Annotated in this window: 56 protein-coding genes and 1 riboswitch (2 of these 57 only partly in view); of the genes, 36 read left to right on the top strand and 20 right to left on the bottom strand. The window is 64.8% G+C overall.

The features are described from left to right. The 4 genes from nadB to purM all read right to left on the bottom strand — a co-directional run. Positions 1-1,109 carry the 5' portion of an L-aspartate oxidase gene (gene nadB, locus AC07UX_RS09570; protein WP_495191659.1) on the bottom strand. Its footprint begins 496 nt before the window's first position, so only the first 1,109 of its 1,605 coding nucleotides appear in the window; it begins with the start codon at positions 1,107-1,109; its stop codon lies off the left edge, out of view. 99 nt (positions 1,110-1,208) lie between these two features. Further along, positions 1,209-2,138, bottom strand: a complete 930-nt coding sequence (locus AC07UX_RS09565) for an ABC transporter ATP-binding protein (protein WP_495191658.1) — start codon at positions 2,136-2,138, stop codon at positions 1,209-1,211. A gap of 105 nt (positions 2,139-2,243) precedes the next feature. Then, positions 2,244-3,194, bottom strand: a complete 951-nt coding sequence (gene purN / locus AC07UX_RS09560) for a phosphoribosylglycinamide formyltransferase (RefSeq protein ID WP_495191657.1) — start codon at positions 3,192-3,194, stop codon at positions 2,244-2,246. Positions 3,195-3,279: 85 nt separating this feature from the next. Continuing rightward, positions 3,280-4,374 (bottom strand): phosphoribosylformylglycinamidine cyclo-ligase, encoded by a 1,095-nt coding sequence (gene purM, locus AC07UX_RS09555; RefSeq protein WP_495191656.1) that lies wholly within the window; start codon positions 4,372-4,374, stop codon positions 3,280-3,282. Between the two features lie 246 nt (positions 4,375-4,620). On the opposite strand from purM, the gene AC07UX_RS09550 reads away from it, so the two are divergent. From AC07UX_RS09550 to argB, 6 genes are all read left to right on the top strand, one after another. Further along, a complete protein-coding gene (locus AC07UX_RS09550) occupies positions 4,621-5,886 on the top strand; it encodes a heavy-metal-associated domain-containing protein (RefSeq protein WP_495191655.1) in 1,266 nt (421 codons plus the stop codon). Beyond that, positions 5,883-6,521, top strand: coding sequence for a P-loop NTPase family protein (locus AC07UX_RS09545; protein WP_495191654.1), 639 nt, complete (start codon positions 5,883-5,885; stop codon positions 6,519-6,521). Before AC07UX_RS09550 ends, AC07UX_RS09545 begins: the two co-directional genes overlap by 4 nt. Before the next feature lie 3 nt (positions 6,522-6,524). After that, positions 6,525-8,666: an RNA degradosome polyphosphate kinase gene (locus AC07UX_RS09540; RefSeq protein ID WP_495191653.1), complete on the top strand. Its 2,142-nt coding sequence runs from the start codon at positions 6,525-6,527 to the stop codon at positions 8,664-8,666. Beyond that, positions 8,663-10,180, top strand: a complete 1,518-nt coding sequence (locus AC07UX_RS09535) for a Ppx/GppA phosphatase family protein (RefSeq protein ID WP_495191652.1) — start codon at positions 8,663-8,665, stop codon at positions 10,178-10,180. Before AC07UX_RS09540 ends, AC07UX_RS09535 begins: the two co-directional genes overlap by 4 nt. A 55-nt stretch (positions 10,181-10,235) precedes the next feature. Next, a complete protein-coding gene (locus tag AC07UX_RS09530) occupies positions 10,236-10,916 on the top strand; it encodes a queuosine precursor transporter (RefSeq protein ID WP_495191651.1) in 681 nt (226 codons plus the stop codon). 141 nt (positions 10,917-11,057) lie between these two features. Continuing rightward, a complete protein-coding gene (gene argB / locus AC07UX_RS09525; protein ID WP_495191650.1) occupies positions 11,058-11,975 on the top strand; it encodes an acetylglutamate kinase in 918 nt (305 codons plus the stop codon). A 38-nt stretch (positions 11,976-12,013) separates the two neighbouring features. On the opposite strand, the gene AC07UX_RS09520 is transcribed toward argB, so the two are convergent. Continuing rightward, positions 12,014-12,538 carry a GNAT family N-acetyltransferase gene (locus tag AC07UX_RS09520; RefSeq protein ID WP_495191649.1) on the bottom strand — a complete coding sequence of 175 codons (525 nt, stop codon included), beginning with the start codon at positions 12,536-12,538 and terminating at the stop codon, positions 12,014-12,016. Between the two features lie 136 nt (positions 12,539-12,674). Between AC07UX_RS09520 and AC07UX_RS09515 the strand changes: the two genes are divergently transcribed. Genes AC07UX_RS09515 through AC07UX_RS09495 form a run of 5 tightly spaced genes read left to right on the top strand, consistent with a single transcriptional unit; the run spans position 12,675 to position 15,496 of the window. Continuing rightward, positions 12,675-12,989 carry a YggT family protein gene (locus AC07UX_RS09515; protein WP_495191648.1) on the top strand — a complete coding sequence of 105 codons (315 nt, stop codon included), beginning with the start codon at positions 12,675-12,677 and terminating at the stop codon, positions 12,987-12,989. Next, on the top strand, positions 12,986-13,312 hold the full coding sequence (locus AC07UX_RS09510) for a DUF167 domain-containing protein (protein ID WP_495191849.1): 327 nt from the start codon (positions 12,986-12,988) through the stop codon (positions 13,310-13,312). Before AC07UX_RS09515 ends, AC07UX_RS09510 begins: the two co-directional genes overlap by 4 nt. Continuing rightward, the gene (folD, locus tag AC07UX_RS09505; protein ID WP_495191848.1) at positions 13,309-14,202 is read left to right on the top strand and encodes a bifunctional methylenetetrahydrofolate dehydrogenase/methenyltetrahydrofolate cyclohydrolase FolD; all 894 of its coding nucleotides are present in this window, start codon (positions 13,309-13,311) and stop codon (positions 14,200-14,202) included. The genes AC07UX_RS09510 and folD overlap by 4 nt, the downstream gene beginning before the upstream one ends. After that, positions 14,199-14,882 (top strand): YybH family protein, encoded by a 684-nt coding sequence (locus AC07UX_RS09500; protein WP_495191647.1) that lies wholly within the window; start codon positions 14,199-14,201, stop codon positions 14,880-14,882. Before folD ends, AC07UX_RS09500 begins: the two co-directional genes overlap by 4 nt. Then, positions 14,879-15,496, top strand: coding sequence for a MarC family protein (locus AC07UX_RS09495; protein WP_495191646.1), 618 nt, complete (start codon positions 14,879-14,881; stop codon positions 15,494-15,496). Before AC07UX_RS09500 ends, AC07UX_RS09495 begins: the two co-directional genes overlap by 4 nt. A gap of 95 nt (positions 15,497-15,591) precedes the next feature. Here the strand turns inward: AC07UX_RS09495 and AC07UX_RS09490 are convergent, their stop codons facing one another. Further along, the gene (locus AC07UX_RS09490; RefSeq protein WP_495191645.1) at positions 15,592-16,272 is read right to left on the bottom strand and encodes a YiaD family glycine zipper/OmpA-like lipoprotein; all 681 of its coding nucleotides are present in this window, start codon (positions 16,270-16,272) and stop codon (positions 15,592-15,594) included. Positions 16,273-16,422: 150 nt separating this feature from the next. Between AC07UX_RS09490 and AC07UX_RS09485 the strand changes: the two genes are divergently transcribed. Beyond that, a complete protein-coding gene (locus tag AC07UX_RS09485; protein ID WP_495191644.1) occupies positions 16,423-17,739 on the top strand; it encodes a hemolysin family protein in 1,317 nt (438 codons plus the stop codon). Positions 17,740-17,791: 52 nt separating this feature from the next. Here the strand turns inward: AC07UX_RS09485 and AC07UX_RS09480 are convergent, their stop codons facing one another. Together AC07UX_RS09480 and AC07UX_RS09475 are read right to left on the bottom strand one after the other, a co-directional pair. Continuing rightward, positions 17,792-18,334 carry a GNAT family N-acetyltransferase gene (locus tag AC07UX_RS09480; protein ID WP_495191643.1) on the bottom strand — a complete coding sequence of 181 codons (543 nt, stop codon included), beginning with the start codon at positions 18,332-18,334 and terminating at the stop codon, positions 17,792-17,794. Between the two features lie 69 nt (positions 18,335-18,403). Beyond that, positions 18,404-19,027 carry a c-type cytochrome gene (locus AC07UX_RS09475; protein ID WP_495191642.1) on the bottom strand — a complete coding sequence of 208 codons (624 nt, stop codon included), beginning with the start codon at positions 19,025-19,027 and terminating at the stop codon, positions 18,404-18,406. Positions 19,028-19,200: 173 nt separating this feature from the next. Here AC07UX_RS09475 and AC07UX_RS09470 point away from each other — a divergent pair, with 173 nt between their 5' ends. From AC07UX_RS09470 to AC07UX_RS09435, 8 genes are all read left to right on the top strand, one after another. Further along, the gene (locus AC07UX_RS09470) at positions 19,201-20,091 is read left to right on the top strand and encodes a prephenate dehydratase (protein ID WP_495191641.1); all 891 of its coding nucleotides are present in this window, start codon (positions 19,201-19,203) and stop codon (positions 20,089-20,091) included. A gap of 135 nt (positions 20,092-20,226) precedes the next feature. Continuing rightward, positions 20,227-20,955 carry a sterol desaturase family protein gene (locus AC07UX_RS09465; RefSeq protein ID WP_495191640.1) on the top strand — a complete coding sequence of 243 codons (729 nt, stop codon included), beginning with the start codon at positions 20,227-20,229 and terminating at the stop codon, positions 20,953-20,955. After that, on the top strand, positions 20,952-21,389 hold the full coding sequence (locus AC07UX_RS09460; RefSeq protein ID WP_495191639.1) for a DUF2141 domain-containing protein: 438 nt from the start codon (positions 20,952-20,954) through the stop codon (positions 21,387-21,389). The genes AC07UX_RS09465 and AC07UX_RS09460 overlap by 4 nt, the downstream gene beginning before the upstream one ends. A gap of 85 nt (positions 21,390-21,474) precedes the next feature. Next, positions 21,475-22,320: a MipA/OmpV family protein gene (locus AC07UX_RS09455; protein ID WP_495191638.1), complete on the top strand. Its 846-nt coding sequence runs from the start codon at positions 21,475-21,477 to the stop codon at positions 22,318-22,320. Positions 22,321-22,417: 97 nt separating this feature from the next. Next, positions 22,418-23,329, top strand: a complete 912-nt coding sequence (locus AC07UX_RS09450; protein WP_120250860.1) for a tetratricopeptide repeat protein — start codon at positions 22,418-22,420, stop codon at positions 23,327-23,329. 5 nt (positions 23,330-23,334) lie between these two features. After that, the gene (locus AC07UX_RS09445) at positions 23,335-23,949 is read left to right on the top strand and encodes an LON peptidase substrate-binding domain-containing protein (protein WP_495191637.1); all 615 of its coding nucleotides are present in this window, start codon (positions 23,335-23,337) and stop codon (positions 23,947-23,949) included. A 40-nt stretch (positions 23,950-23,989) separates the two neighbouring features. After that, complete coding sequence (locus AC07UX_RS09440; protein ID WP_495191636.1) at positions 23,990-24,184, top strand: Trm112 family protein; 195 nt, start codon at positions 23,990-23,992, stop codon at positions 24,182-24,184. Between the two features lie 41 nt (positions 24,185-24,225). Next, on the top strand, positions 24,226-24,642 hold the full coding sequence (locus AC07UX_RS09435; protein WP_495191635.1) for a hypothetical protein: 417 nt from the start codon (positions 24,226-24,228) through the stop codon (positions 24,640-24,642). A gap of 60 nt (positions 24,643-24,702) precedes the next feature. Here the strand turns inward: AC07UX_RS09435 and AC07UX_RS09430 are convergent, their stop codons facing one another. The 8 genes from AC07UX_RS09430 to AC07UX_RS09395 form a co-directional block, all read right to left on the bottom strand. Continuing rightward, the gene (locus AC07UX_RS09430; RefSeq protein ID WP_495191634.1) at positions 24,703-25,134 is read right to left on the bottom strand and encodes a RidA family protein; all 432 of its coding nucleotides are present in this window, start codon (positions 25,132-25,134) and stop codon (positions 24,703-24,705) included. Between the two features lie 18 nt (positions 25,135-25,152). Beyond that, positions 25,153-26,412 (bottom strand): aminotransferase class V-fold PLP-dependent enzyme, encoded by a 1,260-nt coding sequence (locus AC07UX_RS09425; protein ID WP_495191633.1) that lies wholly within the window; start codon positions 26,410-26,412, stop codon positions 25,153-25,155. Then, positions 26,409-27,539, bottom strand: coding sequence for an aminotransferase class I/II-fold pyridoxal phosphate-dependent enzyme (locus AC07UX_RS09420; protein WP_495191632.1), 1,131 nt, complete (start codon positions 27,537-27,539; stop codon positions 26,409-26,411). Before AC07UX_RS09420 ends, AC07UX_RS09425 begins: the two co-directional genes overlap by 4 nt. Then, a complete protein-coding gene (locus AC07UX_RS09415; protein WP_495191631.1) occupies positions 27,536-27,934 on the bottom strand; it encodes a c-type cytochrome in 399 nt (132 codons plus the stop codon). Before AC07UX_RS09415 ends, AC07UX_RS09420 begins: the two co-directional genes overlap by 4 nt. Continuing rightward, the gene (locus AC07UX_RS09410; protein ID WP_495191630.1) at positions 27,934-29,520 is read right to left on the bottom strand and encodes a flavin monoamine oxidase family protein; all 1,587 of its coding nucleotides are present in this window, start codon (positions 29,518-29,520) and stop codon (positions 27,934-27,936) included. The genes AC07UX_RS09415 and AC07UX_RS09410 overlap by 1 nt, the downstream gene beginning before the upstream one ends. Before the next feature lie 117 nt (positions 29,521-29,637). Beyond that, positions 29,638-30,138 carry a RidA family protein gene (locus tag AC07UX_RS09405; RefSeq protein WP_495191629.1) on the bottom strand — a complete coding sequence of 167 codons (501 nt, stop codon included), beginning with the start codon at positions 30,136-30,138 and terminating at the stop codon, positions 29,638-29,640. Between the two features lie 69 nt (positions 30,139-30,207). Next, entirely contained in the window at positions 30,208-32,781 is a 2,574-nt protein-coding gene (locus tag AC07UX_RS09400) for a TonB-dependent receptor plug domain-containing protein (RefSeq protein WP_495191628.1), read from the bottom strand. Positions 32,782-33,034: 253 nt separating this feature from the next. Then, a complete protein-coding gene (locus AC07UX_RS09395; protein ID WP_495191627.1) occupies positions 33,035-33,628 on the bottom strand; it encodes a TlpA family protein disulfide reductase in 594 nt (197 codons plus the stop codon). Between the two features lie 43 nt (positions 33,629-33,671). Here AC07UX_RS09395 and argH point away from each other — a divergent pair, with 43 nt between their 5' ends. Genes argH through AC07UX_RS09375 form a run of 4 tightly spaced genes read left to right on the top strand, consistent with a single transcriptional unit; the run spans position 33,672 to position 37,327 of the window. Next, on the top strand, positions 33,672-35,042 hold the full coding sequence (gene argH / locus AC07UX_RS09390; RefSeq protein ID WP_495191626.1) for an argininosuccinate lyase: 1,371 nt from the start codon (positions 33,672-33,674) through the stop codon (positions 35,040-35,042). Next, positions 35,039-35,296: a hypothetical protein gene (locus tag AC07UX_RS09385; protein ID WP_495191625.1), complete on the top strand. Its 258-nt coding sequence runs from the start codon at positions 35,039-35,041 to the stop codon at positions 35,294-35,296. The genes argH and AC07UX_RS09385 overlap by 4 nt, the downstream gene beginning before the upstream one ends. 16 nt (positions 35,297-35,312) lie before the next feature. Then, positions 35,313-36,578, top strand: coding sequence for a diaminopimelate decarboxylase (gene lysA, locus AC07UX_RS09380; protein ID WP_495191624.1), 1,266 nt, complete (start codon positions 35,313-35,315; stop codon positions 36,576-36,578). After that, a complete protein-coding gene (locus AC07UX_RS09375; protein ID WP_495191623.1) occupies positions 36,578-37,327 on the top strand; it encodes a precorrin-2 dehydrogenase/sirohydrochlorin ferrochelatase family protein in 750 nt (249 codons plus the stop codon). Before lysA ends, AC07UX_RS09375 begins: the two co-directional genes overlap by 1 nt. Here AC07UX_RS09375 and AC07UX_RS09370 read toward each other — a convergent pair. Together AC07UX_RS09370 and AC07UX_RS09365 are read right to left on the bottom strand one after the other, a co-directional pair. Continuing rightward, positions 37,324-37,944 carry a response regulator gene (locus AC07UX_RS09370; RefSeq protein ID WP_495191622.1) on the bottom strand — a complete coding sequence of 207 codons (621 nt, stop codon included), beginning with the start codon at positions 37,942-37,944 and terminating at the stop codon, positions 37,324-37,326. The two genes, AC07UX_RS09375 and AC07UX_RS09370, sit on opposite strands and share 4 nt — an antisense overlap. A 76-nt stretch (positions 37,945-38,020) precedes the next feature. Next, positions 38,021-38,680, bottom strand: a complete 660-nt coding sequence (locus tag AC07UX_RS09365; protein WP_495191621.1) for a TetR/AcrR family transcriptional regulator — start codon at positions 38,678-38,680, stop codon at positions 38,021-38,023. Between the two features lie 89 nt (positions 38,681-38,769). On the opposite strand from AC07UX_RS09365, the gene AC07UX_RS09360 reads away from it, so the two are divergent. Genes AC07UX_RS09360 through AC07UX_RS09350 form a run of 3 tightly spaced genes read left to right on the top strand, consistent with a single transcriptional unit; the run spans position 38,770 to position 42,995 of the window. Beyond that, complete coding sequence (locus AC07UX_RS09360) at positions 38,770-40,284, top strand: efflux transporter outer membrane subunit (RefSeq protein WP_495191620.1); 1,515 nt, start codon at positions 38,770-38,772, stop codon at positions 40,282-40,284. Then, positions 40,277-41,440, top strand: coding sequence for an EmrA/EmrK family multidrug efflux transporter periplasmic adaptor subunit (locus tag AC07UX_RS09355; protein ID WP_495191619.1), 1,164 nt, complete (start codon positions 40,277-40,279; stop codon positions 41,438-41,440). Before AC07UX_RS09360 ends, AC07UX_RS09355 begins: the two co-directional genes overlap by 8 nt. Before the next feature lie 25 nt (positions 41,441-41,465). Next, positions 41,466-42,995 (top strand): DHA2 family efflux MFS transporter permease subunit, encoded by a 1,530-nt coding sequence (locus tag AC07UX_RS09350; protein WP_495191618.1) that lies wholly within the window; start codon positions 41,466-41,468, stop codon positions 42,993-42,995. 318 nt (positions 42,996-43,313) lie between these two features. Here the strand turns inward: AC07UX_RS09350 and mobA are convergent, their stop codons facing one another. Next, positions 43,314-43,838 (bottom strand): molybdenum cofactor guanylyltransferase, encoded by a 525-nt coding sequence (gene mobA, locus AC07UX_RS09345; protein ID WP_495191617.1) that lies wholly within the window; start codon positions 43,836-43,838, stop codon positions 43,314-43,316. Between the two features lie 47 nt (positions 43,839-43,885). Here mobA and AC07UX_RS09340 point away from each other — a divergent pair, with 47 nt between their 5' ends. The 7 genes from AC07UX_RS09340 (at position 43,886) to AC07UX_RS09310 (ending at position 53,244) form a co-directional block, all read left to right on the top strand. Continuing rightward, entirely contained in the window at positions 43,886-44,788 is a 903-nt protein-coding gene (locus AC07UX_RS09340) for a LysR family transcriptional regulator (RefSeq protein ID WP_495191616.1), read from the top strand. Between the two features lie 95 nt (positions 44,789-44,883). After that, the gene (locus AC07UX_RS09335; RefSeq protein ID WP_495191847.1) at positions 44,884-45,336 is read left to right on the top strand and encodes an NAD(P)H-dependent oxidoreductase subunit E; all 453 of its coding nucleotides are present in this window, start codon (positions 44,884-44,886) and stop codon (positions 45,334-45,336) included. Further along, positions 45,333-46,952, top strand: coding sequence for an NADH-ubiquinone oxidoreductase-F iron-sulfur binding region domain-containing protein (locus tag AC07UX_RS09330; RefSeq protein WP_495191615.1), 1,620 nt, complete (start codon positions 45,333-45,335; stop codon positions 46,950-46,952). Before AC07UX_RS09335 ends, AC07UX_RS09330 begins: the two co-directional genes overlap by 4 nt. Then, a complete protein-coding gene (gene fdhF / locus AC07UX_RS09325; RefSeq protein WP_495191614.1) occupies positions 46,949-49,795 on the top strand; it encodes a formate dehydrogenase subunit alpha in 2,847 nt (948 codons plus the stop codon). The genes AC07UX_RS09330 and fdhF overlap by 4 nt, the downstream gene beginning before the upstream one ends. A 9-nt stretch (positions 49,796-49,804) precedes the next feature. After that, positions 49,805-50,110 carry a formate dehydrogenase subunit delta gene (locus AC07UX_RS09320; RefSeq protein ID WP_495191613.1) on the top strand — a complete coding sequence of 102 codons (306 nt, stop codon included), beginning with the start codon at positions 49,805-49,807 and terminating at the stop codon, positions 50,108-50,110. A gap of 28 nt (positions 50,111-50,138) precedes the next feature. Next, positions 50,139-50,945: a formate dehydrogenase accessory sulfurtransferase FdhD gene (gene fdhD, locus AC07UX_RS09315; RefSeq protein ID WP_495191846.1), complete on the top strand. Its 807-nt coding sequence runs from the start codon at positions 50,139-50,141 to the stop codon at positions 50,943-50,945. Positions 50,946-51,007: 62 nt separating this feature from the next. Next, positions 51,008-51,223, top strand: a riboswitch (cobalamin riboswitch). Between the two features lie 170 nt (positions 51,224-51,393). Further along, entirely contained in the window at positions 51,394-53,244 is a 1,851-nt protein-coding gene (locus tag AC07UX_RS09310; RefSeq protein ID WP_495191845.1) for a TonB-dependent receptor plug domain-containing protein, read from the top strand. Between the two features lie 16 nt (positions 53,245-53,260). On the opposite strand, the gene AC07UX_RS09305 is transcribed toward AC07UX_RS09310, so the two are convergent. Next, on the bottom strand, positions 53,261-54,064 hold the full coding sequence (locus AC07UX_RS09305; protein ID WP_495191844.1) for an ABC transporter substrate-binding protein: 804 nt from the start codon (positions 54,062-54,064) through the stop codon (positions 53,261-53,263). 38 nt (positions 54,065-54,102) lie between these two features. Between AC07UX_RS09305 and AC07UX_RS09300 the strand changes: the two genes are divergently transcribed. Together AC07UX_RS09300 and AC07UX_RS09295 are read left to right on the top strand one after the other, a co-directional pair. Continuing rightward, positions 54,103-55,101: a FecCD family ABC transporter permease gene (locus tag AC07UX_RS09300; RefSeq protein WP_495191612.1), complete on the top strand. Its 999-nt coding sequence runs from the start codon at positions 54,103-54,105 to the stop codon at positions 55,099-55,101. Continuing rightward, positions 55,095-55,135, top strand: the 5' end (the start) of a protein-coding gene (locus AC07UX_RS09295; protein ID WP_495191611.1) for an ABC transporter ATP-binding protein. It continues 736 nt past the right edge of the window; only the first 41 of its 777 coding nucleotides appear in the window; it begins with the start codon at positions 55,095-55,097; its stop codon lies beyond the right edge, outside the window. The genes AC07UX_RS09300 and AC07UX_RS09295 overlap by 7 nt, the downstream gene beginning before the upstream one ends.

Here is a 55,135-nt window from a genome sequence, read left to right as displayed (position 1 = left end):
CCCGGCAGGTCGGTCCGGCCGTCCAGGTCGATCACCACGCCGCCACAGGTATAATGTTGCGCGGGAACGACGGGGATCGGTTCCTTCGTGATGTCGATGTCGAGATCCAGCAGCCGGGCATAGATGGTCGGGAAATGATGCCGGACGAAGGCGGGGTCTTTGTGGCTGATGTCCAGATGGACATAGTCGAGGCCGAGGCGCTTGATTTCATGGTCGATCGCGCGCGCCACGATATCGCGCGGCGCCAGTTCTTCTCGCGGGTCGAAGCGGGGCATGAAACGCTCGCCGCCGCCCGGCACGCCGGGGGGGAGCTTCAGATGGCCGCCTTCGCCGCGTACGGCTTCTGTAATCAGGAAATTCTTGATCTCCAGATTGTAGAGGCAGGTCGGGTGGAACTGGTTCATTTCCATGTTCGACACGCGGCAGCCCGCGCGCCATGCCATGGCGATACCATCGCCGGTCGCGCCGCGCGGAGCGGTCGAGAAGAGATAGGTGCGGCCCGCGCCGCCGGTGCACAGGATGGTCGCACGGCCCAGCAGCGCATCGACATGGCCGGTGCGGCGGTTGAAGGCATAGACGCCCCAGACATGGCCGTCGCCCGAATAGCGTTCCCCATGGCGGGAGGTGATAAGGTCGATGGCGACCATGTCCTCCATCAGGGTGATATTGGGGTTGGCACGGGCGGCTTTCAGCAGTGCGACCTGCACGGCATGGCCGGTGGCGTCATCGACATGGACGATGCGGCGATGGCTGTGGCCACCTTCGCGGGTCAGGTCCCAGCGCTTGCCGAAGGCTTCGCCGCCGTTGAAGGGCACGCCGAGGTCGGCCAGCCGCTCGATCGCGGCAGGGGCTTCGGAGACGACGAACTGCACCGTCTCCCGATTGTTGAGGCCGGCGCCCGCCACCATCGTATCTTCGACATGCGCCTCGAAACTGTCACCGGCGTCGAGTACGGCGGCAATGCCGCCCTGCGCCCAGTTGGTGGAGCCACCGTCCAGCGCGCCCTTGGCCAGCACCAGCACCTTGCGATCCTGCGCCAGGTTGATGGCGGCCGTCAGCCCCGCCGCGCCGGAACCGATGATGATGACGTCATGGGTGATGGTGGGCATGTGCTTCTCGATTATCCGGGCATGTTTCCTATCCCGTTCGGTTCGAGCTTGTCGAGAACTTCGCAAGGGTTCTCGACAGGCTCGAACCGAACGGAGATTTTACGCCGCCGCCGTGAGGTTGAGGAAGACATCCTCCAGATCGGGGTCGCGGGTGACGACATCGACGATGGCAAGGCCGCTGGCCTGCACCGCGCTCAACACCTGGCCGGCGTTTGCGCGGTCCTTCATATAGGTGATGGTCAGCGTGCGGTCGCCGGACAGTTCGACCTTTTCAAAGCAGGGCGCGTCGGGGGCCACCGTCAGGTCGCGGTCCACCGTGACCTGCACGACCTTTTCCTGTGCCATGGCCAGGAGTTCGCGGGTCGGCTTGTCGGTGATGACCTTGCCATGGTTGATGATGCCGATGCGATCGCACAATTCTTCGGCTTCCTCCAGATAGTGGGTCGTCAGCACGATGGTGACGCCCAGCGCGTTCAATTCGCGGACATAGGCCCACAGTTGCTGGCGCAGTTGCACGTCGACGCCGGCGGTGGGTTCGTCCAGCACCAGGATCGGCGGGCTGTGAACCATCGCCTTGGCCACCAGCAGGCGGCGCTTCATGCCGCCCGACAGCGTGCGGGCATAGGCATGGGCCTTGTCATCCAGATGGACGGCGCGCAGCAATTCCATCGTGCGGCGGCGATCCCTGGGTACGCCGTAGAAGCCCGCCGTATTCTCCAGCGTCTCGAACGGCGTGAAGAAGGGGTCGAAGACGATTTCCTGCGGCACGATGCCGATCGAGTTCCTGGCATTGCGCGGGTGCGCATCGATGTCGAAGCCCCAGATGCTGACGTCGCCCTCGCTCTTGTTCACCATGCCGGCCAGGATGTTGATCGTGGTGGACTTGCCCGCGCCATTGGGGCCGAGCAGCCCGTAAATCTGGCCACGCGGGATGGACAGGTTGATCCCGTCGAGCGCGCGCTTGCCGCCCTTATAATCTTTGGTGAGGTTGCGGATCTCGATCGCGGCGGGGGCGGGGCTGTCGGTCATGCTTGCTCTATGGGGATCGACAGCGGGGAAGGAAAGGGGGGTGATGGCTTTGCGCATTCTTAGCCCTCTCCCGACTTCGCGGGAGAGGGCTAAGAAAACTGCCCCTCAAAACTCGTCGGCGATGTCCATCAGGCCGAGCAGTTTCTTCGGCGCGATCTGGCGCCAGCTGGCGCGCAGGCGGTCGGCGATATGGTCCCAGTCGGTGTCGCCCAGGTCCAGGCGGATACCGACCCAGTCGGTGCCGAAATAGGCCGGGCGGTAGTAGCGTTCCGGGTCGGCCTCCATCAGGGTCGCCTGTTCTTCCGGCGCGGTGGTCTTGACGAGGAGGGCGATGATGCCGTCGCCATGATGGTCGCGGGTGAAATAGGCGAATTTCTTGCCCTTGACGATGCCGAAACAGGGCATGCCGTGCGAGACGATCTCGTCCGCCTGCGGCAAGGCGAGCGCCATTTCCCGCACCTTGTTCAGCAGCCAATCAGGCTGCCGTTCGCGGGTGACGAAATCGGCCAGCGTGCGGGAATAGAGCTGATGCTCGGCGATCAGGATGCGGGCGGCGAGGCTGCCTTCGGTATCGCCCGGCTGGATCGCCACCGGGGTTTGGGCCAGGACCGGGCCGTCGTCCAGGTCGGCGGTGACGATATGGACCGAGCAGCCGGCGTGGCTGTCGCCCGCGTCTATGGCGCGCTGATGGGTGTCGAGGCCCTTATATTTGGGCAGCAGGCTGGGGTGGATGTTGAGCATCCGGTTTTCCCAGCCGGCGACGAATTCGGGCGAGAGCAGGCGCATATAGCCCGCGAGCGCGACATAATGGGCACCGGCGTCGCGCAGCCGTGCGTCGATGATCCGGTCGAATTCGGCGCGCTTGATGCCCCTATGGCTCTGGCCGAAGGTTGCGATGCCCTCTGCGGCAGCCAGGGCAAGACCGGGGGCGTCAGGATCGTTGGCGGCGACCAGTACGATCTCATAGGGGCAGTCGGCGGCCTTTGCCGCGTAGAGCAACGCCGCCATATTGGAGCCGCGGCCGGAAATCAGGACGCCGACTTTTGCTTTGCTCATACCCAACCCCGTCCGGTTCGAGCTTGTCGAGAACTATGCGCGCCGTTCTCGACAAGCTCGAACCGAACGGAGGTTGTGATGGGCATCAGCCCAGATGCGTGGCGGACCAGTCGGCCTTGGCGCTCCAGGTTTCGGTGCTGCCCTTGACCGTGCAGCCCTTGTCGCCTTCGCCGATCGCGCCGATGCGGAAGACGGTTTCGCCCGCATCCTCCAGCGATTTCGTCACGGCGGCGACATGGGATTCGTCCACGGCCAGCACCATGCCGATGCCGCAGTTGAAAGTGCGCGCCATTTCTTCTGGCTCGATATGACCCTGCGCCTGGAGGAAGGCCATCAGGCGCGGCTGTTCCCAGCTGTCGGCGTCGACCGTGGCATGGGCGCCGTCGGGCAGGACGCGCGGGATATTTTCCAGCAGGCCACCGCCGGTGATGTGGGCCAGCGCATTGATCATGCCGGCGCGGACCAGCGGCAGCAGGCTTTTTACGTAAATCCTGGTCGGCGCCATCAGCGCGTCGATCAGCAGCACTTCATTGTCGAAGATGGCCGGGCGGTCGAGCTTCCAGCCCCTGTCGGCGGCGAGGCGCCGGACCAGCGAGAAGCCGTTCGAATGCACGCCTGATGAGGCCAGGCCGATCAGCACGTCGCCAGCCTTCACCCGGTTGCCGGTCAGCGCCTTGGCGCGTTCCACCGCGCCGACGCAGAAGCCGGCCAGATCATAGTCGCCCGGACCGTACATGCCCGGCATTTCCGCGGTTTCGCCGCCGATAAGGGCGCAGCCGGCCATGCGGCAGCCTTCTGCGATTCCGGCGATCACGCGCTCGGCGACGCCGCTCTCCAGCTTGCCGGTGGCATAATAGTCGAGGAAGAAGAGCGGCTCGGCCCCCTGTACGATGAGGTCGTTGGCGCACATGGCGACGAGGTCGATGCCCACGCCGTCATGGCGATCATGGTCGATCGCCAGTTTCAGCTTGGTGCCCACGCCGTCATTGGCGGCGACCAGCAGGGGATCGTCATAGCCGGCGGCCTTCAGGTCGAAGAAGCCGCCAAAACCGCCCAGTTCGGCGTCGGCGCCGGGACGGCGGGTGGCCTTGGCCAGCGGGGCGATGGCACGGACAAGGGCGTTGCCCGCGGCGATATCGACGCCAGCCTTGGCGTAGCTGTAGGATTCGTTGTCGCTCATATTTCCGGCCCCTAGAGCAAAGGGGCGGAAAACGGAACCTTCGATGTTGCCGGCATCCGTCCTGACGCCTGCGGTCGGTTCGCCCTGAGCCCGTCGAAGGGCATGCGCGCGCCGTTGCCAGGCTCAGGGCGGACGGGGAGGGGGTGGGTGGAGCGCCATTTTCTATACTTATGCTGCGGCGAAAGGTGGGGATAAGTCGCGCCTTCGCGCTTGGCAGGGCGGGCAATGTTCGCCAAAAGGGCGCCCGTGAGCCTGAGCCAGACCCTTTCCCGTCCGGCAGCCTATGCACGGCTGCTTTCGCGACCCGTCCAGATCATCATCGCGATTCTGATCGGCCTGGCCGCAGCTGCCCTGTTTGCACAGATGGAAGGCGAGCGCGGCGTGCCGCCGATCGCCAGCGGCGGCGATTTCGAGGTGCGCGGGGTTAAGGTCGATGTGCAGGCCAAGGATGCCGACACGGCGCGCTATGCCGGATGGCGCATGGCGCAGCGGCAAGCGTGGCAGATGTTGTGGACCCGTACCCATGGCGGCGGCGGCGCGCCGGCCCTGTCCGATTCGCAGATCGAGGCGATGGTGTCGGGCATCGAGGTCGAATATGAGCAGAACGGCCCCAACCGCTACGTCGCGACGCTGGGCATCCTGTTCGATCGGGCGCGGACCGGCGCGCTGCTGGGCGTATCCGGCAATGTGATGCGGTCGCCGCCCTTGCTGGTCATCCCGGTGCTGTGGGACGGCGGCAGCGCCGTATCCTATGAGCGGACCAACGAGTGGCAGAAGGCGTGGGCGCGCTATCGCACCGGGGACAGCGCGATCGATTATGTGCGCGTGTCCGGATCCATCGCCGATCCGATCCTGCTGAACGCGGGGCAGACCGGGCGGCGCGGGCGGCTATGGTGGCGCGTGCTGCTGGACCAATATGGCGCGGCCGACGTGGTCGTGCCGATCGCGCGGCTGGACCGGGCCTATCCCGGTGGCCCCGTCACCGGCACCTTTACCGCGCGCTATGGCCCGGACGACAGCCTGATCGGCAGCGTCACGCTGCGCGCGTCCAATGACAGCGGTATCGCCCAGATGATGGACGAAGGCGCGCGCCGGATCGACGAGCTGTATATCCGTGCGCTCAATGACGGTCGCCTGCGGCCGGACCCGTCGCTGGTCATCGAGGAGCCGGTCGATCCCGCTGCGCTGGAGATCGAAAATGCGGTCGAGGCACCGGTCGAAGCGATCGACCTGCCCGCCGTGTCGACTGCCGGCGCCAGTTTCATCATCCAGTTCGATACGCCCGACGTCGCGTCGGTCGGGGCGGGCGAATCGAGTGTGCGGTCGATCCCCGGCGTGCGGCTGGCGAATACGAGCAGCCTGGCGCTGGGCGGCACGTCGGTGATGCAGGTCAGCTTCGACGGCACGGCCGACATGCTGAGAGCAGGGTTGCAGGCGCGCGGCTTCAGCGTCGCGGCGTCTGGCAATACGCTGCGTGTCACGCGGCGCCAGGCATCCCCGCCGCCGCAATGAGCCAGATCAGCCTGCCTTTCGAACGGCATGGGGGATCAAGCGAAAATGATTTCCTGGTCAGCGACGCCAATCGCATTGCCGTGGCCCATCTGGAACGGTGGCGCGAATGGCCGCTGTCGATCAGCGTGCTGACCGGGCCTTCGCAATCCGGCCGCACCATATTGGCCCGCCATTTCGCGCAGATGAGCGGTGGCGAGGTGATCGACGACGCGCAGGAACGTGACGACCATTTCCTCTTCCATGCCTGGAACGAGGCGCAGACCGCGCATCGGCCGTTGCTGATGATCGGCGATGCGCCGCCGTCCGGTTGGGCCGTGACGCTGCCCGACCTGCGATCGCGGCTGGCCGCCGTCCCGCATGTCGCGATCGAGGCACCGGACGAGATGCTGGCGCGCGCGCTCATTTGCCGTGCGTTCGATCTGGCCGGGGCCAGCTATGCACCCGATGTGCCCGACTGGCTGCTGCGCAGGGTCGATCGCCGCTATGATGCGATCGCGCAGGTGACGGGGCTGCTCGATCGCGCCGCACTGTCATCTGGACGCAAGATTTCTGTCGCAATGGCGAAAGAGGCTCTGCAATCCGCAGGCTTTCTGCCTATAGTCCCGTCCGATCCTCCCCCTCCGCAACGCGAGTAATCCGTGGCCGAAGCCGATCCCTCCGCCAGCATGGCGCTGCCCAGCGACCGTTATTTCAACCGTGAGCTGTCCTGGCTGGCGTTCAACCAGAGGGTGCTGGAGGAGGCGATGAACCGCGCCCATCCGCTGCTGGAGCGGTTGCGCTTCCTGTCCATTTCCGGCGCCAACATGGACGAGTTCTTCTCCGTTCGGGTCGCGGGGCTGAAGGGGCAGCAGTTGCAGGATGTGGACCTGCGCTCCGCCGATGGCCTGACCCCGGCGCAGCAGCTGGCGGCGATCACCGAGGAAAGCACGCGGTTGATGATCGCGCAGCAGAAGGTGTGGGGCGCGGTGCATGACGAGCTGGCGCAGGTGGGGATCGAGGTGATCGGCCCGTCGAGCGAGATGGACGCGGGGTGCGCACAATGGCTGCGCGACCATTTCCTGACGCAGATCTTCCCGATCCTGACGCCACAGGCACTGGACCCGGCCCATCCCTTCCCCTTCATCCCCAATCAGGGGCTGTCGATCATCTTCGACCTGGAACGACTGTCGGACAAGCAGCCGATTCGCGAACTGGTGATGATCCCGCCTTCGCTGGCACGGTTCGTGCGCATTCCGGGCGATCCCGCGCGCTACATGGCGCTGGAGGCGGTGATCCGTCGCTTCTCGGCGGATCTCTTCCCCGGCTATCGCGTCCGCAACAGTGGCGTTTTCCGCATCATCCGAGACAGCGACATCGAGATCGAGGAAGAGGCCGAGGATCTGGTCCGTCATTTCCGCAGCGCGATCAAGCGGCGTCGGCGTGGCCGGGTGATCCGCATGGAGATAGAAGAGCGTATCCCCGAGCCGGTCGAGGAGATGTTGCAGGACATGCTCCAGGGCCATGAGGCGGTGGTGGTCGAAGTGGAAGGGTTCATCGGCATCGGCGACCTCAATGGCATCGTGGACGCCGACCGGCCGGACCTGAAGTTCGAACCCTATGTGCCGCGTTTTCCCGAGCGGATCGCCGAATATGCGGGCGACTGTTTCGCCGCGATCCGGGCGAAGGACATCGTCGTCCATCACCCCTATGAGGCGTTCGACGTCGTCGTATCCTTCCTGAAGCAGGCGGCATCCGACCCGGACGTGGTGGCGATCAAGCAGACGTTGTATCGCGCGGGCAAGCAGTCGGCGATCATTCGGGCGCTGATCGACGCGGCGGAGGCAGGCAAGTCCGTGACGGCCGTGGTGGAATTGAAGGCGCGTTTCGACGAAGAGCAGAACCTGATGTGGGCCGACGCGCTGGAGCGGGCGGGCGTGCAGGTGGTCTATGGCTTCATCGACTGGAAGACCCATGCCAAGATTTCCATGGTGATCCGGCGCGAGGGCGAGCAGTTCCGCAGCTATTGCCATTTCGGGACGGGCAATTACCACCCGGTCACCGCGCGCATCTATACCGATCTGAGCTTCTTCACCGCCGATCCGGCCTATAGCCGCGATGCCGCCGCGCTGTTCAACTACATCACCGGTTATGTCGAGCCGAAGCGGCTGGAAAAGCTGGTCATGTCGCCCCGCGACCTCCGCAACACGCTGAGCGGTTTGATCGACGCGGAGATCGAGCATGCACGGGCCGGGCGGCCGGGCACAATCTGGGCCAAGATGAACAGCCTGGTCGATCCGGCGATGATCGAGAAGCTTTATGCCGCGAGCAATGCGGGGGTGCAGGTCGACCTCATCATCCGGGGCATATGCTGCCTGCGGCCGGGCGTACCGGGCATGTCGGAGAATATCCGCGTGAAGTCGATCGTCGGTCGCTTTCTGGAGCATAGCCGCATCGCGGTGTTCGGCAATGGCAAGGCGCTGCCCAACAATGGCGCGAAGGTCTTCATCAGTTCGGCCGACTGGATGCAGCGCAATTTCGATCGCCGGGTCGAATTCATGGCGCCGATCGAGAATCCGACCGTGCATGACCAGATATTGGACCAGGTGATGGTCGCCAATCTGATCGACACCGAACAAAGCTGGTCGCTCGATAGCGATGGCCATTACACGCGGCTGGAGCCGGGCGACAAGCCATTCAACCTGCATCGTTATTTCATGACCAACCCGTCCCTGTCCGGGCGCGGGGCGGCGTTCGACAATGAATCGGTGCCGACGCTGCGCCTGCGGGGCATCACTGCATGAATTCGATGCTGAGCCGCGTGCGCGCCGTTGCCGAGAGCATGGCGACATCGCCGCAGGCGGCCCATGCCCGCACGGCCATCATCGACATCGGATCGAACAGCGTGCGGCTGGTCGTGTATGACGGGCCGCGCCGCATCCCGTTCATCCTGTTCAACGAGAAGGTGATGGCAGGGCTTGGCGCGTCGCTGGCTAGAACCGGGGCGATCGAACCGGAAGCGATGGATCGGGGGCTGCGCGCCGTGGGTCGCTTTGCCCATCTGTGTCGCGCGATGAAGGTGACGGACATACGCTGCGTTGCCACGGCGGCGGTGCGGGACGCGACAAACGGGGGCGAATTCATCGCGCGGGCCAAGGAGATGGGCCTGACCGTCGAATTGCTGACCGGCGCACAGGAGGCGATCGGCGCGGCGATGGGGGTGTTGTCGGGCATACCGGGCGCTGACGGCATCGTCGGCGATCTGGGCGGCGGCAGTCTGGAGCTGGCGCGTGTCAGGAACGGCGCGGTAGAACAGACCATATCGCTGCCGCTGGGCGTGCTGCGCCTGCCGCAAATTCGCGCCAAGGGGCCACGGGCGCTGGAGCGGACGGTCGCCAAGATGCTGGACAAGGCGGGCTGGACGGTCGAACCGGGCCTGCCTTTCTATCTGGTCGGAGGGTCGTGGCGGGCGCTGGCGCGGTTCGACATGCAACTGACCAGCTTCCCGCTGCCGGTCGTGCATCAATATGAGATGAGCGCCGCACGGGCCGAGCAGTTGACCCGGATCGTGTCCCATGTCGATCGGACCCGGTTGAAGCAGATACCGGCAATGACGGGATCGCGCGTGCCGACCCTGCCGGATGCCACCGCTTTGCTGTCGATCGTGGTGCGGCAGTTGAAGTCGAGCCGGATGATCGTGTCGGCCTATGGCTTGCGCGAGGGGCTGCTCTACGAGGCGCTGCCGGAGGATATCCGCGCACATGATCCGTTGCTGGTCGCGGCCGAGGCCGAAGGGGAGGCGCAGGCGCGCTTTCGCGGCCATGGCGACCGGATCGACCGCTGGATCGCGCCGCTGTTTCCCGACGACGATGCCGCCGCCCGGCGCATCCGCCGCGCGGCCTGCCTGCTGGCCGATGTCAGCTGGCGCGCAAACCCGGATTTCCGGGCGGAGCGGGGCGTGGAGGTCGCGTTGCACAGCAATTGGGTGGGCATCACCGCGACCGAGCGGGTGATGCTGGGGCAGGCTTTGCACAGCCATTTCGGCGGCGGGCTGAGCGCCCCTGCGGGGCTGGACCATGTCGTCGGGTCCGATATCCTGCGGCGCGCGGCGCTGTGGGGCCTGGCGATCCGGCTGGCGCAGCGCCTGTCGGGCGGCGTCGAAGGACCGCTCGCCGTATCGCATCTGGAGCGGCATGGAGAGCGGATCGACCTGCATCTGCGCGATGGCGATGCGGACCTCTATGGCGAGGCGGTGGAGCGACGGCTGCGCAACCTGGCGCAGGCGATGGGGCTGAAATATCAGTTGCTGGCGGGATAGGGCGCAGACGCCGCGCCATCTTCCCCCGCCGCATAAATATCGGTAAGGGCGGGCGATGACTGCTTTGCCCGCGCCCATCAGCCGTTCGCTCTTCTTCTTTTCCATCTTCTATGGCGGCATGGTCTGCATTGCCGGCGTGCTGGGCAACAAGCAGGTGGCGCTGGGGCCGTTGGCCGCGATCGGCCCGATGGTCGGGCTGGGTCCGCTGGCGGTGGAGGCAGGCATCTTTGCCTTCCTGCTGCTGGTCACCATTTCCAGTGCAGTGGCAGAACTCCATGGGCGCAGCGTCGCCAACCGGCTGGTGCAGATCGGTTTCCTGCCGCTGATCGCGTCGATCCTGATTTCCATCCTGGTGCTGGCCGCGCCGGCGGCGGGCGACATGGACCCGGAACGGGCCAAGGCCTTTGCCCTGATGATGGGCGGCACGCCGCGCATATGGCTGGGCGGGATCATCGCCTATGGCATTTCGCAGACGCTGAACGTCACCCTGTTTGCCGCGCTCAAGGGGCGGGAAGGGAGCCGGATGCTGTGGCTGCGCGCCGCGACGGCGAGTATCTTGTCGCAGATCGTGGATACGCTTCTGTTCGTGTCGATCGCCTTTTACGGCGTATTCCCGATCGGCGAGTTGTTGCTGGGGCAGATGCTGGCCAAGGTCTTGCTGTCCGCAATCCTGGTGCCGCCCGTTATCTATTTGCTGGTGGGGCTAGGGCGGCGACTGGATCGTCCGGGCGCGTAAGTGAGACAGCGAGTTGGACAGCGTTTATGCCATGGCAGCTTTCATTGCCTAGCCAGGCGACAGGCGTAAACAGGATCGATGCGAACGGGCGGATCGCCCTTCCCAAACGCGCAAAACTTGCGGTGCGCACCATATAGCCTTATGCGCGCGCGCATGAACAGCAAGCACGCCCCCGATCCCGCGCTCCTCGCGAAGGCAGAGACCCTTGTCGAGGCGCTGCCCTATATGCAGCGATATGCGGGCAAGACCTTTGTCGTCAAATATGGCGGCCATGCCATGGGCGATCCGGAAGCCGCGCGCGATTTCGCCGAAGATGTCGTGCTGATGAAGGCCGTGGGCATCAATGTCGTCGTCGTCCATGGCGGCGGGCCGCAGATCGGCGCCATGCTCAAGAAGCTGGGCGTCGAATCGCAATTTGTAGGCGGCCTGCGCGTGACCGATGCCGAAACCGCCAAGATCGCCGAGATGGTGCTGGCCGGGTCCATCAACAAGGAAATCGTCGCATGGATCGCCGGTGCAGGCGGACGCGCGGTCGGCATTTCGGGCAAGGACGGGGGCCTGGTCCTGTGCGAGAAGGTGGCAGGCAAGCGCGAGGCGGACCCCAATTCGGGCATCGAGCGCAATGTCGACCTGGGCTTTGTGGGCGATCCGGTGGCGGTCGACCGTCGCATCCTGGACACGCTGGCGCAGGCCGGCATCATTCCGGTGGTCGCGCCGGTGGGCATCGGCGTCGATGGCCATACCTATAATGTGAACGCGGACACGATGGCTGGCGCGATCGCGGCGGAATTGAAGGCGTCGCGCTTCTTCCTGCTGACCGATGTGGCCGGCGTGCTGGACAAGCAGGGCCAGTTGCTGAGCGACCTGGACCCCGCAGCGATCGACGTGTTGCAGAATGACGGCACGATCAGCGGCGGCATGATCCCCAAGCTGGAAACCTGCGTTCGTGCGGTCGAAGGCGGGGTGGACGCCGCCGTCATCCTGGATGGCCGGGTGCCGCATGCGATGCTGCTGGAAATCTTCACCGATCAGGGTGCCGGCACGCTGGTACGGAAATAGACCCGTCCATCCTTTTCCCTTGAAAGGGAGGGGAGATATCAGGCGCGTATCAGCATCCTCGGATCATGCCAGGCGATCCGTTTTTCGGGCAGGGTTCGTCCATCCGGGCCGGGCTTTTCCCAATCCTCGACCTCCGTGCCGCCGCGCGCTGCGTAGAAGCCGCGCGCGGCATTGTTTTCGGTATAACACCACAGGAACAGGCCCGCGTCCGGCCAGCCCGCCACCGCCCAGCGCGCAGCCTGGTCGAGCAGGGCGGTGCCGATCCCGCCGCCCCTGGCCGACGGCAGGGCGTGCAGATTGTCGACCAATGTTCCCCAGCGCGGATCGGCCCCGCCCACGACGCAGGTGAAGCCGATCGCCTGTCCATCGCGTTCCGCAATGATGATCCGCTGGCCCGGTGGCGGCGCAGCCAGCCGCTGCGTCCAGTTTGCCAGCCGTTCCGTCTCGATCGGGCCGGCCAGATAGGCGGGGTCCATGATATGCGCATAGGCGATGCGCCAGCTGGCGACATGGATGGCGGCGATCAAGGGGGCGTCGGCGGGAGCGGCGTCTCTAAACAACATGGTCCCTCCTATAGCGCGCCTGTCGATTTTGTCCCGTCGTTGGTGGAATAAAGCCCGGCGCGTGCTTGTCCCGGCGACGGCTCGCGGTTAGATACAGCGTCACATTCGCGGCAGCGCAGCATGGAAGGCCGATAGCTTGTTCGAATTTCTCAACGCCCTGAACGGCATCGTCTATATCGTGCTGGAAGCGATCTGGTGGATTATCATCGTGCAGGCGGTGCTGAGCTGGCTGATCGTGTTCAACGTCATCAACACCTCCAACGAATATGTCCGCAACGGCCTCTATGCGCTCGATCGGATGACCGAGCCGCTCTATCGTCCGGTGCGCAAGGTCTTGCCCGACCTGGGTGCGCTGGACCTGGCGCCCATGGTCGTGTTGCTGGCGATCATCATCCTGCAAGGGCCGGTGCGCGAGAATCTGTTTGCAGCGCTGATGCGGGCGGTGGCCTGAACGTTGTCTGGAGCGTAGCCGGCGACGATCTGCTTCTGAGCGTCCGGTTGACGCCGGGATCGGCGAAGGAAGAGATAGGCGGCAGCTGGACCGGTGCGCAGGGCGCGCGATGGCTGTCCGCTCGCGTCCGTGCCGTACCCGAAAAGGGGCGGGCCAATGACGCACTGATCGTGCTGCTGGCGAAACGGCTGGATTGGCCGCGCAGCGCGATTTTGCTGGAATCGGGCGATACCAACCGGCTAAAGCGGTTACGGATTGTTGGCGGAGGCGGAGCGTCCGCCCGCCTGACCGCCCTTATTGCAACATGGGTAGAACAGACATGACCATCGGCAAGATCATCGACGGCAAGGCCTTTGCCGCAACCCTGCGCGACAAGGTGGCCGACGGCGTTGGCGCCTTCGTGGACGCGACCGGGCGCAAGCCGGGCCTGGCCGTTGTCCTGGTGGGCGAAGATCCGGCGAGCAGCGTCTATGTCCGGTCCAAGGGCAAGATGACGGTCGCGGCCGGCATGGAAAGTTTCGAGTTCAAGCGGCCCGACAGCATTGGCGAAGAGGATTTGCTCGACCTGATCGAGGAGCTGAACCAGGACGAGCGGGTGGACGGCATATTGGTTCAGCTGCCGCTGCCCAAGCATATCGATGAAGCCGCGGTGATCGGTGCGATCGACCCAGCCAAGGATGTGGACGGTTTCCATGTCGTCAATTCGGGGTTGCTGGCGACGGGGCAGGAGGCGCTCGTGCCCTGCACGCCGCTGGGCTGCATCATGTTGCTGAAGGACGAGCTGGGCGATCTGTCCGGGCTGGAAGCCGTGGTCGTGGGTCGGTCCAACATCGTGGGCAAGCCGATGGCGCAGCTGTTGCTGGCCGAAAGCGCGACGGTGACGATCGCGCACAGTCGCACCCGCGACCTGGCGAGCGTGGTGCATCGCGCCGATATCGTCGTTGCCGCCGTGGGCCGGGCCGAGATGGTGAAGGGCGAATGGATCAAGCCGGGCGCGACCGTAATCGACGTCGGCATCAATCGCATCGCCGATGGCGAGGACGGCAAGAGCCGGATCGTGGGCGACGTCGCCACGGCCGAGGCGCTGGCCCATGTGCGTGCCATAACCCCGGTGCCGGGCGGCGTCGGGCCGATGACCATCGCCGTGCTGCTGCGCAACACGCTGGTCGCGGCGCATGCGCGGGCGGGGCTGGCCAAGCCGGAGGGGCTGTGACGGCGCGACGGACGCTGCTGTCCCTTGGCGTGGCGATGTTGGCCGCTGCGCCGGTTTCCGCGCGCCCGCCGCTGCGCTTCCAGCCCGATCCCAGCAGCGTGATCGCGGCGGAGATCGCCTTCAACCGACTGGCGCAGCAGAAGGGGCAATGGACCGCTTTTGCCGAGACCGCGGCCGATGACGCGGTGATGTTCGTGCCGCAGAAGGTGGTGGCGAAGGACTGGCTGAGGAAGCAGGCGAACCCGGCGGCTTCGGTCAGTTGGGCGCCATCCATCGTCTATGTGTCGTGCGGGGGCGATCTGGCTGCCAGCACCGGCAATTGGAAGCGGCCGGACGGATCGGTCGGCTATTTCACGACCATCTGGCGGCGCGACAAGAAGGGGCGCTGGCGATGGATCATGGACCATGGCGACACGCTGAGCGTGGCGCGGGAGGCGCCGGAGTTTTTGACCGGCAAGGTCGCCACCTGCAAGCGGAGCGAGCGGCCGGATGGGCCGCCGCCCGCGCCAGTGCCGGGCGGGAAGACGAAAAAGGGTGACGCGCCGCCCCCGCCGCCCGATGAGAGCCTGATCTGGAGCGCCGATGCGGCGAACGACGGCAGCCGCCATGTCAGCGTGCGGATGTGGACGGGCAATGAATATCAAACCGTGATCGACGATAGAGTGAAGGCGGGATCATGATCGAATTGTTCATTTCCGCCTTCATCACCCTGTTCGTGGTGATCGATCCGCCGGGCTGTGCGCCCATCTATGCCAGCCTGACCACCGGCGCCAATGCGGTGCAGCGGCGGGCGATGGCGATCCGGGCCGTCGGCATCGCCGCCGCGATCCTGTTTGTATTCGCCCTGTGGGGCAAGCAGCTGCTCGGCACGCTGGGGATTGCGCTCGATAGTTTCCGCATCGCGGGCGGAATCATGCTGTTCCTGATCGCGATGGACATGGTGTTCGAGAAGCGGACCGAACGGCGCGAGGACCGGGCACAGAAGATCGCCGAGACGCCGGAGGTGGAGGATGTTTCCGTCTTCCCCATGGCGATGCCGATGATTGCCGGGCCGGGGTCGATCGCGACGGTCATGCTGCTGATGTCGCGGGCGGATGGCATGGCGCAGCGCATGGTGGTGCTGGGCGCGGTGCTGGTAACGTTGCTGCTGATGCTGGGGTCGCTGCTGGCGGCGGGGCCGCTGATGGCGCTGCTGGGGCGCAAGATCGAGGCGGTGATTACCCGCCTGCTGGGCGTGCTGCTGGCGGCGCTGGCGGCGCAGTTCGTGATCGACGGGTTGAAGGCGAGTTTTTAAAAGACATAAGCGCCGTTCGTTTCGAGCTTGTCGGGAAGCGGTAACAATGCGCTTCACGTTTCTCGACTTCGCTCGGAACGAACGGATATGGTGGTTTATCCCTTCACGTCGGCTTCCGTTACCGGGGCGATCTTGATTTCGACGCGGCGGTTGGCGGCCTTGCCTTCTTCGGTCGCATTGGAGGCGATCGGCTGCGTCTCGCCAAAGCCGCGGGTGCCGATGCGGGCGGACTGGACGCCCTTGCTGGTCAGATAGGCGGCGACCGACTGGGCGCGGCGTTCGGACAGGGTCTGGTTATAAGCGTCGGCGCCGTCGCTGTCGGTATGGCCGTACACGTCGATATAGGTTTTGGGATATTGGGCCAGGACCGATGCGACGTCGTCCAGCGTCGGCTGAAATTGCGGCTGAACGTCCGACTTGTTGTATGCGAAGGTGATGCCCGACGGCATGCGCAGCAGCAGATTGTCGCCGTCGCGAATCACGTCCACGCCGCTGCCTGCGGTTTCCTCGCGAAGCTTGCGTTCCTGCGCGTCCATATAGGAGCCGATGCCAGCGCCCGCGACGGCGCCGATGCCAGCGCCCAGAATCTTTTCCGTGCGGTCGTTGCGGCCGCCGACCAGATCACCCAGCAGATAGCCGCCCAGCGCACCGCCGATGCCGCCGATCGCCGCCTTGGAAATGCTGCGCTGCCCGGTTTCGGGATCGGTGGTGCAGGCGGTGGTGGCCAGCATGGCGGCGAGGCCGGCGGCGCCGATGATGCGGTGAGAAATCCTCATGAACCTGTTCCCTTGTCTTTTCGCCCGATCAAGGCGTCTGCCCCTTTCAATAACCGAGCAAATCTATTGTTCCACCAGCGAACTGAACCGATGATGATGGGGATGTTGTGAAATTGAAAGATTAGCGGTTATAGGAGGTAGTTGACCACCATGGCCACGATCCCCCCCCTCAATCCGACGCCCTTTCCCTGGGCAGATCTTGTCATCATATTGGCGCTTGTCGCGTTGAACGGTGTCTTTGCCATGTCCGAACTGGCCATCGTGTCGGCGCGCAAACCGCGCTTGCAGGCGATGGAGAAGGCCGGGCGCAAGGGCGCGAAGGCTGCGCTGGCGCTGGCGGCCGATCCGGGGCGGTTCCTGTCCACGGTGCAGATCGGCATTACCCTGATCGGCATCGGTACCGGCGCCTATTCGGGCGCGAGCCTGGGCGGGCCGGTGGGCCAGCGGATGCAGATGCTGGGCCTGGCGCCCAACCTTGCTGAAAATGCGGGTTTCGCGCTGGTGATCGGCCTGACCACCTATGCTTCGCTGATCGCGGGGGAATTGGTGCCCAAGCAGTTCGCGCTGCGAGCGCCGGAGCCGATCGCCGTGCTGGTCGCCGTGCCGATGCAATGGCTGGCGAAGCTGACGGCGCCGATCGTGTGGATATTGGACGGATCGAGCAGCCTGATCTTCAAGCTGTTGCGGCTGGACCGCGAATCGGAAAGCCATGTCACCGCAGAGGAACTGCACCTGATCGTCGCGGAGGCGAGCAAGTCCGGCGTCATCGAGGAAAGCGAGCGGGCGATCATTTCGGGCGTTGTGCGGCTGGCCGACCGGCCGGTGCGCGAAGTGATGACGCAGCGCATGGACGTCGACTGGATCGACATCGCGGCCGACGATGCCACCATCCGCAGCCGCTTGCTGGAAACGCCGCACACTCGCCTGCCGGTGGGGCGCGGGTCGGTGGAGGACATTATCGGCATCGTCCAGGCGCGCGACATCATGACCGCGCTGTTCCGGGGCGAGGCGCTCAATCTGGAAAGCCTGATGCGTCGGGCGGACGTCGTGCCCGATCAGGTCGATGCGATGGACGCGCTGGAGGTGCTGCGCCGGTCCGACGTGCCGATGGTGATGGTCCATGACGAATATGGCCATTTCGAGGGGATCGTGACCCCGGCGGACCTGCTGTCGGCGATCGCCGGCCATTTCGCGTCGGACCGCGACGCCTATGACGAGCCGAACATGGTCGAGCGGGAGGATGGCAGCCTGCTGGTATCGGGCCAGATGCCGATCGATCAGCTGGCCGAACGGATCGGCATCGACCTGTCGGAGGACCGCGACTATGCGACCGTGGCGGGCCATGTGCTGTGGCTGATGCGGCGATTGCCGGAGGTCGGCGATTATATCGACGATCAGGGATGGCGATTCGAAATCGTCGACATGGACGGGCGCAAGATCGACAAGCTGCTGGTGGCAGAGCGGTAGCGTTTGGTGAACTGGACAGGCAATCCGTTGGAAGCGAACGGGGAGTTTGAGCCTACAGCGCCTTGACCCAGAATTGCATGGCGTGGTCGCTGGCAACCTGATCGCCCGGTTCCTGCCAGTTGAAATGGCCGATGAGGCCATCAACGGGCACATAGCCGCGTTTGCGCCAGAAGGGGTCCAGCGGGCTGTAGTCGGCCGGGCGGGCCGGATGGTCGACGGGACGGATGACGGCGCAGAAGCTGGCCATGGCGAAGCCCAGTGCGCGGGCCTTGGCTTCGCGGCGATCAAAAAAGGCGTGGCCGACGCCATGACCGCGCCATTGCGGCAGCAGCACCGATTCCCCGAAATAATAGATATTCCCGATGTCCATGCCGCGTGCGCGGAAGGGTTCGGCGAAGGCGGCGGCATGATCGGCCATGGGGGCAGCGGTGGCGGCGCCGACCAATCGTTCCTGCCCGTCAACCTGCGCAAAGGCGCCCGCGATCAGCGCGCCGGGGCTTTGCGCGTAGGCGGTCAGATAGCCACGCTCATAGCCGCCGCTGCCTTCGTAGAGATAGGGATAGTCGCGGAAGACGGCGATGCGCAGTTGCGCCAATGAATCGAGCGCGGCGACCAGTGCCGCGCCCGTTAGATCGCGTATTTCTATGCTGTCGGCGATCGCCGCTTACTCGCTGGCGTTGGCGGCGTTCTCAGCCGGGGCTTCGGTGGCATTGGCCGCGTTGCCGGCTCCGGCCGCATTTGCGCCTTCGGCTGCCGGGGCCGCGTCGGCGGCGGGCAGCGGCAGGTTGGATCCTTGCGTGTTCAGCCAGGCGATGAGGTTGGCGCGATCGGCCGGGTTGCCAAGGCCGGCGAAGGTCATTTTCGTACCGGGCGCAAATTCACGCGGGCTCTTCAACCAATGGTCGAGATTCTCGAAGCTCCATTCGCCGCCCTTGCCCTTGAGCGCTTCGGAGAAGGCGAAGCCGCCCTTGCCCTGGCCGATGGCTTCGCCGACCGTGGCGTAAAGATTGGGACCGATGCCGTTGGCGCCGCCCTGGTTGACGGTGTGGCACGCGGCGCATTTGGCGAAGACCTTCTCACCGGCGGCGACGTCCGCGCTGGCGAGCAGGGTGTTGAGGCCGGGGCCGCTGGCTGCGCCTTCGCCCTCTGCTTCGACGCCTTCGATGGCATAGCCCATCTTTTCGGGCCGTTCTTCATGGAAGATCTTGGAACTGACGATCGCGCCGCCTAGCGCTACGATCCCTGCAAATAACGCCCAACCCGCTGCGGTATTGAAACGATCGCTCATCTCGCCAGACTTCCCTTGCCTTATTGTTATGGCGGCTGTCTTCCGCGCCCCCTCTTGTGGGTTGCCATAATGGGGGATACGCGCAGGCGCAAGCCGGGTTCATCCCTATTGTCATGGAACAGCATGCCAATACTTGCGCGCGGACGGGGGAAATCCTAAGCGCGCGGGCATCCATGGAAAATTATCCCGCCCCCGCCCGCGCGATCGTCGCGGACCTTGCCGCCAAGGCCGCGATCGATCCGGCCCGCGCGGTCGCCTATCAGGGCGCGCCGGGCGCCAATTCGCATCTGGCGGCGCTGGGCTACGCGCCCGATTGCGTGCCGCTGCCCTGTTTCGCGTTCGAGGACGCGATCGACGCAGTGCGCAGCGGCCTGGCGGCGCGGGCGATCATCCCGATCGAAAACAGCCTGCATGGCCGGGTGGCTGATATGCATTTCCTGCTGCCCGAATCGGGCCTGTCGATCATCGACGAATATTTCCTGCGCATTCGCCATTGCCTGATGGCGCCGGACAACAGCCCGGTGAAGAGCGCGATCAGCCATCCCCAAGCGCTGGGCCAGTGTCGCCATTATCTGCGCGAGCGGGGCATCCAGCCGGTCGCCTATGCCGACACGGCGGGTGCGGCCGCGCTGGTGGCAGAAACGCGCACGCCGGGCGAAGGGGCGATTGCGCCCTATCTGGCGGCGGAGTTGTATGGCCTGCGCCTGATCGCCGAGAATATCGAGGATAGCGACGACAATATGACGCGCTTCCTGGTGCTGGCGCGCGATCCCAAGCTGCCGACCGCCAATGTCGGGCCGGTCATGACGACATTCCTGTTCGAGGTGAAGAATATTCCGGCCGCGCTCTACAAGGCGATGGGCGGCTTTGCGACCAACGGGGTCAACATGACCAAGCTGGAAAGCTACCAGCGCGGGGCGAGTTTCGCCGCGACCGAATTCTTTTGCGATATCGAAGGGATGCCGGGCGATCCGGCGGTCGATCGCGCTCTGGCGGAGCTGGAATTCCATAGCAAATGGGTGCGGCAGCTGGGCAGTTACCGGCAGGCGCGGCCGCGGACTTAACATGTCCGTCCCCCGGCGAACGCCGGGGTTCATCTGCACGATCCAAACTGGACCCAGGCCTTCGCCGGGGGACGGAGTGCGATTGCCGGCTTGTTCTTCTTTCGCAGCGGCGTAACCGCGCCTATAGCCCCTGCCATGGTCGCAGCCATCATCCTGTCCGCTCTTGCGATGAGCGCCATTGTCGGCGGGCGCTATCTGCTGGCGAGCGGGGGTTTTGCACTGGCGACGCGGATCAGGCAGCCGGGCCTCTACCGGGGGCTGGAAAAGCAGATGGGGCGGGAGATTGGCTGGTCGCTATTGTCCGCGCTGATCTACGGCGTGCCGGCGGGCGTGATCGCCTGGGGCTGGCAGGCGCGGGGGTGGACGCGCATCTATGAAGATGTCGGCGCTTATCCGCTCTGGTGGATGCCGGTGTCGCTGCTGCTCTATCTGGCGCTGCATGACACATGGTTCTACTGGACGCATCGCTGGATGCATCGGCCGCGCCTGTTTCGTGTCGCCCATGCGGTGCATCATGCCAGCCGGCCACCGACGGCCTGGGCGGCGATGAGTTTCCATCCCTGGGAAGCGGTGACGGGGGCCTTCGTGATTCCCGTTCTGGTGTTGCTGATCCCGATCCATGTAGCGGTGCTGGGATGCGTGCTGACGATCATGACGGTGATGGGGGTGAGCAATCATATGGGGTGGGAGATGTTCCCGCGCTGGATGGTGCGCGGGCCGCTGGGCGGATGGCTGATTACCGCGACCCATCATCAGCGGCATCACGACCAGTATAATTGCAATTACGGGCTTTATTTTCGCGTCTGGGACCGGCTGTGCGGCACCGATAAAGGGCTGGGCGATTTCAGGAAGGGGCGCGGATGAAGGCTGGATTTTGGGCGCCGATGGTGGCGCTGGCAGGGTTGACGGGGGCGGCGCCAGTGGGGCAGTCGCAACCGATCGGCATGACGCTTGACGGGCTGCGATCGGCCAAAGGGCAGATATTGGTGTGCGTGACCCGCACGGCGGCCTTTTTCCCCGATTGCACCAAAGACCCGGAGAAGCGCCATTTCGCCGTCCCGGTGAAAAGTGGGCCGATCCCGCTCGGCGCGATGGTGCCGGGCGATTATGCCATCGCGATCATCCATGACGAAAATGGCAATGGGAAGCTGGATACCTTTGCCGGCATCCCGCGCGAGGGCGTGGGTTTCTCGCGCAATCCGGTGCTGCGCTTTGGCGCGCCCAGCTTCAAATCGTCCAGCTTTCCAGTTGCAGGCGCGCCGGTGGAGCAGGCAATCAGGCTTAAATATTTTCTGTGATCCAGCGCCGTCCTTCGGGGTGTGGGAACCGCTAAGCTTCCGAAACATTCTACGCCCTGAACGCATCTTCATAAACAGGGCTATCATGGATCATTTCCGCTGCCGACTGGCTGCGACATTCGTCGTGGCCCAATTGCTCGTCGCGCCTGCCATGGCGCAGGAAGAGGAGCAGCATAGCACGCTGACCGTGGGCGCCGGAGTCGCGGCCATCCCAAGCTATGAGGGGTCCGACGATTATCGCGTGATGCCGTTGGTGCAGGCGCGCGGGAAGGTGCATGATTTCGCCTTCTGGACGCGCGGCACGGCGCTCTATGTCGATGCCATCCCCGATCCGACCGGCACCGGCGTCGATTTCGAACTGGGGCCCGTGGTCAATGTCCGGCTGGACCGTACCAGCCGCAAGGCGATCCGCGACGATGCCGTACGGGCGCTGGGCAAGCGTGACGTCGCGGTCGAGGTCGGCGGATTTGTCGGTGTCGGCAAGACCGGCGTGATTACCAGCGACTATGACAATCTGTCGGCGCGGGTGGCGGTGACCAAGGATGTGGCGGGCGCCCATGGCAGCTATGTCGTGACTCCCACGATCGAATATTTCACGCCCCTGTCGCTGACGAGCTTCGTCGGTGCGTCGGTGTCCGCGGAATATGTCGGCAAGAAATATGGTCGTTATTATTTCGATATTACCCCGCAGGAGAGCCTGGCCAGCGGTCTGGATGTCTATAACCGGGCCGGTGGGTCGGGCTTCAAGCGGCTGAACGTCAATCTGTCGGCCGGCAAGTCGCTGTCGGGTGATTTGCGCAAGGGCTGGGCGATATTCGGCGTGGCCGGCTATTCCCGCGTGCTGGGCAAATATGCGGATTCGCCGATCGTCGCGGACGCCGGATCGCGCAACCAGTTCGTCGGTGCGCTGGGCATCGGCTACACCTTCTGACGCTTTCCTGCCCTTTCGTCTTGTCCGCAAGGGGTGACGCCCCACATAAGGCGCGGTATGACGGCGGTGCATGACCGCATTGGCAGGAGATATGAGCGTGGCGACCCTGGGATTGAGCGAGGCTGACAAGGCGGCCGTGGAGGCGTTTCGCCAGGATGTGGTCGAGCCTTCGCGCACGAGCCTGGTGATCGTCGATTTCTGGGCCGAATGGTGCGGGCCGTGCAAGCAACTGACCCCGGTGATCGAGAAGGTCTGCGCGGAATATGCGCCAAAGGGCGTGAAGCTGGTCAAGGTGAATGTCGACGAAAATGGCTTCATCGCCAGCCAGTTCCGGGTGCAGTCGATCCCGACCGTCTATGCCGTGTTTCAGGGCCAGCCGGTTGCGGACCTGAGCCAGGCGCGCACTGAAGGGCAATTGAAGCAGTATCTGGACCAGCTGCTGTCGCAACTGCCGATCGAATCCGATGAAAAGGCGCAGTTGCAGGAAATCGCGCCGCTGATCGCCATGGGTGAGGAAGTGCTAGCGGCTGGCGATGCCGAACGGGCGCTCTCGGTGTTCGGCCAGCTGGCCGAGATGGTGCCGGACAATGTCGAGGTTGCGTCAGGGCTGGCGCGGGCGCTGGTGGCTTTGGGTCAGCTGGACGAGGCGGAGGCGGTGCTGGCCGCGCTGCCCGCCGATGTGGCGAAGAATGTGGCGATCGATCAGGCGCGTGCCGCCATCGCGCTGGCGCGCGACGTCAAGCCGGTGGCGGACCTTTCGGGCGTGCAGGCGCGGGTGGATGCCGATGGCGACGATCATGAGGCGCGGTTCGAGCTGGCCGGCGGGCTGATGGCCAATGGCGATCGCGACGGCGCGGCCGAAGCGCTGCTGGAGATCGTGCGGCGCGACCGGGCGTGGAATGATGGCGCGGCGCGGGCGCAGTTGCTGACCATTTTCGACGCCGTAGGTCTGGAAGATCCATGGGTGTCGGCGCAGCGGCGCAAGCTGTCCCAAATCCTTTTTTCGTAACGCGCATGCCGCTCGCGCGCGTCTCGATCTTTCCCTTGTCCGGTGCCTTGCTGTTGCCGGGCATGGACCTGCCGCTGCATATATTCGAGCCGCGTTATCGGGCGCTGATCCATGACGCCATGGCGCGCGATCGGCGGATTGGCATGATTCAGCCGCGTGGGGCAGGTGCGGTGCCGCCGCTGTTCGATGTCGGGTGCCTGGGCCATGTCAGCCAGATCGAGGCGTTGGATGACGGACGTTTCAACATCGTGCTGACGGGTCTGACCCGGTTCCGCGTGGTCCGCGAGCTGACGGTGTCCACCCAGTTCCGGCAGATCGAGGCGGATGTCGAACAGGCGCCGCAGGAGGATGAGGTGCTGCACGCGGTCGAGCGTGCGGCGCTGGAGCAGGAATCGCGGCGCTTTGCCGATTTGCTGGGCTATGTGGTGGATTGGACGGCTGTGTCGCGGCTGGACGATACGGCGCTGGTCAACGGGATCGCGCAGATCGTACCGTTCGATCCGGCGGCCAAGCAGACATTGCTGGAGGCCGATACGCTGTCCGAGCGGTCTGAGCGGATCATCCAACTGATGCAGATCGTCGGGCGGATAGAGCGCGATGGCAGCGCGACGATGCAGTGAAAAACGGGGCAGTGACAGAAGGCGCAGTGAGAGACGGGGCATGAGCGATGTTGCCGGAAAAAATGGCGTCCCGATAGATCCGTGGCTGCTGGGCAAGCTGGTCTGTCCGGTGACGCGCACGCTGCTGCGCTGGGACGCGGAACGGGAGGCATTGCTGTCCGATGCGGCGGGGCTGGCCTTTCCGGTACGCGATGGCGTGCCGGTGCTGGTGGTGCGGAAGGCTGTGCCGATTTGACCGGTATATCGTTTGGCCTGCGGGTCTGATATCATCGGGTCATGGTTGAGAGACTGGCCTTGTCATTGTTGATGGTGCTCGCTGCGCCGGCCGTGATGGCCGCCACGCCGCCGGCCGCGCCGCCTGCTGTCGGACCGGCCGTGTCGGACAGCCGGGGCCTGTCCTGTACCGCCGACGACCGGTCGGTGCGCGAGATCGTGATCGACTTTACCGGTGGGCGCTGGCGCGATGCCGGTGGGGCATGGAACAAGATCGTGGCGCAGGACGATGCGACCATCACGCTAGTCAAGCAGGGCGGCGGGGTGATCAGCGGCATATTGAGCGATACCCGCCGGGTCGAGCGGCTGGACCGGACGACCTTGGTCCTGTCGACCGAATTGCATGCGGGCCTGATCGACGAAGCGCGGTCCTATCGCTGCAAGATCGTTCCGCCCTTCAACGCCAAACGGCAGATATAGGCTCGCTTCGCGCGCGACCGACCCTTGCCCCCTCCCTGGATGGGAGGGGAATATTGTGCCTTATTTGAATGCGGCGATACATTCCACTTCGAGCGGGGCGCCCAGTGCCAGGCCGTCTGCACCGAACGCGCTGCGGGTGGGAAGGCGTTTGCCTGCGAAATAGGGGAGATAGGCGGCGTTGAAGCGCGGCCAGTCAGCCATGTCGTCCAGCATGACCGTGCATTTGACGACATGGCCATAGTCGAGGCCGTTGTCTTTCAATATCTTGCCGATCGAGTCCATCGCGCCTTTGACGGCGGCGTCGAACCCTTCCTTATGCTTGTCCATCCCTTCGGGCACTTGGCCGATCTGGCCCGACATGAAGAGAATGTCGCCCACCCGTATCGAGGGGGAGAAGGGGAGTTTGGCCGGCATGGGTTGCGGCGTGGCGGCAGGCTGGGCGAAGGCTGGCGCGGCGGCCAGCAGCAGGGCGGTGGCGAGAAGGTGCTTCATAAGTCTCTCCATACAGGATCAGGCGCGCGGGAGCACGGCGAGCAGGCGGTCCACATCACCCATATCGTTGAAGACCGAGGGGGCGATGCGGAAATGATGGTCGTGGAGCGAAATGCGCACCTGCGCCTTGGCCAGAGGCTCGGTCAGCTGGGCTCTGGCCTGGGGGTGCAGGGCGGTCAGGATCGGGGTCTTCGTGCCGGGCGGGGTGATGATGCCGTAGCCCTTGGCGGTCAGGCCGTCGCGCAGCGGGGCGATCAGGCTTTGCGCATGGGCCTGGATCGTGGGCACGCCCAGCGCGCTGATATAGTCGAGGCCATGGTCGATCGCGGCGATAACCGATTGGGCATAGGTGCCGGTGCCGAAATGGCCGAGCGCGCCGGGACGGATGCTGTAGCTGACCGGCGCGTCGCCCGGCGGGTCCATGGGATAGATATGGGTTTCCGGTGGCGACAGGGTGATGCCGGGCGGGGCGCCGGGAGCGGCGAAGCCATAATAGCCGAAGTCCGCGCGCGGCAGATTGTCCAGCACGCCGCGCCGGGCGTAGAGGAAGCCCAGGCCAAAATCGCCCATCAGCCATTTATAGGTGGCGCAGGCGGCAAAATCGACGGTGCTGGCGTGGAGATCGACCGGGACTGCGCCGGCCGCATGGATGATGTCGGCATAGACGAGCGCGCCGGCGGCATGGGCGAGGTCGCAGACGGCCTTCAGATCGTGCTGGAAGCCATTATAGGTTGAGACGAGCGAAAGGCTGACCAGCCTGGTGCCCGGCGTGATGGCTTTGGCCATATCCTCCATAGCGATGCGGCCATTGCGGGCCTGCACCCAGGCGACGTCCATCCCCTGTTTCGCCAGTTCCTGATACATCGGGAAACCGGCGTAGAAATGGAGCGTGTCGGTGACGACGCGGCCTTTATTGTGCGGAAAGCCGAGCGCGCGCAGGATCGCCTGCTCGCCCATGGTGGTGGACTGAACCCAGGTGACTTCGTCCGGGTCGGCGTTCACCAGCCGGGCGAATTTGGCAAGGGTTGCAGCGCGATCGACAGGCTTGCGCGCAGTGGCGGCGGGATCGAGCGTGCGGGCGGCGACATAGGCGTCCATCGCTGCGCGTGCGCTCAGGCTGATCGGATGGGTGGAGGCGCTGTCGAGATAGGCGATGGGGGTCGGCGCGAAGCTGGCCTTGTCCGGCAGGCTGGTCGGAGTTCTGGCCGCGCGGGCGGCCTGGGCCGCCAGCGGAACGGCGATCGCTGCGCCCAGTGCCTGCCTGCGGGACAGTGTCATGCCATGACCTTGGCGAAGGCGATCTTGAACGCCTGCATTTCCGCCGGCGTGCCGAAGGAAACGCGAACCCAGTCGTCCATATGCTTGCGCGGGCCGCCGATGAAGATCTTCTGGGCGGCGAGCGCTGCCGTCACCGCCGCGCCGGGGCGGCCGACATGGATCATCGCGAAGCTGCCTTCGCTGGGCAGATAACGGATGCCGCGCTGGTCGAGCCAGGCGAAGAGATCGTCGCGCACGGCTTTATTATACGCCTTGCGCTCCGGCAGCAATTTCGGGTCGAGCAGGCTGGCTTCGGCGGTGACCACGGCGGGCATGGGCGTGATATTGACGCCATAATCGGCCATGCCGTCGAGCAGATCCTGCCGTCCGGCGATGAGGCCACAGCGCAGACCGGCAAGGCCGTAGATTTTCGAGAAGGTCCGCGCGACCAGAACGTCCGCGCCCTTTGCCACCAGGTCGAGGCAGGATGGCGCATCGCTGAAATGGATATAGGCTTCATCGATCAGCAGCACCGACCCTGCGGGCTTGTTGGCGAGCAGCCATTCAATGTCTGCGCGGGGCGTGACGAGGCCGGTTGGGTTGTTAGGATTGCAGATATAATAGACGCCGGCATTGGGCGCGGCGGCGAGCATCTGACGCAGGTCGCCACGGAAATCGCCGGACAGAGGGATAGGGACGGCGCTGGTGACGACCTTGTTGCCCTTCCCCACGAAGCCGCTGTCGAAGGTCGGTTCGAAAAAGGCGATCGGCCGGTCCTGCGATGAGTAGGTCAGCGCCACCGAGCGCAGCGTCATATAGGAACCGGGGTGGACCTGAACCTCTTCCGGTTTCAGGCCGTTCTGCCGCGCGAACAGCCGTTCCAGCTGTGCGGCGAACGCCATGCCATAGCGGCCGGACAGCTTGTCGAGGCCGCCAAGCGCTTCCAGGGCGGCGGGGCAGGGGCCGAGTGGGTTTTCGTTGCTGTTGATATAGACCGCGTCGGTCAGGGTCGCCACCATGGCGGCGGGATCGTCGGGCAGGGCGACCTTTCGCCCGCGCTGGGCGAGGGCGGGGGCAGCGCTCGCTGCACCGGCGGCGGCTATGGCGCCGCGCATCAGCATGCGGCGGGATAGGCTGGCGTCGGTCATTCTTCGCTTCCTTGCGCAGCGATGCGCTTCACGGCGGCTTCGCTGACAGGTTCGGGATAGCTATTGTCGAAATGGGTGCGGACATAGCCGACGACCGATGCGACCTGCGCCGGCGTGAGCATTTCGGAGAACCAGGGCATGCCGCCCTGGCCCTTCATGACCACGGTGATCGGATAATCGGCGTCGGCCAGCTTGGCATTGTGGGCCAGTGCCGGAACGGTGCCGTCGGGCGACCCCTGCGCCTTGTCCAGATGGCAGGCGGCGCAGATCTGGTTATAAACCTGCTCTCCATCGGGCAGGGCGATCTTGACCGGGCGGCCGCCGGGGGAATCCGCCAGAGCGGGCGCGGCGGCCAGCGCCGTGAGCGCGGCCAGGCGCAGGATTGCCCCGCGCATCAGGCGGCCTGCGCGCGTTCGTGGATCTGGGTGATGGCGTCGATCCCCGACAGGATCGACCCTTCCATCCAGCCGCCATAATAGCTGGCATGTTCCCCCGCCAGAACGACGCGATTGTCGAGCGTGACGAGATTTTTGTAATGCGCCTTGCGGTTTTCCTCGCTCCAGGCGGAAGTGCAGCCCAAAATCCATGGCACGCGGCTCCATGGTACCGACACGCCGCTGAGAAATTCCTTGCGATATTGCGGATGGAAGACCTCGCCCTGTTTCAGGGCGGTTTCGATGCGCTGCTGCGGCGTCATGCTGGCCAGCTGGAAACCGGCGAGGTCGCGGGCGAAGGCGCCGAGCAGCACGGCCGGGCCGGACCCGAACATCTTGTCATTGGGGTAGGAGAGCTGGGTGATGGTCTGGTCGGTAAAGCTGTGGCCGCCATAGATATTGTCGTCTTCCTCCCAGAAGCGACGCTTGAATTCCATGCCGATCTTGACGTGGCCGCCATAGGGGACCGCCTTCATCGCGGCTTTCAGCGCCGGAGACACCTGCATGTCGACCTGGCTGATGATCGACAGCGGAATGGTGCAGACGCACCAGTCGGCGCTGACATCGTGCATCTGGCCGGTCGCGACATCCTTGTAGCTGACGGTCACGCCCTTGTCCGATTGCGCCACCTTCGTCGCCTTGGCATTGTAGGTGACGATCTTGCCGATCTTCCTGGCGAAGGCCTTGCCGATCATGTCCATGCCGCCGACGGGCTGGAACATCGTCGTCTGCATGACATAGCTGAAATAGAAGGACATGGCGGTCCAGACCTGCGGGTCGAGCACATCCTGCAACTTGGCGATCTGCGACGGGGTGGGCGCGCCGTTGCGGCCGCCGCCGGGCGCCTGATCATAGCCGCGCTGGGCGGACACTTTCAGGCTGCTGGTGTAAGCGAGATTCTTGTCCAGCACGCCCCAGTTGCGGAGCGCCTCCATCAGCTTTTCCTTGTCCTCGGCGGACAATTTGTCGTCCAGCGCCTTGGCGCTGACCGCCTTGGCCAGAAGTTCCGAGGTGTGACCCTTGAAGTCGGTCGCGACTTCCTTGTAGCGCATCGGCTTGCCACCAAAGGCTTCGGTAGAATGGATGAAGCCATTATGGTTGAGCTGGATGAAGGGTTCCAGCGCGACGCCGAACTGGCGGCAATAATGGAGCAATGCCTTGTGATGGTGCGGGATGCGCCATGGGCCGGGGTTGATATAATTGCCGGGCGCAAACTGTACCTTCTGCACCGTGCCATCGCTTTCGGTGAAGGTATCGCCGCCGCGCAGCGAATAGTTGCGGCCGCCGGGGCGATCCTGAAACTCCAGTATCTTGACGCTGTATCCGGCCTTTTGCAGCTCATAGGCAGCGGCCATGCCGGCCAGACCTGCGCCCAGGATGATGACGGACGCACCGGGCTTTGCGCCGCTCAGCACCGGCGGGCCGGTGAACTGGGTTTCGGCGGCGTGGCCCAGCGCGGTCATCGCCTGATACATGGCCGCCGCGCCGCCGACCTTGCCGATCATGGTCAAAAGGTCACGGCGGCTGGGTGCTGTAGAGTCTGTCATGCTGGCTTCCCGTCTGGACGGGCGAGTATGGTGCGGCAGGGGCCTCGCCCCCAAAATCCCTGCCGTTATGGGCCCTGCCTTCTTGAATCTCTTTTCCGTTGGTGCGACCCGAACGGCTCAGGGTGCCTTGGCCGCGACGCCCTCTATCTCGATAAGCTGCTGCGGCCGGGCGAGCGCTGCGATCTGGAAGGCGGAACGGGTCGGCAGATTGGGCTGGTCGGCGGTGCCGAAGAATTTCTTATAGGCGCGGGTCAGGCCGTCGCGGTCCATCTTGCCGTCCTTTTTGGGATCGCCGACGAGGAAGACGGTGAGCTTCACCATGTCACCCATGGTCAGGCCCATTTCGGCCAGTTGCGCCTTCATCTTGGTGAAGATGGACAGGGCCTGCGCTTCGGTATCGCCATAAGCGTCCGCGCTGTCGGTGTCGGCGGGATTGATCGGCGCGGCGGTGGCGCCGGAGAGATAGTAGAAGGTGCTGCCGGGCGGCACGATGGCAGCGCTGGCGATCATGGCGCCGGGCGCCTGCTTATGTTCGACGGTGGCGGCCGAAGCCGATCCAACTGCCGATCCGGTGGCCGTGGCGAGCAGAAGCGATGTGGCAATAATCGCTGCTTTCATGACAATCCCCCTTCCATAATAGAGTGGAGGGCCGGTCCTTGCCGGACCGGCCCTCCTTCGTGACTTCGCTTAGAATTTGAAGTCGATGCGGGCGTAGTAGTAACCGCCTGCCGTGCCGTACGGACCGAAGTTGTACGGGCTGTTATAGCTGGCCGACCCGTTGATGTAGGGCGATGTACCCGCCGGGATGGTCACGCCCTGCAACAGGGCCGGGATTTCCGGCTTCTTGTTGAACAGGTTGTTCGCACCGATCGAGACCGTAACCGCATCAGTGAAGTCATAGCTGGCTTCCAGATCGGTGATACCCGCCGGCTTGACCTCTGCGGTGTAGATGGACGGCAGACCCGCTGCCGTCAGGGCGGAGGCCGACACGCCCGGCTGTACCAGCAGGCTCGACTTGCCATAGAAGGTTTCGCGGGCGTTCAGGGTGAACCGGCCGCTCTTGAACAGCGCGCCCAGGACGACCTTATATTCCGGCGAAGAATCTTCGATGTTGCTTTCGGAGATGACGCTGAAGACCGTCGGAATCTTGTTCTTCGTGATCTTCGTCTTGTTGTAGTTGGCCGAAAGCGACAGGTTCAGGCTGCCGAAGTCCAGCGCCACCGGATAGGCGGCCGAGAAGTCGATACCCCAGGTGCGGGTGTCGATGCCGTTGGTGAAGCTTTGCGCACCGATGTTCGGCAAGGCAGCGTCGAACACCACGCCAGCCGCCTGAAGCGCCGAGATGATGGCCGGCGCATCCGGCGTGGCGACGCCACCCTGAACCGCATAGCGGGCGGCGGTGAGCGCGATGCGGTCCTTGATCTTGATGAGATAGCCATCAAGCGTCACGGTCAGCTTCGGGATCGGGCGGAAGACGAAGCCGCCCGAGAAGTTGGTCGATTTTTCAGGACGCAGGTTCGAGAAGCCCAGCAGGCTGGCCGCTGCCGAACCGGCCGGCAGCACCGCGACGGCGCTGGTCGGGCCGACCGCCACGGTCGAATAATGCTGTTCGGCAAGCGTCGGGGCGCGAAAGCCGGTGCTGACCGTACCACGCAGGGCGAGGGCATCACTGAAGTCATAGCGGCTGGTGACCTTGCCGATCAGCGTGTCGCCGGCATCGCTATAATCTTCATAACGGCCGGCAAGGTCGATCGACCATGCGTCCACCGGCTTGGCGATGAAGTTGATATAGCCAGCCTTCGAGTTGCGGCTCCAGTCGCCTGCGTCGCTGGGCTTGTAGCCGGGGAAGGACTGAACGCCGGTCTTGTAGGTCGAGTAATAGTCGCCAGCGACGATCTTGTAGGTGTCGCGGCGATATTCGCCGCCGAAGGCGAAGGTCAGCGGCTCGGCCATGCCGATGTCGAATTCCTTGCGCATGTCGGCCGTGACCGTGGTCTGGCTCAGGCGGAAGCCGCCGTCATAGGCCGAGCTGGGCGTGTTGGGCAGCACGCCCGAACCGGCCAGATACTGGGCGTAGGTTTCCTGCCAGACTTCGCGATGGGCCGAATTTTCGGTCCAGATTTCGGTCTTGTCATTGCCGTAGGTGGTCGAGAGGTCGTAGTTCCAGCCGCCGCCGAATTCGCCCTTGGCGCCGATGGTGAAGCTATATTCTTCCTGTGCGACGTGCTGGAGCGGGACCATGCCGACGACGCCGGTGTTGCCGTAACAGATGGCGCCGGCATCATAGGCGGCCGGCGTCACGCTGCCGCCGATATTGCCGGCTTCGTAGCAGACGCGCTTGGGATGACGATAGCCCTGCTTGGCATAGCCGACGCGGCGGGCATAGTCGCCGAAGCTGTAGAGTTCGACGCCGCCGAAATCATAGCCCATATTGTAGAAGACGTTGGTGAGGTACGTCTTGGGCTGGCCACCGTTGATATGGGCGAGCGCGTCGCCGGTCAGGTTCGACCATTGGGCCGGGGCGTTGGGCTGGAGCGCGCCGTTAAGCTGCGTCACCTGAACCTGGCCGGTGCCGGTGGTGGTGTAATCCTGGCGACGGTGGAAGGCGCTGAGGTTGAAATAGCCGTCTTCGCCCAGCTTGAAGCCGACATTGCCGGAAACCGAGAAGAGTTCGCCTTCGCTATTATAGTTCTGTCCGCCGGTGACCTTGAAGCTGCCGCCTTCATTGTCATCCTTGAGGATGAGGTTGATAACGCCGGCGATCGCGTCGGTGCCGTAAACGGCCGCAGCGCCTTCCTGAAGGATTTCGACACGCTCGATGGCGTCGGGCGGAATGAGGTCCAGGCTGGGCGCGGCCGAACCGCCGAACGGGCCGCTGGCGACCTGAAGAATGGCCGAGCCATGGCGGCGCTTGCCGTTGACCAGCAGCAGCGTGTGGTTGGGCGACAGGCCGCGCAGACGGGCCGACAGCGAGAAGCTCGACATGTCGGTGCCCTGGGTCTGGGCGGTGAAGCCCGGCACGATCTGAGTGAGAACCTGGTTGAGGTTGGGCTGGCCCACATGGCTGATGGCCTCTTCGCTCAACACCTGCACGGGTGCGGCTGCTTCGGCGGCGGACATGCCGACGGCGCGGGTGCCGGTGACGATGATGGCGGAACCGTCATCAGCCTGCGGTTCCTGGGGCGCTTCTTGTGCAAGCGCACAAGCGGACCAGGACGAGGCGAGGATAAGTGAAAGTTTGAGTGCGGACAGTCGTGTCATTCATGCCCCCTGTTTTTGCATTATAGATGACAAGGGTGACGACGGACGGTCTGATGAAATCCTCTACTGCATTGCGAAAAATTGCACTAAAAAGACAATATTTCACAATTGTTTCTTATAATTAGCCGATCAGGATATTGGGCATGTAGCAAAAGGTGCAATTGACGATCGTGCATAAGAGCCATGCCATTTTGCAATCGCATGGCATGGCGGATTTTTCGTCTTCCTTCGTTTTATATCTCTTACGTCGTATTTACGGGCGTATCGCAGCGTCGATCAGCGCCTTGGCTTGCGTACCTTCCCAATCCATCGCGCCGATGACGCGGACCATTTCCTTGCCCTGCGCATCATAGATGACCGTGGTGGGCAGGAGGCCGGTGGCATAATGGAAGCCCAGCTGGTTTTCCGGATCGACCCAGCCCTTGAGATGGGGCAGGTCATGCTTTTCGAAAAAGGGCCCGGCGGCCTTCAGGCCCTGATTGTCCTGCGAGATGGTGAGGACGGTCAGTCCTTTTGGGCCGTAGGTGGCGGCGATCCGGTCGAGCGTCGGCATTTCCGCGATGCAGGGCGCGCACCAGGTCGCCCAGAGATTGACCAGCATCGGCTTGCCGGCGAAATCCTTGAGCGTCTTTTTGCCGCCATCGGGGTCGAGAAAGGCGAAATCAGGGGCAGGGGTGCCCGCCTTGCTGCGATCGAGACGATAGTCGAACGTGCCGTCCTTCGCGCCGATACCCTTAACTCCATTCGACGTCGCCGCAACCTCGCCACTGATGGCGGCATTGGCTTGCTCCTTTGGCGGCGATTGCCTATCGCAGGCCGCCAGAGCGGCAGGCAGGAGCAGTATCATTAGCGCGCGTGAAGAAGAGATCACTGGGAAAGGCTCCAACAGCATGTGGGGCGGCCGGTTCGCCGCCGGCCCGGCATCGATCATGCGTGAGATAAATGCCTCCATCCCCTTCGACAAGCGATTGTGGAAACAGGATATCGCCGGGTCCAAGGCGCATGTCGCGATGCTGGCCAGACAGGGTATCGTTTCGCAGGCGGATGCCGACGCGATTTCGGCGGGACTCGACACGATCGCGGCCGAATATGAAGCCAATGGTGTGCCGGTCAACCTGGACCTTGAAGACATTCATATGGTCACCGAGTCGCGGCTGGCCGAACTGATCGGCCCCGTGGCCGGGCGGTTGCACACGGCGCGCAGCCGCAACGATCAGGTGGCGACCGATTTCCGCCTGTGGGTGCGCGACGCCATCGACGAGGTCGAGGCCGGGCTGCTCGGGCTTCAGCGCGCGCTGGTGGCGCGGGCGGAGGAGAATGCCGAGGCAGTGATGCCGGGCTTCACCCACCTGCAATCGGCGCAGCCGGTGACGTTGGGCCATCATCTGATGGCCTATTATGAAATGGTGCGGCGCGATCGCAGCCGCTTTGCCGACGCGCGGGCGCGGGCGGATGAGTGTCCGCTGGGCGCAGCGGCGCTGGCGGGCACGGGTTTCCCGACCGATCGCCATATGACGGCGGCCGCCTTGGGTTTTGCCAAGCCCACCGACAACAGCCTGGACAGCGTCAGCGACCGTGACTTCGCGCTCGATTATCTGATGGCGGCGACGCAGGCGTCGCTGCATCTGTCGCGGCTGGCCGAAGAATTCATCATCTGGGCGAGCCAGCCCTTCGGCTTTGTCAAGCTGCCCGACGCTTATTCCACCGGCAGCTCGATCATGCCGCAAAAGCGCAACCCGGACGCCGCCGAGCTGGTGCGCGGTCATGCCGGGCGGATCATGGGCTGCATGACGGCTTTGTGCGTCACGATGAAGGGGCTGCCGCTCGCTTATTCCAAGGATATGCAGGACGACAAGCCGCCCGTGTTCGAGGCGCACGACCTGCTCGCTCTGTCGATCGCGGCGATGACCGGCATGATCGAGACGGTGACGTTCCGCACCGACCGGATGCGCGGGCTGGCCGAGAGCGGCTTTGCGACCGCGACGGACCTGGCCGACTGGCTGGTGCGCGAGGGCGGCATTCCGTTCCGCGAGGCACATCATATCACCGGGCGTGCGGTGGCGGCGGCGGAAGCGGCGGCGGTGCCGCTGGACAAGCTGCCGCTGGAGACGCTCAAGGAGATTGACGCGCGGGTCGACGATCGCATCTATGCGGTGCTGACGGTAGATGCTTCGGTCGCCAGCCGGCAAAGCCATGGCGGTACCGCGCCTGCCCAGGTGCGGGCGCGGATCGCCGACGCGAAGAAGGAACTGGGAGCATGAAGATGCGCGCGCTGGTCGGGCTGGGATTGATGGCTTTGGCGTTGACCGCCTGTGGCGGGCGTCAGCCGTTGAAGCCGGTCAAGGGCCAGAGCCTGCCCGCTGTGCCGGTGGGCGCTGCGACCGCACCGACCGCCGCGCAACTGATGCAGCCTTCCATTCAGGCCCGGCCTGAACGCAACGTGGAATTGCTGACCCAATCCCGCAAGCGCGCCGACGACCCGTTCGACCTGCCACCTGAAAAGCAGCCGAAATAAGCCAGGAATAGCGACTTTGGACCATTTTGATTATGTGAACGGCACCATGCAGGTGGAGCATGTGCCGCTGGACGCGATCGCCGATACGGTCGGTACGCCTGTCTATGTTTATTCGACGGCGACGCTGGAGCGCCATGTCGGCGTGTTCCGCGAAGGGTTGAGCGCGCTCGATAATCCGCTGATCGCCTTTGCGGTGAAGGCCAATCCCAATGGCGCGGTGCTGGCGACGCTGGCGAAGCTGGGGCTGGGCGCGGACGTGGTGTCGGGCGGCGAGCTGCTGCGCGCGATCGCGGCGGGGATATCGGCGGATCGCATCGTCTTTTCCGGCGTCGGCAAGACGGCCGACGAAATGCGGCTGGCGCTGGACAAGGGCATTTACCAGTTCAACCTGGAAAGCGAGCCGGAAGCCGAGATGCTGTCGGAAGTCGCGCTCTCCATGGGTAAGCGCGCGCCGGTCGCCTATCGCATCAACCCCGATGTGGACGCGGGCACCCACGCCAAGATTTCGACCGGCAAGTCGGAGAATAAATTCGGTATTCCCTATGACCGGGCGCTGGAAAGCTATGCCGCCGCGCGCGATCTGCCGGGTCTGGATGTGCAGGGCGTGGCCGTGCATATCGGCAGCCAGCTGACCGACCTGGCGCCGCTGGAGGCTGCCTTTACCAAGGTGGGCGTGCTGATCGAGGCGCTGCGCGCGGCGGGGCATGACATTCGCACCGCCGACCTCGGCGGCGGTCTTGGCGTGCCTTATGATCCTTCGCAGCCTCTGCCGCCCAGCCCTGCCGACTATGGCGCGATGGTGTGCCGGGTGACGCAGAATTGGCCGGTGCGGCTGATGTTCGAGCCGGGCCGCGTGATCGTCGGCAATGCCGGCGTGCTGCTGTCGCGGGTGGTGCGGGTGAAGCAGGGCGCGCAGGCACCCTTCGTCATCGTCGATGCGGCGATGAACGACCTGATGCGCCCCAGCCTGTATGACGCATGGCATGATATCCGGGCGGTCAAACCGGCCGGTGTGCGCGAAACGGCCAATGTCGTGGGGCCGGTGTGCGAGACGGGCGATACATTTGCCATGCATCGCGACATGGATGTGGTGCAGGCGGGCGATCTGGTAGCCTTCATGACGGCAGGCGCCTATGGCGCGACCATGGCGGGCACCTATAACAGCCGGCCGCTGACGCCCGAAGTGCTGGTGTCGGGCGACAAATGGGCGGTGGTGCGCGAGCGGCCGCCGCTGGAAGCGCTGATCGCGGCGGACATCATCCCCGACTGGGTCGGCAACTGATGCAAAGCCTGCCCGTCTTCCTGGCGTTGACGGGCCGACCGGTCATTCTGACCGGGCAAGGTGAGGCGGCCGACGCCAAGCGCCGCCTGCTGGAGCGGGCGGGCGCGATCATCGTGGGCGAGGATGATATGGATGCCCGGATCGCCATCGTGGTCGATGGCGACGAGGCGGTGGTGGCGCGGTTGAAGGCGCGAGGCATGCTGGTCAATGCGACCGACCGGCCGGCGCTGTGCGATTTCACGCTGCCGGCGATCGTGGATCGTGACCCGGTGCTGATCGCGATCGGCACGGGCGGGGCGTCGGCGGGTCTGGCGGCGGCGCTGCGGCAACGGCTGGAGGCATTGTTGCCGGCGCATCTGGGCGATTTGGCGCGGGCGCTGTTTGCGGCGCGGAGCCAGTTGCGACGGCTATGGTCGGATGCGGCGCAGCGGCGGCAGGCGATCGGCAAGGCGCTGGCGCCGGGTGGGGTGATCGACCCGCTGGGTTCCGATCCGAATGTGGACACGTGGCTGGCGGATACGGCCGATGCGGCGGTGGGTGAGCTGTATGTCCTGCGGCTGCGATCGGCGGACCCGGACGATCTCACCCTGCGCGACGCGCGGATGCTGGCGCAGGCGGATCGGGTCTATCATCGGGCCGACGTGCCGACGGCAATTCTGGATCGGGCCAGGGCGGATGCCCTGCGGATCGTGGCGGATCGGATGCCGACGGAACAGGACGAGGGGCTGACCGTCTGGGTGGAGCTTTAACCCTGCGCGGCCTGTAGCCGTTCGACCTCGTCATGCAGCGCCTGGATCGAGGAGACGAGTCGGGCGCGGTCGATCTGCATTTCGCGCAGCGCTTCGCGGGTTTCGCCCAGTTCCACGGCGCGGCGGGCGATGCGGGCGTCCAGTTCGGCATTGTGGCGGGCGAGCGCCCCGACCTGCTCTGCGCGCTGGCACAGATGGCGCATGCGTGCGTCCAATACATCGAAATCGAAAGGCTTTACGACATGGTCGTCGGCGCCTGCGTCCAGCGCCTCGACGACGGACTGGCTGTCGAGGCGGCCCGCAATCATCACGAAGCAGGCGTTGCCGGCCAGGTTGGCGGCGCGAATTTTCTGCATCAGGGCGACGGCCGGCAGCATCGTGAGGCTCGTGTCGATCAGGATGATGTCGACGGGGCGCGTGATGAGCATATTGAGGGCTATGAACCCGTTTTCCGCCAGCACGACATCATAGTTGAGATGGGACAGGCGACGGGCGGCGACGGCGCGGGCGGTGGGATTTTCATCGACCAGCAGCAGGCGCACCCGGCGTTGCTGCCGTGCCTCGGACAGGCTGTTCGATTCGCCATGACGGATGCGGTCGCGCTTGAAAAATGCCATGTCATCCCACTTTCAACGGCCGGCCTCATGAGCCGACCATGGAGGTGCAGGATAGGAAGCCCCACCGAAGAAATGGTTAACGAAGCGGCGATCCGGCCGGAATGGCGTAGGCGCGCAGAAAGATATCGACGGCGAAGGCCGCGTCGGCGGCGATCTCATTGGGGGCGGGATGTTCGATCCGGCCGATCAGCATCTGCTGGTGGCATCCGGACAGCGAAAGAGACAGCAATGCGCGCGCGGCATCGACCGGGTCGTCCTTGCGAATCTGGCCGCGCTCCATCGCGCCCTGAAGGAAGTCGGCCAGCAGCAATCGTGTGTTTTGCGGCGCCAGATCGTAGAATATCTGACCGAGTTCGGGAAAGCGGCGGCTTTCCGAAATGATGAGCCGATGCAGCGCGCCGGCTTGGGTCGACGTCACCTTCTGGATCAGGCTGAAGCAGACGGTCTTGAGGGTTTCGTCCAGCGGCCCTTCCGGATCGAGCAATTGGGACAGGCGTGCACGATAGGCGCGGGCCACCCGGTCGAGCACGGCGGCGAACAATTCCTCCTTCGACGGGAAGTAGCTCCATAGCGTGCCCTTCGATCCGCCCAGTTCCGCCGCAATGCCCGACATGGTGGTGCCGGCAAAGCCATGTTTGAGGAAATAGCCCTGCGCCACGGTCAAGATCGCATCGCGGCGATCCATGCGGCGTATTTCCCTTTTGCTGGGGGTAAGAGGGCAGGCTGGCTGTGTCATAAAATCATACTATAGAGTACGCTATTTCGGTTGACAAGGCATTGCGCGAGGCGCAAGGGCGATATTCATACTAGATGGTACGGTTAGATATGTCCGTGAGTCGCACTGCCAAAGTCGCCCGTCTGGGCGGTATGGCCTCTTCCCTATTGTTGCTGGCTGCCTGCGCCGCCGTCCCCGACCTGGGCGCGAAGCCCGAACTGCGCACGGCTGCGAGCGTCGCGGCTGAGCGCAGCCTGGCCTCTGCGCCAACCGCCTGGCCGGGCGATGGCTGGTGGACCGCCTATGGCGATCCGCAGCTGGACCAGCTGATCGCCGAAGGGCTGCGATCGTCGCCGGACGTCGCGGCGGCGAGCGCCCGTTTCCGCAAGGCGGCCGGTATGGCGCAGCAGGCGGGTGCCGCGCTGTTGCCGTCGGTCGATCTGGAGGCGAGCGGCGCCGCGACCAAGCAAAGCTATAATATGGGCATGCCCAAGGCGTTCGTGCCGCAGGGTTGGCTGGGCACCGGGCGTGCCGCGCTGGACCTGGGTTTCGATCTGGACCTGTGGGGCAAGAACAAGGCGGCACTGGCCGCCGCCACGTCGGAGACGCGCGCTGCGGAGATTGATGCGCAGCAGGCCCGGCTGGCGCTGACCACGGGCATTGCGGACGCCTATGCCGATCTGGCGCGACTGCATGACGAGGCGGATATCGCGCGGCAGACGCTGGACATCCGCATGGCGAGCCAGAAGCTGGCCGCCGATCGACAGCGCAACGGGTTGGATACGCGCGGCAGCGTGCGCCAGGCTGATGCCACCGTATCGTCCGCAAAGGCGCAACTGGCCGCCGCCAATATGGCGATCGAAATACGCCAGCATCAGATCGCGGCGCTGATCGGTGCGGGGCCGGATCGTGGCCTGTCGATCAGCCGGCCCAAGGTGGGCGCGCTGGCACCGCTGGGCCTGCCTGCCGATGTCACCACCAATCTGGTCGCACGCCGACCCGACATTGCCGCCGCGCTGGCCCGCGCGCAAGCGGCGGCCAAGCGGATCAAGGTGGCGCGCGCCGATTTCTTCCCGGCGCTTCGCCTGTCCGCCCTGGTCGGTTTCCAGTCGCTGGGCTATGATACCGTCTTCAACGGCACATCGGCCACGGGTACGCGCAAGCCGTTCATCGACAGCCTGTTCGACAAGGGATCGCTGTTCGGCAATGTCGGCCCGGCGATCAGCCTGCCGATCTTCCATGGCGGTGCGTTGCAAGGCCAGTATCGTGGTGCGCGGGCGACCTATGACGAGGCGGTCGCATCCTACGACAAGACCGTGCTGGCCGCCTATCAGGAGGTCGCCGATGCGGTGACGACGCGCAAGACGCTGGACCAGCGCCTAGTCGATGCCCGCGCGGCCGTGGCCGCGTCGCAGGATGCCTATGGCATTGCGCAAAAACGTTACAAGGGTGGCCTGTCCACCTATCTCGACGTGCTGAATGTCGAGGATCAATTGCTCGGCGCGCGCCAGTCCCTTGCCGGGCTGGAGGCAAGCGCCTTCTCCACCGATATTGCCCTCATCCGTGCGCTGGGCGGCGGTTTTGCCGCCAGCGACTTCCAGTCCAAGGATCGTCCCAATGGCTGATGCCACGCCCGAAACCCCCGCGCTGGAAAATGGCGCAACGGACAATGACGCGCAGCAGGATGCCCGCCAGTCGGCGCGCAAGACATGGTTGATCCGGCTGGGTCTGGTCGTCGTCGTAGGCGGCGTGCTGTGGGCCGGCTGGTATCTGCTGGTCGGACGCAATCATGTCGCGACCGACAATGCCTATGTGAATGCCGAAATGGCGCAGGTCACGCCGCTGCTGTCGGCCCAGGCGACCGAGGTGCTGGTGAGCGACACGCAACAGGTCAAGCGCGGCGACATATTGGTGAAGCTGGACCCGACCGATGCGAAGATCGCGGTGGCCCAGGCGCAAGCGGACCTGGCCGAAGCCAAGCGCAAGTTCCGCCAGACCAGCGCGACCAGCACGTCGCTGGCAGCGCAGGTGGATGCACGCGGCGCGGACATCGTGCAGGCGCGCGCGCAGTTGACGAGCGCGCAGGCCGATTTCGACAAGGCGCGGATCGACCTGCAACGGCGCGAGGCGCTGGTGGGTGACGGCGCAGTATCGGGCGATGAAGTGACCAGCGCGCGCAAGGCCTACGCCTCTGCCCGTGCGGCACTTGAGTTGGCTCGTGCCGGTGTTCAGACCGCGCAGGCGACGCGCAGCGCGGCCAGCGGCCAGTTGGCGGCCAATGACGCGCTGGTGCGGGGATCGACGATCGATACGGACCCTGCGGTGATGGCGGCGCAGGCCAGGCTGGATACGGCGAAGCTGAACCTTGATCGGTCCGTCATCCGCGCGCCGATCGACGGCGTCATCAGCAAGCGGCAGGTGCAGGTCGGCCAGCGCGTGGCGCAGGGCAGCCCGATCATGAGCATCGTGCCGCTGCGTGAGGTCTATGTCGACGCGAACTTCAAGGAACGGCAATTGCGCGACGTGAAGGTCGGCATGCGCGCCACGGTGACGTCCGACCTTTATGGTGGCGACGTCGTCTATCATGGCAAGGTCGTAGGCTTTTCGGGCGGCACGGGTGCGTCCATGTCGCTGATCCCGGCGCAGAACGCGACCGGCAACTGGATCAAGGTGGTGCAGCGTCTGCCGCTGCGCATCGCGCTCGACCCCAAGGAACTGGCGGCGCATCCGTTGCGCGTGGGCCTGTCCATGGATGTCGAGATCGACCTGAGCGATAAGTAAGGCCAAGGACAAGGAACGCCCGGCGATGAGCGGCGACGACGATATTTTCTCGCGGCTTTCCCCGCGCCGCCGGACGCTGGCGGGCCTGGTGCTGGCGGTGAGCAATCTGATGGTCGTGCTCGACCTGACGATCGCCAATGTGTCGGTCCCGCACATCGCCGGCAACCTTGGCATATCGCCCGATCAGGGCACCTGGATCATCACATCCTATGCGGTAGCGGAAGCGATCTGCGTGCCACTGACCGGATGGCTGGCGCAGCGTTTCGGCGTGGTGCGCATGTTCACCTGGGCCATGATCGGCTTCGGCCTGTTTTCCGTGCTGTGTGGCCTGTCCTCGACGCTGGGCATGCTGGTCGCCTGCCGCATCGGGCAGGGGATTTGCGGCGGGCCGATCATGCCCATGTCGCAGACGCTGCTGATGCGCATCTTCCCCCCGGAAACGCGCGGGCGGGCGATGGGCATGTGGGCGATGACCACGTTGATGGGGCCGGCATTGGGACCGATCGTCGGCGGTTACATCAGCGACAATTGGAGCTGGCACTGGATCTTCTTCATCAACCTGCCGATTGCGGTGGTGTGCATTTTGGCGGCGCAGGCGCTGTTGAAGCCGGTGGAGACGGAAACGGCCAATGTCCCGATCGACAAGATCGGCCTGTTCCTGCTGGTCTTCTGGATCGGCTGCTTGCAAGTGATGCTGGACATCGGCCGCGACCATGACTGGTTCGCCGATCCGTTGATCCTGGCGCTCGCGCTGATGGCGATCATCGGCTTTATCGCCTTCGTCATCTGGGAATTGACCGAGGAGCATCCGGTGGTGGACCTGCGCGTGTTCCGCCATGTCGGCTTCAGTTCCGGCCTGTTCACCATGTCGCTTTGCTTCGGTTCCTATTTTGCGAGCATCGTCGTCATCCCGCAATGGTTGCAGATGTCGATGGGATATACCGCGACATGGGCGGGCATCATCACCGCGCTGACGGCGATGGCGGCTTTGTTCACTGCGCCGATCGCGGGTGCTCTGCTATCGCGGGTCGACGTGCGGTTGATGATTTCCGGCGCGGTGGCGTGGATCGGCATCATGTCGCTGGTGCGCGCTCATTGGACCAGCGGTGTCGATTTCAACACCATGGTCATCCCGCAATTCGTGCAGGGTTTTGCCTTGCCCTTCTTCTTCATACCACTGACGACGCTGACTTTGGGATCAGTGCTGCCCCGTGAAACGGCATCGGCCGCGGGCCTCCAGAATTTCGTGCGGACCATGGCGACGGCGATCGCGACGTCGCTGGTGCTGACCAGCTGGGGCGATGCGCAGCGCGTGTCACGCAACGACATGGCCGGCGTGTTGCAGCCCGAGCAGACGCAGTCGGTGCTGTCGAGCCTGGGCTTTTCCACCGAACAGGCGCGCCAGACCATTTCCAACCTGGTGGAGCAGGAGGCGATCGTCATGGCGGTCGATCATGTCTTCTTCCTGTCGGCGATCATCCTGTTTGCAGCCGCCGTCATAGTATGGATCGCGCCCAAGCCGCGCGCCAATGTGGACACGTCCTCTGCGCATTAAGGCAGGCTGACGCGGCGGGTGATGCCGATCGCGATGTTCGTGGATCAATTCGGCGACGGCATGAGCGGCGTGGCGATCGACGCGGGGGGGCTATGTCGTGGATGGCCTGCGGTCTCGCATCTGCCCGGGCATTGCCGCCGCCAGCGTGGCTGCGGCGAGCGGTAGGGCGTTGCTGACATTATGGGGCGCCGCGCGCGGGCTGACTCAGGTGGCGGCGCATCGAAGGCGGGCGAGGCGGTAGCGGGCATATTGCCCGGCGGATGTGATGGCAGGGGTGGCGCTTCCCGTGTGACGGCTCCCTATCGGCCCGAACGGCCTTTATCGGGAGAGGTTCGCCAGATCCTCCGGCCGGTTGATGTTGGGCAGGATGAGGTCGGGCATTTCCACCACGCGCGCGTTGATGCGGTTTAGCCAGCCAAAGATGGAGCGGCTATTGTCTTCACCCAGATGAGCGTCCAGTTCCGGCGCCAGCGTGGCGGGCCACCAGCCGAGCAGCTGCTGGCCGTGCAGGATTGCCGCGCCGTCACCGATAAGCGCGGCGGGCAAGGCGGCAGGATAGAGCGGCATGTCGCAGCCGGTGGTAAGGACGCCGGCAAAACCGTGGTGGAGCGCATGATGGAGCGCGGCGTTGAGGCCGCCCAATGGCCCCATATCGGCATGGGGGCGATCGGCCAGTCCGCCGTCCCGGCCACATATCACCACCTCCGCCACATGAGGGGCAAGGCCGGCCATCGCATGATCCAGCAGGGTGCAGCCGTTCAGCAGGGCCAACGCCTTGTCGCTGCCGAAACGACTGGAGCGACCGCCGGCCAGCACCGCGCCCAAAATCGGTTCGTCGCGCATAAGCGTCTCCCTTGATAGCCATGCTCTATAAGGCATAAGGTGCCAAAATGCAGACCCGCCTTGTCGAATATTTTCTGGCGCTGGAGCGCGAAGGCCATTTCGCGCGCGCGGCGGCGTATTGCAACGTGTCGCAGCCAACCCTGTCCGCCGGCATCGCCACGCTGGAGGCGCAGCTGGGCAAGCGACTGATCCGGCGCGATCGCAAATATGGCGGGTTGACGGCGGAGGGGGAAGCCATACTGCCCTGGGCGCGGCAGTTGGTGGCAGCAGCCGACGCATTGGGGCAGGCCGCGGAAATGGCGCGCGGGCCGCTGAAAGGCGAATTGCGGCTGGGAGCGATCCCGGCGGCGATGCCGGCGATCGGCTGTCTGGTGGCGGCGATGCTGGCGCGGCATCCTGGTTTGAACGTGTCGATCCGGGCGCTGACCTCGCGGCAGATCGAGCGGGAACTGGCAGCGTTCGAGCTGGACGCGGGATTGACCTATCTGGATTTCGAGCCGCCTGCCCATGCGCTGTCCGTGCCGCTCTATGTCGAGCGGACGATGCTGGTCAGCGCGGTGGATGGCGTCCTGATTCCAGACCCGCTCGATTGGGCCGATCTGGCGCAGTTGCCGCTTTGCCTGTTGCATCAGGGGATGCAGAATCGCCGGATATTGGATGCGCGGCTGGCGGAGCGGGGACTGGCGCTGCGGCCATTGGTGACCGCAGATAGCTACATCGCGCTGCTGGGGTTGGTGCAGCAGGGGCGGCTATGCTCGATCATTCCGGATAGTCATGCCAATCTGCTCGACGGGCTGGCCTGGGCACGAACGCATGCCATGCCGGAAACGGGCGAAGGCAGTCGTGTCGGTGTGATCGTTTCGGACAGCGCGCCGATGGGGCCATTGGCGCAGGCCGTGCTGGGCGTGGCGCGCGACCTGCGCCTGCCCGCCGGTTTTCGGATTTCATGATAGCCATTCTCTATCAACGATGCTGGACTTCGATTTGACCTGCTGACGGCCCGTGCGCAGGATCACGCGCAAAATGAGCCAAAAGGCAGGGCATGATGCAAGAGTTTATCGGCGCCTGGACCGCGCGCCATGGCACGACGCGCGATCGGCTGTTGCCGCTGCTCCACGCGATGCAGGAGGAGGGTGGCTATATTGACGATGCGTGGGTGCCCGCAATCGCCAGCGCGCTGAATCTCAGCCGCGCCGATGTGCATGGCGTCATCACCTTCTATCATGATTTTCGTCGAACGCCGCCGGGTCGCCATGTGGTGAAACTGTGCCGCGCGGAAAGCTGCCAGGCGCGGGGTGGCGCGGCGATCGAGCAGGCTGCGGCCCGGCGGCTGGGCGTGGCGATGGGGGAAGTGCGGGCCGATGGGCAGGTGGCGCTGGAGCCGGTCTATTGCCTGGGTCTGTGTGCGGTTGGCCCCAATGCGCTGGTGGATGGGCGGCCGGTGGCGCGGATCGATGCGGCGGCGCTGGAGCGGATTGCGCTGGAGGTGGCGGCATGAGCCGGGTTTTCATCAGCGGCGACATGGCCTCGGTCGCGCTTGGCGCTGACGAGGTGGCGCGCGCCTTTGCGGACGCCGGGTGCCACGTTGTGCGAACCGGATCGCGCGGGTTGTTCAGTATCGAACCACTGGTCGAGGTGGAGACCGACGAAGGGCGGATCGGCTTTGGGCCGGTCGGGCCACAGGATGTGGCAGCCGTGCTGGATGGCAGCCATGCGGGGCGGTTGGGCACGGTGGAAGATTTGCCCTTCTTCGCCGGGCAGCAACGTTTCACCTTCGCGCGCTGCGGGGTCATCGATCCGCTGAGCCTGGACGATTATGCGGCATTGGCCGGCTGGCTGGGCCTGGAGGCAGCGCGGGCGCGGGCGCCGCAACAGGTGGTCGATGCGGTCAAGGCGTCGGGTCTGCGCGGGCGCGGCGGCGCGGGCTTCCCCACCGGGATCAAGTGGCAGACCGTTTTGGATGCGCCCGCTGGCGACAAATATATCGTCTGCAATGCGGACGAGGGCGATAGCGGCACCTTTGCCGACCGGATGCTGATGGAGGGCGATCCCTATTGCCTGATCGAGGGTATGGCGATCGCCGCCTATGCCGTGGGCGCGGGGCGTGGCTACATCTATATCCGCTCCGAATATCCCTACTGCATATCGACGATGCGCGCGGCGATCGAGGCGTCGGCGCCTCTGGTCGCGCCGTTCGTGCTGGAAGTGCGCGAGGGCGCGGGTGCCTATGTCTGCGGTGAGGAGACGGCGCTGCTCGACAGTATCGAGGGCAAGCGCGGGCAGGTGCGGGCCAAGCCGCCTTTGCCGGCGCTCAAGGGGCTGTTCGGACAGCCGACCGTCATCAATAATGTGCTGTCTCTGGCCGCCGTGCCGTTCATCCTGTCGGAAGGGCCAGAGGCCTATGCGGCGGTTGGCTTTGGTCGGTCGCGCGGGACGATGCCGGTGCAGCTTGCAGGCAATGTGCGACATGGCGGGCTGTACGAGATCGGGTTCGGCATCACGCTGGGCGAACTGGTGAACGAAATCGGCGGCGGCACGGCAAGCGGGCGGCCGGTGCGGGCGGTGCAGGTGGGCGGGCCGCTGGGCGCTTATTTTCCGCCGTCCATGTTCCATCTGCCGTTCGACTATGAAGCCTTTGCGCAGGCAGGCGGGCTGATCGGCCATGCGGGCATTACCGTGTTCGACGACAGTGTCGACATGGCGCATATGGCACGCTTCGCGATGGAATTCTGCGCGGCGGAAAGCTGCGGCAAATGCACGCCCTGCCGGATCGGATCGACCCGCGGGGTGGAGATCATGGACCGGATCATCGGGGCGCGAGAAAGCTCACACTCCGTTCGTGCTGAGCTGGTCGAAGCACGCGCGCACGCTTCGACAGGCTCAGCACGAACGAAAGAGGGATATCTGAATAGAGCCCTCTATTCCCGCGCGCCGGACCGGATCGACGTGTCGATCGAGGCGCAGACCAGCCTTTTGCGCGACCTGGCCGACACGATGAAATATGGCTCGCTCTGCGCCCTGGGCGGTTTCACGCCTTATCCGGTGTTGAGCGCGCTCGATTATTTTCCTGAAGATTTCGGCGCGCCTGCGCCCATCAAGGAAGCAGCGGAATGACCTACGCCCGCGAAACCGATCATGGTACGCCGCCCGCGCTGGCGACGGGCAAGAGCGTCACCCTGACCATCGACGGGCAGAGCGTGACCCTGCCCGAAGGGACCAGCATCATGCGGGCGGCGTCTCTGTTGGGTGGTTCCATCCCTAAACTGTGCGCTACTGACAGCGTGGAGAGTTTCGGGTCGTGCCGCCTGTGTCTGGTCGAAGTGGAGGGGCGCAATGGCTATCCTGCATCCTGCACCACGCCGGTCGCGGACGGCATGGTGGTGCGCACCCAGACCGAGCGACTGAAGCAGCTGCGGCGCGGCGTGATGGAACTCTATATTTCCGATCATCCGCTCGATTGCCTGACGTGCGGCGCAAACGGCGATTGCGAATTGCAGGATCAGGCCGGCGCGGTGGGCCTGCGCGATGTGCGTTATGGTTATGATGGCGCCACGAACATGGGGCAGGCGAAGGACCAGTCGAACCCCTATTTCGATTTCGATCCCAGCAAGTGCATCGTCTGTTCGCGCTGCGTGCGCGCGTGCGAGGAGGTACAGGGTACCTTTGCGCTGACGATCGAGAATAAGGGATTTGAGTCGAAGGTTTCGCCGTCGCAGGGCGAGGATTTTCTGGGCTCCGAATGCGTATCCTGCGGGGCGTGCGTGCAGGCCTGCCCGACCGCGAGCCTGATCGAGAAGGCGGTGGTGGAGATCGGCACGCCCGATCGCGCCGTCGTCACCACCTGCGCCTATTGCGGCGTGGGCTGCACGTTCCGCGCGGAAATGCGGGGCGAGGAGCTGGTCCGGATGGTGCCGTGGAAGGACGGCAAGGCCAATCGCGGTCATAGCTGCGTCAAGGGGCGCTTTGCCTGGGGCTATGCCCAGCATCAGGACCGTATATTGAACCCCATGATCCGTGCGTCGGTGAGCGAGCCATGGCGCGAAGTGTCGTGGGAGGAGGCGATTGCCTATACCGCGTCGGAGTTTCGCCGGATTCAGGCGAAATATGGGACGCGCTCGATCGGCGGGATCACCTCCAGCCGTTGCACCAATGAAGAGACGTTTCTGGTGCAGAAGCTGATCCGGCAGGGGTTCGGCAACAATAATGTCGATACGTGCGCGCGGGTGTGCCATTCGCCGACCGGCTATGGCCTCAGTCAGACATTCGGGACGTCGGCAGGGACGCAGGATTTCGACAGCGTGATGCAGGCGGACGTCATCCTGGTCATCGGGGCCAATCCGACCGACGGGCATCCGGTGTTCGCCAGCCGCATAAAGAAGCGGCTGCGGCAGGGCGCGAAGCTGATCGTCATCGACCCGCGGCGTACCGATCTGGTGCAATCGCCCCATGTCGAGGCGGAGCATCATCTCCCCTTGCGGCCGGGCACCAACGTTGCGATGCTGACGGCGATCGCCCATGTGGTCGTGACTGAGAAGCTGTATGACGAAGCCTTCATCCGCGCACGGTGCGACTGGGACGAATTCATGGACTGGGCGGCGTTCGTGTCGGAACCGGCGCGCTCGCCCGAGGCGATCGAACCGCTGACGGGCGTGAAGGCGCAGGATGTGCGCGCGGCCGCGCGGCTCTATGCGATCGGGGGCAATGGCGCGATCTATTATGGCCTGGGCGTCACCGAACATTCGCAAGGATCATCGACCGTCATGGCGATCGCCAACCTCGCCATGGCGACCGGCAATGTCGGACGCGAAGGCGTGGGCGTAAATCCGCTGCGGGGGCAGAATAATGTGCAGGGGGCGTGCGACATGGGCAGCTTCCCGCATGAGTTCAGCGGCTATCGGCATGTGTCGGACGATGCGACGCGCGGGCTGTTCGAGCAGGCTTGGGGCGTGACGCTGGATGCCGAACCGGGGCTACGCATCCCCAACATGCTCGACGCCGCGACCGATGGCACCTTCAAGGGCCTGTTCGTGCAGGGCGAGGATATATTGCAGTCCGACCCCAATACCCATCATGTCGCGGCGGGGCTGGCGGCGATGGAGTGCGTGGTGGTGCAGGATTTGTTCCTCAACGAAACCGCCAATTATGCGCATGTCTTTCTGCCCGGATCGACCTTCCTGGAAAAGGACGGCACCTTCACCAATGCCGAGCGGCGTATCCAGCGCGTGCGCAAGGTGATGGCGCCGCTCAACGGCTATGCCGATTGGGAGATCGTGCAGCTGGTGGCGAACGCCATGGGGTTGCACTGGGACTATAGCCATCCGTCGCAGATCATGGACGAGATCGCGGCGTTGACGCCGACCTTTGCCGGTGTGCATTATGACCGGCTGGAGGCGGAAGGATCGCTGCAATGGCCGGCCAATGATGCCGCGCCGGACGGCACGCCGACCATGCATATCGGCGGCTTCGTGCGGGGGAAGGGCAAGTTCGTCCTGACAGACTATGTGCCGACCGACGAGAAGACGGGGCCGCGCTTCCCGTTGCTGCTGACGACCGGCCGAATCCTCAGCCACTATAATGTCGGCGCGCAGACGCGGCGGACGGCCAATACCGCCTGGCACCCGGAAGACCGTCTGGAAATGCACCCTAGCGATGCCGAGAACCGGGGCTTGAAGGATGGCGACTGGGTGACGCTGCGCAGTCGTGCTGGGGAGACGACCTTGCGCGCGCTCATCACCGAACGGGTCGCGCCGGGCGTAGTCTATACGACTTTCCATCATCCCGAAACGCAGGCGAACGTCATCACAACCGACTATTCGGACTGGGCCACCAATTGCCCGGAATATAAGGTGACGGCGGTGCAGGTGATGGCGTCCAACGGGCCGAGCGACTGGCAGCAGGATTATGCCGAGCAGGCGCGCAACAGCCGCCGCATCGCGCCATTGGAAGCGGCGGAATAAGGCGGGCACATGAGCGACGATACCCATGTCATGTCCACCACGGACCGGCTGGTCTATATGGCGCACCAGATTGCCCGCAACATGGCGATGATGGGCGAAGCGAAGGCGAGGGAAGCGCTGGCCGAACATCTGACCCGCTTTTGGGACCCGCGGATGAAGGCGCAGATCGTCGCCATCGCGCAGGAGCAGCCCGAACGGCTCTCACCGACCGTGGCCGCCGCCGTCGTGCGAATGGCGCAGGGCCGGCCGGCGCCAAAGGTCGATGCGGCGCAGTTCAACGCGGTGGATGAAGCGGGCCATTGCGACGCCGGTTGAGCGACGGGCCGTCCACCGCTAGGCCATGATGATGGATGAGCCTGCCGCCACTTCCCTGACATTCGATCGTTTGACGCCCGATGGTGCGACGCAGGCGATCGACCGGCCGCTGGCGCAGGAAGTGCCGGTCGCGATCGAATATAACGGTGCGGGCTATGCCGTGCTGATGGCGACGCCCGGAGATATCGCGGATCTGGTGCAGGGGTTCAGCCTGGCCGAGCGGCTGGTGAGCCGGGACGACACGCTGCTGGACGTGGACGTGCATGATACCGGTGCGGGGATCATCGCCCGCGCGACGTTGCCGCCGCATCGGACCGATGGGCTGCTGGAGCGGGTTCGGCATCGCGCATCGGATTCCTCCTGCGGGCTGTGCGGGATCGAGAATCTGGAGCAGGCGATCCGGCCGCTGCCGCGCGTGACAGCGTCATCGCGGGCGGACCGCGCCGCCATCTTTCGCGCACTGGCGGCATTGCGCGATCATCAGCCGCTTAATACCGCAACCGGGGCGGCGCATGCGGCGGCCTGGGTGGGGGCGGACGGCGCGATCCGGCTGGCGCGGGAGGATGTCGGGCGGCACAATGCGTTCGACAAGCTGATCGGCGCAATGGCGCGGATGGCGGCGGACTGGGACGGCGGCTTTGCGCTGCTGTCGTCGCGCTGCTCCTATGAGCTGGTGGAGAAGGCGGTGTTGGCCGATTGCCCGTTGCTGGTCACCATATCCGCGCCCACCCGGCTGGCGGCGGAGCGGGCCGAGGCTGCCGGATTGCCGCTGGTCGTATTGGCGCGGTCCGATGCGCTGTTGCTTCGGGGCCACAGCGACATCCGCCAAGCATAGGAGCGCTTGGCAGCGTCCCGGCTTTCCCTTATGGCGCGCGCTGTGGGGAAGGCATGTCTTTCCTGCAACATGATCGCGCCGGTGCCCGGAAACGGGTTAATCGGGAATGTGGTGCGGGCGTCACAAGCGCCTTAATCCACGGCTGTCCCTGCAACTGTGAGCGGATAGCGCGATGCACTGGCCCCAAAAAAAAGGGGCAGCCACTGGAGCAATCCGGGAAGGCGTGCATCGTGCCACGACCCGCGAGCCAGGATACCGGCCGGCGCTTGGTCGCTCTTGCTTTGGTCCAGGGGATGGTCGGGGCACGGTGGTTTTCCGTCGAGCGACGCCATGCGGCCGGGGCCGCATCGGGCCGCGGACGGGATATGGCGTCATCCCCCCAAAGGCCCGACCGCTTTCGGGCGGACGCCCCAGCCACCGTCGCTTTGACGCTGTAGGGGCAATGACAATGTTGAAATATGGACTTTCGCTGGTGGCTCTGGTCGCTGCCAATCCGGCCTTTGCGCAGGCGGACGACGATATCGTCGTGACCGCCGCGGGTATCGCACAGTCGCGCGACGAAGTCGGTCAGGCGATCACGGTCATCGACGCGGACACGATCAAGACGCGGCAGGCGATCGACGTAGTGGACCTGCTGGCGACGACGCCGGGCGTGCGTTTCAACCGCAACGGTACCGTCGGCGCGCAGACCGGCGTGTCGCTGCGCGGTGCGGAAACGACGCAGACTCTGGTGCTGATCGACGGGGTGAAGGTGAACGACCCCAGCGGTATTGGCGACGGCTATGATTTCGGCCCGCTGCTGACCGGGAATATCCGCCGGATCGAAGTGCTGCGCGGCTCCAACTCGGTGGTACACGGCAGCCAGGCGATCGGCGGCGTGGTCAATATCATGACCGGCGTGCCGGCCGAAGGCTTCGGCGCCAACGCATCGGCCGAATATGGCTATAGCGACACGTTCAGCGCGAAGGCGGACGTTTCCGGGACTGCCGGCATCGCGTCGGGCGGTGTGGGCGCAGCCTATTTCCGCACAGATGGCATTTCGTCGGCCGCCAATGGTACCGAGCGGGACGGCACGGAGAATATCGCCGCCAATGCGCGGGTGAAGCTGGCCTTCTCGGACAATCTCAGCCTCGACCTGCGCGGCTATTATATCCATGCAGATCTGGACGTGGATGGCTTCCCGGCGCCCGACTATGTGCTGTCCGACACGCCTGAAGTCGCCATTACCGATCAATATGTCGGCTATGCTGGCATCAACCTCGCGCTGCTGGACGGCAAGCTGACCAACCGGGCGGCCGTCACCTGGATGCGCAACGAGCGTGACTATTATTCGGCGCGCGGCGCGGAGGTCGATTATGGCTATAGCGGCACCAATCTGCGTTTCGAATATGAAGGCGTCTATGCGCCCATCGATCAGGCCAGGCTGGTCTTCGGTTATGAGCATGAGCGGCCGGACTATGATTATTATGACGCCTTCGGCACGACCAGCGCCAAGATCAATATCGACAGCGTCTATGCACTGGCGATCGTGAAGCCCTTCACGGGCCTGGCCGTCACCGGCGGCGTGCGCCATGACGATCATAGCCAGTTCGGCGGCGCGACCACCTTTGGCGCGAACGCCAATTATTCGCCCAATGGCGGCGCAACCAATGTGCGGCTGAGCTATGGCGAGGGCTTCAAGGCGCCATCGCTCTATCAGCTCTACGATAGCTGGAGCGGCAATGCGGCGCTGACCCCCGAACGGTCGAAAAGCTATGATATCGGCTTCGACCAACGCCTCGACGGTGACCGGGCCGTGCTGTCGGTCACGGCATTCCAGCGCGATACCCGCAACCAGATCAACTACGACAACGACACGTTCCGCTACGCCAATCTGGACCGCACCCGTGCCAAGGGCGTGGAAGCCTCGATCGCGCTGAAGCCAGTGGACGCGCTGACCGTGACCGGCAGCTACAGCTATGTCGACGCGCGCGACAGGTCGGAAGGATCGGCCACCTATGGCAATCGCCTGGCCCGCCGCGCCACCAATGCGGTGAGCCTGTCGGTCGATTATGTCTGGCCCTTCGGCCTGGCGACCGGGGCGACCGTCACGATGGTCGGCGACAGTTTCGACAATGCGGCCAACACGCGCCGGCTGGACGGCTATGCGCTGGCCGGCGTCCGGGCATCCTTCCCCGTGGGCGAGCATCTGGAAGTCTATGGCCGCGTCGACAATCTGACCGATGAGAATTACCAGACGGCCTATGGTTACGGCACCTATGGCCGCGCTGCCTATGGCGGCGTGCGTGTCCGCTTCTGATGACCGTTGGCCGGGGTCAGCGCGGCGCGTTCAGGCGCGCCGTGATGGCCCCTGCCGCCTGCACATAGGCTGGGCCGCCGCACACGGTCCAGCTTTGCGGCAGGCTGATGCGCGGGATGGTGCGCAGCGCTGGATGATGCAGCATTTCCGTGCCCTGATCGACCACCCGGTCGGTCGCGCTTTCCACGATCAGCCAGTCGGGGCGGGCGGCGACCATTTCCTCCAGCGATATCTGCGCCAGCATCGGCTTGCCGAGCCGGCTGGCGAGATTGGTGAGGCCAACGCGATGCATGAGATCGTCGATCAACGTGCCGGTGCCGGTCATATAGCCGCGCCGCTGATAATAGGCGGCGACTCTGCTCCGGCCAGGATGGCGCAGCGCGGCAAGGTCGCGATTCATCCGCGCAATCAGCGCTTCACCCCGATCGACATGGCCGATGGCACGGGCCACCTGACGAATTTGTTCGAGGATCGCGCCATAGCTTTCTGCACTGGCGAGGCCGACCGTGCGCCAGTCGCCCGGCGGGGCGCCGGCGACCCTGTTCATGCCGATCGGATAGCCCAGGATCAGGTCGGGCTGGATCGCCAGCACTTCTTCCAGCGGCCGGCGCAGGATGCGAATACCACGCGCCTTGTCCGCCGCCGCCGACAAGGCAGGATCGCGCGCATTGCTGCTGAGCGCCGCGATCTGGCCCGGATCGGCCAGGGCAAGCAGATACTGGTCGGCGCAGACATTGAGCGATACGATCCGGCGTGGAGGCGCCGCCGCGCCGCCGAGCGCGAACAGGGCGGTTGCCGCAAGGATCATCCGGCCGATCATCCCCACCGCCTTATCAAGCACGGCCAAGGAGGCAAGCCATGAGCGCAGGCCGCTATCATCCCCTGTTGATCCCCGGTCTGGTGCTGATCGTCATCGGCGCGGCCTTTGCCTCCATATTCCTGGGCGCGGTGACGATCAGCCCCGCGCGCATCTGGGCGGTGGTGACCGGCGGCGGCGACATGATCGCCCGCACCATCATATTGGAGCTGCGCCTGCCGCGCATGTTGCTGGGCCTGCTGGTCGGCGCGATGCTGGGCGTGGCGGGGGCAGCGTTGCAGGGCTATCTGCGCAATCCGCTGGCCGAACCATCGGTGCTGGGCGCATCCAATTCGGCGGCGCTGGGGGCGGTCTGCGCGCTCTATTTCGGCCTGTCCGAACTGCATCCGCTGGCGCTGCCGCTGCTGGCGATATTTGGCGGGGCGATCGCGATCCTGACCCTGTTCCTGCTGTCGGGATCGGCGGAAAGCCCGCTGACGCTGATCCTGGCCGGCATCGCCGTGTCGACGCTGGCGGGGGCAGGGATCAGCTTGGCGCTCAACCTGTCGCCCAACCCCTTCGCTGCGATGGAGATCATGAGCTGGCTGCTGGGGAGCCTGGAAAATCGCAGCTATGACCATGTCTGGATCGCGCTGCCCTGCGTCATCATCGGCGCGGCCCTGCTGCTGGCGGATGGACGGACGCTGGACGCGCTGACATTGGGGGAGGAAGGCGCGCAGGCGCTGGGCGTCAACCTGTCGGCCGCGCGGCTGCGCATGATGCTGGGTGTGGCGATCGGCGTGGGCGGCGCGGTGGCGGTGTCCGGATCGATCGGCTTCATCGGCCTGATCGTGCCGCATCTGGTGCGGCCGTTGACCGACCGCTCGCCATCGGCCGTGCTGCTGCCATCGGTGCTGGGCGGGGCGGCGCTGCTGACGCTGGCGGATATCGGCGTGCGGCTGATCCCGTCGACCAGCGAACTGAAACTGGGGGTCGTGACCGCGTTGCTGGGCGTTCCGGTCTTCCTTGTCCATCTGATGCGGGAGCGGCGGCTATGGTGACGATCGTTGCGGACGGATTGTCGGTCCGGCTGGG

The sequence above is a fragment of the Sphingobium sp. GW821-FHT02B05 genome (genome assembly GCF_059421905.1).
This window is presented reverse-complemented; position numbering and strand designations above follow the sequence as displayed.

Excerpts from the sequence above, each read along its gene's own strand:
- AC07UX_RS09455 (WP_495191638.1), top strand. The coding sequence starts at position 21,475 with ATGGATCATTTCCGCTGCCGACTGGCTGCGACATTCGTCGTGGCCCAA.
- AC07UX_RS09520 (WP_495191649.1), bottom strand. The coding sequence starts at position 12,538 with ATGTTGTTTAGAGACGCCGCTCCCGCCGACGCCCCCTTGATCGCCGCC.
- AC07UX_RS09545 (WP_495191654.1), top strand. The coding sequence starts at position 5,883 with ATGAGCCAGATCAGCCTGCCTTTCGAACGGCATGGGGGATCAAGCGAA.
- AC07UX_RS09400 (WP_495191628.1), bottom strand. The coding sequence starts at position 32,781 with ATGACACGACTGTCCGCACTCAAACTTTCACTTATCCTCGCCTCGTCC.
- AC07UX_RS09565 (WP_495191658.1), bottom strand. The coding sequence starts at position 2,138 with ATGACCGACAGCCCCGCCCCCGCCGCGATCGAGATCCGCAACCTCACC.
- AC07UX_RS09475 (WP_495191642.1), bottom strand. The coding sequence starts at position 19,027 with ATGAGCGATCGTTTCAATACCGCAGCGGGTTGGGCGTTATTTGCAGGG.
- argB (WP_495191650.1), top strand. The coding sequence starts at position 11,058 with ATGCGCGCGCGCATGAACAGCAAGCACGCCCCCGATCCCGCGCTCCTC.
- AC07UX_RS09300 (WP_495191612.1), top strand. The coding sequence starts at position 54,103 with ATGAGCGCAGGCCGCTATCATCCCCTGTTGATCCCCGGTCTGGTGCTG.
- AC07UX_RS09420 (WP_495191632.1), bottom strand. The coding sequence starts at position 27,539 with ATGACCGACGCCAGCCTATCCCGCCGCATGCTGATGCGCGGCGCCATA.
- AC07UX_RS09460 (WP_495191639.1), top strand. The coding sequence starts at position 20,952 with ATGAAGGCTGGATTTTGGGCGCCGATGGTGGCGCTGGCAGGGTTGACG.
- AC07UX_RS09490 (WP_495191645.1), bottom strand. The coding sequence starts at position 16,272 with ATGAGGATTTCTCACCGCATCATCGGCGCCGCCGGCCTCGCCGCCATG.
- AC07UX_RS09535 (WP_495191652.1), top strand. The coding sequence starts at position 8,663 with ATGAATTCGATGCTGAGCCGCGTGCGCGCCGTTGCCGAGAGCATGGCG.
- AC07UX_RS09495 (WP_495191646.1), top strand. The coding sequence starts at position 14,879 with ATGATCGAATTGTTCATTTCCGCCTTCATCACCCTGTTCGTGGTGATC.
- AC07UX_RS09415 (WP_495191631.1), bottom strand. The coding sequence starts at position 27,934 with ATGCGCGGGGCAATCCTGCGCCTGGCCGCGCTCACGGCGCTGGCCGCC.
- fdhF (WP_495191614.1), top strand. The coding sequence starts at position 46,949 with ATGACCTACGCCCGCGAAACCGATCATGGTACGCCGCCCGCGCTGGCG.
- AC07UX_RS09340 (WP_495191616.1), top strand. The coding sequence starts at position 43,886 with ATGCAGACCCGCCTTGTCGAATATTTTCTGGCGCTGGAGCGCGAAGGC.
- AC07UX_RS09355 (WP_495191619.1), top strand. The coding sequence starts at position 40,277 with ATGGCTGATGCCACGCCCGAAACCCCCGCGCTGGAAAATGGCGCAACG.
- fdhD (WP_495191846.1), top strand. The coding sequence starts at position 50,139 with ATGATGGATGAGCCTGCCGCCACTTCCCTGACATTCGATCGTTTGACG.
- AC07UX_RS09530 (WP_495191651.1), top strand. The coding sequence starts at position 10,236 with ATGACTGCTTTGCCCGCGCCCATCAGCCGTTCGCTCTTCTTCTTTTCC.
- AC07UX_RS09330 (WP_495191615.1), top strand. The coding sequence starts at position 45,333 with ATGAGCCGGGTTTTCATCAGCGGCGACATGGCCTCGGTCGCGCTTGGC.
- AC07UX_RS09310 (WP_495191845.1), top strand. The coding sequence starts at position 51,394 with ATGTTGAAATATGGACTTTCGCTGGTGGCTCTGGTCGCTGCCAATCCG.
- AC07UX_RS09470 (WP_495191641.1), top strand. The coding sequence starts at position 19,201 with ATGGAAAATTATCCCGCCCCCGCCCGCGCGATCGTCGCGGACCTTGCC.
- AC07UX_RS09465 (WP_495191640.1), top strand. The coding sequence starts at position 20,227 with ATGGTCGCAGCCATCATCCTGTCCGCTCTTGCGATGAGCGCCATTGTC.
- AC07UX_RS09370 (WP_495191622.1), bottom strand. The coding sequence starts at position 37,944 with ATGGCATTTTTCAAGCGCGACCGCATCCGTCATGGCGAATCGAACAGC.
- argH (WP_495191626.1), top strand. The coding sequence starts at position 33,672 with ATGTGGGGCGGCCGGTTCGCCGCCGGCCCGGCATCGATCATGCGTGAG.
- AC07UX_RS09440 (WP_495191636.1), top strand. The coding sequence starts at position 23,990 with ATGAGCGATGTTGCCGGAAAAAATGGCGTCCCGATAGATCCGTGGCTG.
- AC07UX_RS09305 (WP_495191844.1), bottom strand. The coding sequence starts at position 54,064 with ATGATCGGCCGGATGATCCTTGCGGCAACCGCCCTGTTCGCGCTCGGC.
- AC07UX_RS09385 (WP_495191625.1), top strand. The coding sequence starts at position 35,039 with ATGAAGATGCGCGCGCTGGTCGGGCTGGGATTGATGGCTTTGGCGTTG.
- AC07UX_RS09445 (WP_495191637.1), top strand. The coding sequence starts at position 23,335 with ATGCCGCTCGCGCGCGTCTCGATCTTTCCCTTGTCCGGTGCCTTGCTG.
- AC07UX_RS09360 (WP_495191620.1), top strand. The coding sequence starts at position 38,770 with ATGTCCGTGAGTCGCACTGCCAAAGTCGCCCGTCTGGGCGGTATGGCC.
- AC07UX_RS09335 (WP_495191847.1), top strand. The coding sequence starts at position 44,884 with ATGCAAGAGTTTATCGGCGCCTGGACCGCGCGCCATGGCACGACGCGC.
- AC07UX_RS09485 (WP_495191644.1), top strand. The coding sequence starts at position 16,423 with ATGGCCACGATCCCCCCCCTCAATCCGACGCCCTTTCCCTGGGCAGAT.
- AC07UX_RS09375 (WP_495191623.1), top strand. The coding sequence starts at position 36,578 with ATGCAAAGCCTGCCCGTCTTCCTGGCGTTGACGGGCCGACCGGTCATT.
- mobA (WP_495191617.1), bottom strand. The coding sequence starts at position 43,838 with ATGCGCGACGAACCGATTTTGGGCGCGGTGCTGGCCGGCGGTCGCTCC.
- folD (WP_495191848.1), top strand. The coding sequence starts at position 13,309 with ATGACCATCGGCAAGATCATCGACGGCAAGGCCTTTGCCGCAACCCTG.
- AC07UX_RS09350 (WP_495191618.1), top strand. The coding sequence starts at position 41,466 with ATGAGCGGCGACGACGATATTTTCTCGCGGCTTTCCCCGCGCCGCCGG.
- AC07UX_RS09430 (WP_495191634.1), bottom strand. The coding sequence starts at position 25,134 with ATGAAGCACCTTCTCGCCACCGCCCTGCTGCTGGCCGCCGCGCCAGCC.
- AC07UX_RS09435 (WP_495191635.1), top strand. The coding sequence starts at position 24,226 with ATGGTTGAGAGACTGGCCTTGTCATTGTTGATGGTGCTCGCTGCGCCG.
- AC07UX_RS09395 (WP_495191627.1), bottom strand. The coding sequence starts at position 33,628 with ATGATACTGCTCCTGCCTGCCGCTCTGGCGGCCTGCGATAGGCAATCG.
- purN (WP_495191657.1), bottom strand. The coding sequence starts at position 3,194 with ATGAGCAAAGCAAAAGTCGGCGTCCTGATTTCCGGCCGCGGCTCCAAT.
- AC07UX_RS09425 (WP_495191633.1), bottom strand. The coding sequence starts at position 26,412 with ATGACACTGTCCCGCAGGCAGGCACTGGGCGCAGCGATCGCCGTTCCG.
- AC07UX_RS09410 (WP_495191630.1), bottom strand. The coding sequence starts at position 29,520 with ATGACAGACTCTACAGCACCCAGCCGCCGTGACCTTTTGACCATGATC.
- purM (WP_495191656.1), bottom strand. The coding sequence starts at position 4,374 with ATGAGCGACAACGAATCCTACAGCTACGCCAAGGCTGGCGTCGATATC.
- AC07UX_RS09320 (WP_495191613.1), top strand. The coding sequence starts at position 49,805 with ATGAGCGACGATACCCATGTCATGTCCACCACGGACCGGCTGGTCTAT.
- AC07UX_RS09365 (WP_495191621.1), bottom strand. The coding sequence starts at position 38,680 with ATGACACAGCCAGCCTGCCCTCTTACCCCCAGCAAAAGGGAAATACGC.
- AC07UX_RS09405 (WP_495191629.1), bottom strand. The coding sequence starts at position 30,138 with ATGAAAGCAGCGATTATTGCCACATCGCTTCTGCTCGCCACGGCCACC.